Raw genomic sequence first — 57671 nt, forward strand, 5'->3', positions numbered from 1 at the left:
AGCGTTATGTGGCGATCAGCCATGAATCTGGATTAACCCTGTATGACTGTTTGCTCTATGGTGTGTCCGTTCCAAGGCAGGTCATCGATGATGTCGAGGCAGCACGCTCCTTTGTGCGGAGCAAGGGCTTAAACCCGCGGGATATTCATTTGAAGAATGTACTGCTGCAGGAAGGCAGAGGGAAGGTACTCGATGTATCGGAGTATATTCAGGAAGGAAACGACAAGCGATGGGAGCATCTTATGTGGGCCTACGACAACGTATATCCGCTGCTTGAGGGCAAGAAGCTGCCGCTTTGGGTATTGGAGGCCGTGAAGAACGGATATTACCGTCTTGACCCCTCCAGTGTGAATATGCAGGAATTTGCAGACCGGATTGGGCGACTGTTCTTCAGAAAATAGGAGAATGGGACCCATTCGAAACAGGTAAGAGCGCATTCCCCTCTTAACAAACGAAACGAAGCAAAGTGCTATCTTCAGAACATATTTGACGGATTCTATCCTCTTGAAGCTGTAACTGCTCCAGGGGGATTTTTGTATTTAGAAGATACTCCAGTCCATCTCGCGGGATATGGACTGGAGTAAATGTACGCCGGCATAGCTGTTGCCTTTATTATTCAATGCAGGGCCTACTACGCCGATGCCATAACGTCCCGGCACAAAAGTTAAAATGCCCCCTGAAACGCCGCTCTTGGCGGGTAAGCCTACCTGAATGGCGAATTCTCCTGATGCGTTGTACATGCCACATGTCGTCATGAACGTCTTGGCGATTTGAACATATCTTCTCGGTATGAGCGCTTTGCCGGTTAGCGGATCCGAACCGTTGCAGGCTAGCACCAATGCCATTCTGGCTAAATCGGCGCAATCCACAGCGATGGAGCAGTGCCGAAAATACACCTCTAACACCTCTTCAACATCTCCGCTGAGCACCCTGTTTTCCTTCAGAAAGAATGCTATAGAGCGATTCAGATTCCCGGTATCCGATTCGGAGCGGTAAACGCCCAAGTCATATTCCAAATCAGTGTTGCCCGCTAGCTCTTTAAGGAACTGAAGAATTCGGTCGGATTTCTCGTTCGGGCTGTCTCCGCGAATTAAGGAAGAAACGGTAATCGCGCCTGCGTTAATCATCGGATTGAAGGGAATGCCGGGTCTGACTAACTCCAGCTTCAGCATGGAATTGAAGTTGTCTCCGGTCGGCTCCATGCCGACCTTGCTGAAGACGGCATCCTCTCCATTGTCCATCAGCGCCAATATCAGCGTAAACACTTTGGAGATGCTCTGCATCGTAAAACGCAGCCCGCAGTCACCGGCGGTGACGGATTCACCCTGGGGGTTCATTAAGGTGATGCCCAAAGCATCATGGGGAGCTTTGGACAGCTCGGGGATATAGGAGGCGACTTTACCTCTGCCGACACATGGTAAGCTGGCTTCCAGCCAGCCGGGGAGCTGCTGCCGGATGGTTTCGATTTCGGGTGACATCATGTAGTAAACCCCTTTCTTGGATTCTAGTTAGCCAGCAGTTGAATGACATTAGTGACGATGAACCAAGCGGATTTTGAGACGTTGGATGACGAAAGATTGGGATGGGCTTGTGGAATCAATGCTTCTAGGTATCCGCGGAAAAAAGCTTCCGTCAAATCACAGGCGATTTCAAGTTCAGAAAGCGTGTATTACGCATGAGATTTAATGAGATCGCTCCCGATAGCTTGAAACGGATCAGGTTGTTCATTCGTTCGAACCCGCAGGATTTTGTGTTGTTAAAGGAAGAATAGTCCGAAGACTTGAATAATAGAACGTTATAGCCCGCCATGACCCGTCCATGCAGCGGGTTTTTGTTTTGTTCTGAGCCAGCATGTTTGTGTAAGTGCACTCAACAAGTTTGTTAAGCTTTATGTAAGGTTCGTATAAAAATCGTGTAAGGTTCGCCTTCTATAATTACATCTGTGCTTAACTAACGATGACTTGAAGGAGAACGCGATATGACAACCATATTACAAGCAAAACATGTAGAAAAAACATTTGGTATTCAAGGAAATCAATATACGGCATTGCAAGACATCAATCTTGAAATTCAGGAAGGTGAGTTTGTCGGTATTATGGGACCTTCCGGGGCAGGCAAATCCACGCTGCTGAATATTTTCTCGACGATCGATACACCGTCGGCAGGCGATATTACCATTGCCGGACAACATATCGTATCGATGAACGAGGAGCAGCTATCGGATTTTCGCCGTAATCAGCTCGGATTTATCTTTCAGGATTACAACCTGCTGGACACGCTCACCGTCAAAGAAAATATTTTGCTTCCCCTGGCATTGTCCAAGGTGCCTGCAGCCGAGATTGAGAAACGGGTGAACGAGATCGCCGATACGTTCGGGATTCGCGATATCTTAAACAAATATCCTTATCACATCTCGGGTGGTCAGAAGCAGCGTACCGCGGCCTCGCGCGCCATTGTTGCCAATCCAAGCCTCATATTGGCGGATGAACCGACAGGGGCGCTGGATTCCAAGTCGGCAACCAGCCTGCTGCAAAGCTTAAAGAAACTGAATGAGATAGAGCGTGCCACCATCATGATGGTCACTCACGATGCTTATGCAGCAAGCTACTGCAAACGCGTCATTTTTATAAAAGACGGGCAGCTGTACCAGGAACTTCATCGAGAAGACCAACTGCGCAAGGTGTTTTTTGATCAGATCCTGGAGGTACTGGCTGCACTTGGGGGTGAGCATGATGACACTGTTTAGCATAGCCAGAAAAAACATCCGCAAAAATTTCACCAATTACTTTTTATATTTTGCTTCGATGATTTTTAGTATCGTCATTTACTTCACTTTTGTTTCACTTAAATATGATACTGCGATACAGTCCGCAACGGAGGGGTCGACAAAAATCAGCTCGGCTTTTAGCGGTGCCGCTGTTGTGCTGATCATCTTTGTGGCTATATTCATCTGGTACTCCAATTCCTTCTTTACCCGCAAGCGCAAGAAAGAAGTCGGATTGTATTCATTGCTCGGTGTTCGGAAGAAACAGATCGGCCGGATGTTATTTTATGAAAACTTTCTGATGGGTGTGCTGGCTCTACTGGCCGGGATTGCCCTCGGCTCCGTGCTAACGAGATTTTTTGTATCCCTGTTAATGAAGGTCATGGGATATGATGCGGTGTCGAATTTTTCGATATCGCCTGCGGCCATCATCAACACCGCCATTGTGTTTATGATCATTACGCTTATCACGTCACTGCAGGGTTACCGATTGATCTACCGGTTCAAATTGATTGAGTTGTTTCATGCGGATCAGGAGGGAGAACGGGAACCGAAGGCTTCATGGATCACCGCTGTATTGTCTCTGGTATTCATAGGCACCGGATATTGGCTTGCTCTGCAGAACCTGCTGGAATCCAAGGCTTGGGCGGCGATGGGATTCATGCTAACGCCACTCGTCATCCTGACGACGGTGATTATCGGAACGTATCTGCTGTTCAGTACCCTGACCGTGACATTGTTGAAAATATCCAGAAATAACAAGAACCGATTCTGGAACGGGATGAACATGATTGGTGTCTCCCAGCTTCTATATCGCATCAAAGGCAATGCGCGCACGCTCACGATCATTGCCGTCCTTAGCGCGACAACACTTACTGCTGTTGGGACGGCTTACAGCTTTTATTACAGTAATGCAAGCAATGCCCAGCAAGCGAACCCCAACAGCATGATGTGGATCTCCCATGATAGCAGTGTGACAAAGCGAGCCGACGAGTTGATAGACTCAACTCCGCAGCACGAGCTGTTATATCATGCGTCCGTCCCTATCTTGGAAGTGGATGCTGATGTCAGTGGGCTAAACGATGTTTTTTCGCATGACATCCAATCATACAGCGTCATCTCCCAGCATGATTTTAACGAGCTGGCGAAGATGCAGGGCCGCAAAGACACCATCACATTAAGCGGAGACGAGGCCGTTGCCTTGGACCCGGCCTATTACGAAGGAATTTCACCGACGTATGTGGGTTCTACGGTCTCGCTCAAAACAGACAAGCAGGAGCAGCCAATTACCTTTAAGGAATTGAAGAAATACAGCGTGCTGAACTTGGGTACGGTCTATTCTACTATCGTTATAAGCGATGAACGGTTTGCGCAATTGGAGAAACAAGCAAACACGATCATGCTGGAGGCCTATGGCATATCGAATCAAGACAAAGCGAAGCAGCTGACGGAGGATCTCGAAGGCATCTTGCCGGAAAGCGCGTCATTTGCCAGCTATTATCAGGATTATGCGAGAGGAATGGAAGCGTCAGGCCTGTTGATTTTTATGGGAGGATTTCTGGGGCTTGTGTTCCTTACGGCGACTGGTAGCATCATATATTTCAAGCAATTAACCGAGGCAAATTCGGATAAGGCAAGATATCAGATATTAAACAAGATCGGCGTAAATCGGCGTGAGGTTAAAAAGAGCATAGCCCAGCAAGTGCTGTTCATCTTTGCTTTACCGCTCGTTGCCGGCATTGCCCACTGCGCTGTCGCACTTTCTGCGTTGTCCAAACTTCTGCATATGAATCTTGTGATTCCGGTCGTGATCTGTATGGCCGTCTATACCTGTGTTTATTTGATCTATTACGTCGTTACCGTTAGGTCCTACTATAAAATTGTAACCAAAACTAAATAACCTATCATAAAGGAGTATAGTCATGAAAAAAACGATGATCTTCGGCGGCATTCTTGTCGCCATCCTAGTTGGATTTGTTGTATTTATTCAAAATGTGAACATTAACCGCATCGGGACGGATCAATATTATGTGCAAATTCAAGATGGAACCAAAGTGGAAGACAAAACGGATAACGGGGAGAAGTACATCTACTATGAGTACACCTTGGAGGGCTTCAACAAAGAAGGGAACGCGAAGACGTTAACCTTTAGGGCGAACAAAGAACTGCGAAAAGAAGCGTACTTGCGTTTATACGTCAAGGAAAAAGGTGTCAGTTCCTATCAAGAGGTACAGGCAAACGAGCTTCCGGAACCAGCCAAGGTGAAGCTTGAAACGTTAGGAAAATAAGGACGATATCAGAGGGAGAGAATAACATGACTCACGTAAAAGAAAAAACGACGATCCTATCGAAAAAGGCTATTATTGGCTCACTTGCATTGACATTGACTGCATGCCCGCTCATCAACGCGGGTCATGCAGCGGCAAAAGCCGGTTCCCCGACTACAATTTCACAAGTCTCTGCGAGCGTTGAAGCGCATGCGCCGATTCAATATCATATTCAGGCGAGACTGAACGAGAAGAACATGACCATGCAGGCAAGCAGCATGGTTACCTATCGAAACACCAGTCAGGATACGTTGAATCAGCTGGTATTCCATACCTATGCCGATGCCAACCGTTCGAAATCGACTCAGACGTCCATGTTTAAACGATCGAACGAAGCAATCAGCAAGAACAATCCGGATAAGAAACCGGAAGATTTTCTCGGCGGCATTGATATTCAAGGAGTCAACGCTAACAGCCAAGCTCTCGAGTTCCATAATAAAGATCAGGCTTTGACAATTCAATTAAAGGAGCCCCTTCAACCGGGCGCAACGATATCGGTACATATGGACTTCTCTTTGAACATTCCGTATGGCTCGCAGCGCTTATCTTATTACCAGGATATTGTGAATGGCGCTCACTGGTTTCCGGTTTTGTCGGTCTATGACGAGGAGAAGCATCAATGGAATACAACCCCTTACAGTCCATCATTCGAAAGCGATTATTATACTTCTGCAGATTATGAAGTAGAGTTCAACGTTCCCGACGCTTATCAGGTGGCAATGCCAGGCACGATAACGACACGGAATAACGTGGAACCTGGCCGCAAGGTTGTTTCCACTGTTGCCAACAATACAAGGGAATTCGTATTTTTTGCCAGTCCCAATTTCAAAGTGGATAGTGTGACCCGCGACGGCTTGACGATCGAATATTTATATTTTGATAACGAACCGGGAAAGAAACAGGTCATTGATCGGTATATCGATCAGGCATTTAAAGCCATTGAATTTTTTGGTGATAAATACGGTGCTTATCCTTATCCGGAATTCCGAATCGTCGAGTCTTACGTGGAGGGTGTGGCTATTGAATATTCACGGGTCATCCAGATGGGACAGGTACACAGCCAGGCCGATCCCGCGCAGGACACAGTATTCGTTCATGAAATCGCTCATCAGTGGTTCCACGCTCTAATCGGAAACGATTCGGAGAAGGAATCTTTCTTGGACGAAGGTTTTGCTGATTTTTCCAAGGTGTATTTTGCCGAGAAGCAGGGGGATAAGCTGAATGGTTTTAAATCCATTCAATTTGACGATTCCAAGATGGAGCTTGCCATTGCGTCGACCAATGACGAGGTGGGGGATTTGGCTAGCCCGGTGTATTACGAGAAAGGTCGCCAAGCGATCTACCAATTGTACCGTTCCGTTGGCGAAGAGAAGTTTGACCGCTTTATGAAGGAATATTTCAAACGCTATGTATATAAAAATGCCACCATTGAGGGACTTCTCCAAACGATTGAAGACATGCTCGGAAAAGAGGCGCGAAACGAAATGGCGACGGCTCTATATCAGCCGGGGTTTGTACTCAAGCCTGAATACCAACTGTCCGAAGAGGAGAAAACCGCATATATGCATGATCAGTTTCAATTGCTGTACCAATCAGCCCTTTCCCAAATTCCAGATTTGCCCTACGAAACGATGAGCCGCATCATGGAGAAGGCCCTTCAGGGAGAGCCATTATCGATCGTTCTGAGCGATCAAGTAAGGAATCATACACGCAAACAGCAAGAAGCCATGGTGAACCAGCTCACAATGCTTCTTGATATCAGCGGAGTGAAATATGACGTTATTCGGGATCGCCAGGTGTTGAAAACGAAATTGAAGAAGGAACTGGGGACAAGCAATCTGATCGTGATCGGCAACGGTAAAACGAACGGGGTGATCCAGGCCCTGAAGTCCGGTATCATCGAGCGGGTGAACAAAATGGGCTTTGCCTGGAAGGATACCATGAATCAACCGAGTGCTTCCGGGGCGTATGTGATCAAGCATCCATTCAATCAAAATCGCCTAATGCTGCACTATTTCTGGAATGGAGATCATGTAAGTGATGAGGCCTTGGAGACCTACATGGCGAAAATGCAGGAATCCCTCGGATTCACGAGCGCTTTCTATCAGTACTATGTGATGGACAAGAAGGGCAAGGTGGTGTTAGATAAACAAGAGGAGAACCCGCTATCGAAGTTTTTTGCGGAGGAGTAAGTTTGATGGTACGATTCTTACTCAATGCTCCATGCGCTGTTGAATAGCAGCCTGGCAGGAGGGAAAAATGTTGGTTATAGCAGGGGGTGAACGAATTGGCGTTTGATCAAAAGGTACTTGTCGTTGATGACGAGGCGGATATTGTCAGGCTTCTTCAAACCGTGCTGATCAAGGAAGGCATCGATCAGGTATATACCGCAGCAACAGCGGAAGCAGCATGGCTTGAATTCCAGAAGTGGCAGCCCGATCTTGTCATTCTGGATATCATGCTTCCGGACGGAGAAGGATACGAGGTATGCAAGAAAATACGCAGCGTCTCCAATGTTCCGATATTTTTCTTATCGGCCAAGACCGAAGAGATTGATAAAATCCTGGGTTTCGCCATCGGCGGCGACGACTATATTACCAAGCCCTTTAGTCCGAAGGAAGTGGCTTACCGGATCAAAGCCCGGTTTCGGAGACCGGATGTTTCTGAGCATGAGGACAAACCGAATCGCGTGATCAAGAAAGGCCCCTTTGAATTAGATGAAGAGAAGGTGGAGCTGAAGAAGAACGGCAAGGTCATTCCACTAAAACCGAAAGAGTTGGGATTGCTTACTCTGCTGCTTAAACATCCGGGCCAGATCATCAGCAAGGAAAGTTTATATGATCAGGTATGGGGTGAGGAATTCTTCGGATTTGATAATACCGTGATGGTTCACATCAGGAGGCTGCGGGAGAAAATAGAAGAGGACCCTTCCAATCCCCGTTATCTCCTTACGGTAAAAGGCCTTGGGTATAAGCTTGTCGTAGAGGATGAATAAGGGATGAAGTGGAAGCTGACCGGCAGGTATCTGGTCTCCGTGGTTCTTATCGTCGTCATCGTTATTATTATGAACATCGTGGTGATTATCGGCTTATTCGTTCTACAATCGGTGAATGAGGATTTCCCGCTTTTAAATCGGCAAACCTCAGCAGAATCGATATCCCGATCCTTCCAGGAACATATCGTAATATCGGAATCGGGGGCTTCGATAAGCGAGAAGGGCAAGGAGATTCTGGAGAAGAATCAGGCATGGATACAAATTCTGGATGAGGATGGCGGGGAAATCTACCGCTATCTTGCTCCGGAAGAAGCCAAAACAAAGTACGCCCCCATCGATATTGTGCAGATTTATAAGTATGTCGAGAAGGAAGTGCTTTCCACCGTCTTTGTTGGCGAAAAGGTGGGCTTCGAACATCGTTACAGTTACTTGATTGGATTTACAACTCCATACCTGGAGCGGCAAGTGTTAACCATCGATTCACGGAACTTCGCACAGATGTTTAAGGTATTTAGTGTGTCCATCATCATCGTTGACGGATTCATCGCCTTATGTATCGCTTATATCTTCAGCAAGCGGCTGACCAAACCTATGTTTATCTTAATTGACAGCATTAAGCGTTTGGCTAGCCGTAATAATAACGTCTATCATCAACCTAAAGGGATATATAAGGACGTGTTTGCCAATATTAATCTTCTGGCCCAAGAGCTGAAATCAAGCGAGAAGGAAAGAAAGAAATTGGATGCGATGAAGGAAGAATGGATCGGCAATATCTCGCATGATATCAAAACGCCCCTTGCTTCGATTCAAGGCTATGCGGAGATGATAAAGGACACGGAATATCAGTTCTCGATGGATGAAATACGGGATTATGCCGGGATCATCGAAGGAAAGTCCAAATATTTGCGAGACGTGATCGAGGACTTGAATCTGTCGACCCGCTTGAGGAATAAAGAGCTGACGTTGAATAAGAAAAATGTAAACCTCGTAAGCCTGGTACGCAATGTCGTGATCGATACGCTGAATGACCCGAGATACGCCAACCGTGACATTGATTTTAGCAGCAGTCATGAAGTCATTAAAATCGAGGTTGACGATATTCTGATACGTAGAGCAATCACCAATCTGATCTATAATGCGATTGTTCATAACCGTGAGGATATTTCGATCAAGGTCCAGGTCGAGAAGAATGAGGAGCATATCCTGATTCGTGTGGATGATAATGGAAAAGGCATTAAGCAGGAGGAGCTCGGAAGAATCTTCGATCGCTATTACCGTGGGACCAATACGGGGGAACTCCATAAAGGGTCAGGTCTTGGGATGGCTATTACACATGACATTGTGATCGCGCATGGAGGACATATTCAGGTTCATAGCACGCTTGGCCAAGGCACAGTTATGGAAATCAAACTGATACGGAACAGCGCCGATATGAATGATGGTTTTCCCACGGTTAGGGACCAGGGTCAGGAGTAAAAAAACGCAAAAGGGATACACTACCGCAAAAGGAGTGTATCGCTTATGAAACTGCTTGTTAAGTTATTGGTGCATGGAGTTTTGATTACCGCACTGCTGGTTGCACTTACCGATGCTTCGTTCACAGGGGCTTTATTGACGGCATTAGGAATTGGCATCGTTGCTTATTTGGTGGGAGATTTATTTATTCTGCCACGTACCAGCAATATGATGGCAACGATTGCCGATGCCGGATTGGTATTTATAGTGCTGTGGATTATTGGCGGTGTTGCGAACTGGACCCTTGATTTCTCGGAGGTCCTGCTGATTGCAGTACTTGCGGGAAGCTTCGAGTATTTATATCATATGTGGGTCAGGGGCGAGCATTTGTTTGAAAAGAGACGGCGGGCTTCGTAACCATGGTGAAACCTTATATCGATAAATATGCGTATATGATAAAGCCTGAGAAATCAGGCTTTTTTTGCCATGATATTGTTAGATGGGTGGCCACTAGCAGCAGAAAAATTATACAATACATGAAAGAGCCTATGCGGGCATATGATCTCGGAGGTAAATCATGAGTAACATTCAATATCTGTCGCAATTCAGCTTGCTTCATTCCTTATCGAAAGATGATTTGGTCGTGATGGATGAGCTAACCTCCATTACAATCTATCCTAAACATACATTCATACAAACACCGCAAACCTTCACGGAACGATTATACTTTGTGAAAAAGGGTAGAGTTCGCTTGTACAGGTTAAACACAGAAGGAAAGCAATTTACGCTGGACATATTGGGCGAAGGGAATGTGTTTGGTGAATTAAACGGTTTATCGCTCGGTACACGGGAAGTATTCATTGAAACGCTGGTAGAATGCGATATCTGCATGATCGATCAGCGGCGATTTGAGAACTTTCTGATCGAACACCCTCAATTCATGCTCAATATGATGAAGGTCTTGAGTGACCGTTTGGTACATATGAGCAGTCTTGCGCAAAACCTGGCGTTGGGTAAACTACATGAAAAAATCCTGCACGTGATCGTAAATCTGTCCAATCAATTTGATCTGGAGGGTAGCGGCGAGTACTATAGAATCGATCTGCCACTGACGCATCAAGAAATTGCGAACTTGGTCGGAGCAACTCGGGAGGCTGTCACATTGGTATTAAAAGAGCTATCGGAAGCGAAAGTGATCAAGACCGGATTTCGAACGATTTACATTCATCGGGATTACGCCATGACGAGATTGAGCTGAACAATGTAAGTTGTAAGCTGCATTACATCCATTGATCTGGATCCCGTTTATTCTGTAACTTATATAATAGATTAAGGAGACTGGATCGGGATGGAAATCAACGATGAAGAGATATCGATAGACCGTGCATTATTGCACAGGAAAGGTGCTCGTAAGGTGAGTGAGGTTTCTGAAGAAGTTAAGGTGCTATTACAGCAAGGGAGATTGGAAACGGTGAATTTGACAGAATGGCTTGCCGTAGATCACTTGAACTTGCTGAAAAATGTATTGGACGAGTTTGGATTACAAAAACAGCGAGATGAAATGTTATCGAGGTTGGTTCAGATTGAAGACAAGGTGACAAAAATCATCCCGGCGATTGCCGATTCCTGGATGAATCTGCAGGAGCAAATGCCGAAGACTGAGCAATTTGATATCGTAAACAGTCTGTCTAAACACCGTTCAGACAGCGTTCGCTGCTGGGCAGCCTATATGGTTGGGTTAGATCAGTTGGACCTTGAACAGAAGCTGGACCGAATAAAGGCGTTTGCAGCAGATGAACATTTTGGCGTGCGTGAAATATCATGGATGGCTGTTAGGGATTCTGTCGCGAGCGAATTAAGGCAATCTATACGTTTGTTATCGTCTTGGGTTCATGACAAGAATATGTATATTAGGAGATTTGCAATTGAAGTGATTCGCCCACAAGGCGTCTGGGCCAAACATATTGCCGAACTAAAAGAGAACCCGGACATTGCTCGGCCGCTATTGGATGCGGTGAAATCCGATCCGGTCAAATATGTACAGGATTCTGTAGCGAATTGGCTTAATGATGCCAGTAAAACGAATCCGGATTGGGTGATTCAGATATGCCGGGAGTGGCAGTCATCTTCCGGAACCAAGGAAACCGAGCGCATCGTAAAGCGAGCCCAGAGAACGCTTGCGAAGAAGAATACATGAGACTATGACGTTTTATGCCTCCCCTGTTGATAAGAGCGAGTTACGCCTCCTAACGCGTCAATAAAATAACCCCATTGCTCGTTCAAGAGCGATGGGGTTATTCAGTTTCTTACCTCTTAAGGCTTAGCATTCTTCCAATAAGTATACGCATGCACCACGCTACCGGTAAAGGAAGGTGAATCCTTCAATAAATCAGGCAGCTTGGCAAGCTCTTCCTCCATGTAAGCTGCTCCTTCTTCATAGAAGGAAATATGATCGCCTTCATGGCTGGCTTTGATCTCGACGGAAATCTTGATCGGTTTGCCCAACTCATCGGCAAATGCAATCTCTTCCTTAGAGACTGCGATAATCCCGTTCGATCCTTCCGCTACATCCCGGAAGGCCATGAGTGAAACATGGTCCATTCGGTTGATCATCCACTTGCTGAGCGACATATCTTGACCGGTAACTTTGTATTTATCCAGCCACACGGCCATATCCATACTTGCTTCCAGATTGGAGTCCTTTTTCAATTCCGTAACAAAGGCATCCAGATTCGCGGTCCATTCGGAAATAACCTGCTGCGAATTTTCCCTCCACGCAGGCAGCACATAAGGCTCAATGTCCAAATGAATGCCATGAAAACGTTCATTGCCTTCCACTGCGCGGTTGTAGTTCTTTACGTAATTAACCAATCGCAGCATTCTGGGCCGATTCTCCTCCAGTGCCCATATCGGATGACCACCCATGGCATGAACTTCGATTCCGGCAGCAGCCGCTTGTTTAACAAACGAAGAGTACGAACTGTACGGTTGCTCCAGGTCCAGTCTTACATACAGCCAGTTCAAGTTTTTCTCTTTCGCAAAATCAAGAATTTCCTGACTGTTTTGAATCACTTCATGAGCTTCCCATATATACGTGCCTCTTACGATAGGGTCCCGAGTAACCGGATCCGCATCTGGCACGCGACCGCCTTCTCCCGGTTCAGGATTTGGATCGGGGTCCGGTGATGGGGAAGTAGGTTCGTTATCGTCTGGCGGTACGCTCCCATCATTGGACATGTTTTGCCAGTTGCGAATATCGTGGATAGCGATCCCGGCAAAGGATGCATATGAACCGAGCACACCCGATAAATGCTCCAGTTTCTCGTTCATTCTGTCCTTACCATGTCCATAAAAGCTGGTGTGAGACTCGCCCGGCATTTCCTTCGTGTTAACCCCAATAAGAATCTGCTTACCAAGCCTGTTGGCAAGCTCAAGCTCATCTCGCGTCAGTTCCAGTATTCCATGCTCGGATTCTACTTCGTTCCGGTAGGCCATCACGGTAACATGGTCAAATGTACGGATCAGCCATTCATTCAGATTGGTGCCATTCTCCAAGGAGTATTGATCAAACCAGAAGGGGATGTCGATTCCGAGTTCCAGCTCGTTTCCGGACACTTGATTCAAGAACACCTCCAGATTTTGTTCCCAAGTGCTGATGATCTTGTCCTTCTCGTCCTCCCACTGGACAAGTACATACGGCTCTATATCAAGATGGATTCCGTCAAATCGGGCACCGGCCGAAACCTTGCCGTTATAGTTCACCACCCAATCCGCGAGTCCGAGCATATCTTCCCGATGTTCGGTGAGGGCCCATCTTGGATCTCCACCTAAAGCATGCACTGCGATTTGATTCTCATGCGCACGTTGTATAAATGCCTCGTAAATTTCAGACGGCAGTTGACGATCAATCTGTAAGAAGATTAGATTAATTCCCTCTTCTCTGGAAAAACGAAGAAGTTCTTCGCCGCCATCCTGAATCAGATCCGTCTGCCAGATCCAGGTTGCTTTTTTTGTAGCATTTTCCCCATAAGCCGGGGTATGAAGCCCCACCAGAAGCATGACAGCCAAGAGACTGGCAAGCAGCGGGTAACCTTTCACTTTCATGTTTTCCCTCCGTTTCTCTACGAGAACTCCGCGTATTCTCTATTTAGTAAACGGGGTTATTATAGCATTGATATCTCAAAAAAAGATGAGCCCTTGTTCTTACAGGACAGGCAGCAAGGAGCACAGCGAACGAATGATCGGTATAAAAGGAACTACGACATATTTGGTAAAGTATAACTAAATGATATAAATTATATGAATTCGAACAAAATTAAGGCTAACTACTCAGGAAGAAAGTTGTGTTTATGGCTTCGGTATGGCCTAGTGTCACTGTTTTAATGACGAACGTCATTCAATTTATGGGTTTTGAAGGGGATTCGAAAGCATACATCATAACAACTAGTAATTTAAGGGAGAGGAGTCACTAGTAGTGGTAGAAAGTGAGACTCAGCATATGTAGATGATTCGTCATGTTGAATTCGTATACGATGTTCGTATACGATTTGGAATTCAAGTCCATCCTAGGACTAAAAACATAAGGTGGGCGCACATGATAAATTTGGAATCGAGATTGGAGAATATTGAAGACCGTTTTGTGAATATAGATACCTATCTATGTAAACATGATTTTACGTTAGCCGGCAATTGGGATTACAAGCATGGTTATCTAGACCGGCGCTTGGATCAGGAGCGGATGGTGTGGCTTCGGATCCCTTTTCTGGTAACCAAAGGCAGCTTAGATGGCGAATGCGGCGGCTGCCATGCTACGATAAAGCTCGGCCGTCCATTCGTGTTTAGACATATATACAATACAGGAACCGACAAGCATGCGGCACCTCGTTTATTGGGAGCTCTCTTTGATCAATTCCAGGCTCCGATCGACCCTGACGCATCGGTGGACGATATGTGGATTGAACAAGCAAGACAAGTTTTGGACGAAGTGGAGGCAGGGTACATGCACTAACACTCGGCGCTCATCGAGGAGATCAAGTTGTCTTGATCTCTTTTTCATATTTACATCATAACAAGCAAGGAGCTCTGACGTTTGCTGCAGTCAAAGGGCTCCTTTTTGTATGGGTGAACAGAATAGGGTGATTAAAGAATATCCTTTGAAAACTTTAGAACCTTTGTAAGAGCGGGCCCAAATGATAAGCATCCTGATATAGTAGGATAGACTGGCTTCAATATGCTGCTTACATTGGATTTATTAAATACATGAAGAAGGTGGATACCACTCATGAACAAAAAAACATTGTTTAATGATGGATGGACATTTGCAAAAAGCAGTCTTGACCTTACGGATTCGGCAAATCTTATATTCCAACCCGTGGATATTCCCCATGATTGGCAGCGCAGGCAATATAACGAATACGCAAACTTTAGCTGTAGAGCGTCCAAGGCTATGGAGCCCGGATGAACCTCATTTGTATCAGTTGGTTACCGAGATGAGGGTGACTGGAACAGATCTCCCAGCAGACTGGCACGATGAAATTGTAGAATCGGTATCGCACAACGTGGGATTTCGCCATATTCAGCTTGATCCGAATCAGGGTTTTCTCCTGAACGGCAGCAAACTGAAATTGAATGGCGTATGCGAGCATCATGATCTCGGAGCTCTGGGAGCAGCGTTTAACAAAACGGCCTTAGCCAGAAGGTTTGCTATTCTGAAAGACATGGGAGCTAATGCGATCCGCACCGCACACAATATGCCTGCTAAGGAATGGATGGATCTTGCGGATGAAATGGGGCTGCTGATCGTATCGGAAGCCTTTGATATGTGGGAACGTCCGAAAACCCCATATGATTATGCAAGGTTTTTCCCGGATTGGGTTCAGCATGACGTGAAGAGCTGGGTCAAACGGGATCGGAACCATCCGTCCCTTATAATGTGGAGTATCGGGAATGAAATATATGATACCCATGCGGATGAGAAGGGGCAGGATATAACAAGGATGCTGATGACAGAGGTCCAGCGATACGATTCCAAGCAAAATGCAAGCGTTACCATCGGGTCGAATTATATGCCTTGGGAGAACGCTCAGCATTGTGCAGACATCGTAAAGGTGGCAGGTTATAACTATGCCGAGAAATATTACGAGAAGCATCATCAGGAACATCCGGATTGGATCATCTATGGCAGCGAGACTGCGTCGGTCGTACAAAGCAGAGGTATCTATCATTTCCCGTTTGAGAAGTCCATTCTGGCCGATGATGACGAGCAGTGTTCCTCCCTCGGAAACAGCTCGACCAGTTGGGGAGCGAAATCGGCGGAGGCGTGCATTCTGGCTGAGCGGGATACGCCTTTCTCGCTGGGACAGTTTATATGGACCGGATTCGATTATATTGGAGAACCTACGCCGTATCATACCAAAAACTCTTATTTTGGTCAGATGGATACGGCAACCTTCAAGAAGGATTCCTATTATATCTATCAAGCTGCCTGGACGGATTATAAAACAAAGCCCATGGTGCATCTGCTGCCATACTGGGATTTCAGCGACGGTCAAATGATCGATGTTCGCATCTGTTCCAATGCGCCAAGGGTCGAGTTGCAGCTTAATGGGGAAACCATCGGTAAACATGATATTGATCATGCACACGGAAGACAGCTTGTGGGCTGGTGGAAGATTCCTTATGTGAAAGGCGAATTGAAAGCGATCGCTTATGACGAAGCAGGACGTATCGTGGCTACGGATATACGAACCTCTTTTGGCGATGCCAAGGGCATTGTTTTGCGCCCGGATAAGGAAGAATTAACAGCCGATGGAGCAGACCTCATCTTCGTCGAAATCGCGATGGAAGATGAGAACGGCCATGCTGTCGAGAATGCGAATAACCGGGTGGAGGTCCATGTCACGGGTGTCGGACGATTGCTTGGACTCGAAAATGGGGACAGCACGGATTATGATCCGTACAAAGGCCGAAGCAGAAGGCTGTTCAGCGGCAAGCTAATGGCGATCATCGGATCCACATTGGAGGCTGGCCAAATTCAGATCGAAGTGTCTTCGATTGGTTTAGAGAGCCGATGCCTGCATTTGACATCCATTCCCGCACAGGAAGAAGTGACATCGGGCATATCAGCAAGCATGAGTAACGAAGATGGGCCGTGCCTGACGGGGAGTTTGCTTGAGCTTCCGCTTCGCAAGATTGAACTGATCAGCGAAGGAGGTCAAACATTTCATCCGTCCAATCGGCAAGTGGTGGTGCGTGCCATGTTACATCCGCCGGAAACCTCTTATCAAGAGGTTGAATGGGCTGTCGTGAATGATGCCGGCATTGACTCCAATATCGCCAGTGTGGAGGCCGCTGGTCATGAAGCCATCGTGACTGCTCTTGGCGACGGTGAGTTTCGTTTGAGGTGTACGAGTCGGAACGGAACGGATAAGACCAAGCTTATATCCCAGCTTGAATATCAAGTCGATGGTTTGGGGGCGGCCTACAAAGACCCATACTCCTTCATTTCGGCAGGACTGTATGACTACAGTCAAGGTGACGTGGGAAACGGGAACGAAAGAGGCGTAGCTACGAGTAGAGACGGTGAGTCGCAAGTCGGATTCCGGGACATCGATTTCGGTCCCCATGGCTCCGATACAATCACCATTCCGATATTTGCGCTCTCAAGCGAAGCGTACTCGCTACAAATCTGGGAAGGGATGCCCGGTGAGGAGGGCAGCTTCTTGCTGGCCGATTGTATTTATCAGAAAGAGTCCAAGTGGAACGTGTATCAGGAAGAAACCTACCAGTTGTCCAAGAAGCTGCGCGGCATCACGGCGATATGCTTTGTCCTTCGTCAGAAGGTGCACATCAAAGGGTTTTATTTTCACGTGGGGGATAGAGCCTTCGAGCAGAATTTTGCCGCAGATTGCGATCGGATCTATGGAGATACCTTTACGATTATGGACAACAAGGTTGTTGAAGGTATCGGAAATAATGTTTCCCTCGAGTTTGACCCGATGGATTTCTCAGAAGCAGGTGCATCGAAACTGATTGTATACGGCCGTTCGGTCGTAGATAAGAACACGATTCATATCCGTTTTGCCAATTCGGAAGGAGAAAGCAACCAGCTCGTTGAATTTACGCGGTCTGTTGGATACGAAGAGCAATTGTTTGATCTGGAGCATGTAACCGGCAAACAGAAGGTGACGTTCATCTTCCTGCCGGGAAGCCAATTCGATTTTGGCTGGTTCCGGTTTGTAAGATCAGGTTCCTAATTCAATAGTAATTGAGGCTGCAGATCCAATCGGCAGCCTCTTCTGTTTGGAATGGATCGATAGGATTTGAATTAACCCTGCGGTATAATTAAATAATCGACATACCGAGATGGAAGGGACCGTGATGGGAATGAAGCAAACCCATAAATCAAGGAGCAAAAGAGGGCTCAAGATCGTCATATGGACCCTGTCTATAATAGCCATGGTAATCATAGCAGCCAGTGTCATACTGGATTCTCTTACTTACAAGCCGCTTGATGAAGCTAAAGCGGTGTTTCGAAGTGATACGGAAGTCGTCGTCGAACACCTTAAGGACGGCTATCGTTTCGAGCCGGTGGGCGGGGAGGTGATCCAGCCTGACATTATTTTTTATCCGGGTGGATTGGTGGAGCCCGAAAGTTATGCGCCTTTTGCCAAGAGAATGGCGGAGAAGGGGCATCGCGTGTACATTGCATCCATGCCTTTGAATCTCGCCGTGTTCGGACAGAATAAGGCGGATTCCTTCATATCGGAGCATCAAGGGAGCCGCTATGTCATTGGCGGGCATTCTCTAGGTGGCGTTTTTGCTGCGAGATATGCTTCTGAACATACGGATGTCATTGACGGGGTTTACTTCATGGCTTCCTACGCGGATGATGGAGGCAAGCTAAACGGATTAAATATGTCCGCACTTCAGATCACCGGTACGAAGGATGGCATTCTCGATCGAACAGAATGGGAAGCTGCAAGAAAGAATCTGCCGGATGATACAACATACGTGGATATTACGGGCGGCAATCACGGACAATTCGGTTCTTACGGTTTCCAAAAGGGAGACAACAAAGCTTCCTTAACCCCAGCAGAGCAGTTGATCGAAGTAACGGAAGCTATGGACTTCTGGATCCAGGGCATCGATTTGTTTCAACGCTGAAACTGAAATGTAACCCGATTGAAACTTCTACGTATATAGGTTATAAACATGGGAACATGTTAAACACTTAAAGAAGTTGAGGGATTCCATCTTATGAATGTGGCGTATACAGATTATGCCGATACGGGATATCGGCGGGCTGAACAGAAGGCAGCTCAGTATTTTGCATCACTTTATGTTCAGGTTAAGGAAAAGAGTTATGTGCCTATCCTGACAGAAGACATTCTATTGTGGAAAAGGAAGCATATTCGTCGTCCTTCATGGCTGTCTTTTTTATCGCCGGGAAAGAAGAAACCGGATACCCGGGATTATCATAGATATATCGGATGGCTCCATTATACAGGTGAATTGGATAGTTATTTGGATCGAAGCATTTCCTATATTTATATGAGAGATCTGGGTATGGCTCTGGACTCGCCTGACACGAAGGTCAGAATAGGGCGCGTTGCTCACGATACCAAAAAACTTTTGCTTCGCTCCACCGGCTCGAATGGAGGAGACACGCCGGATTATATGAGTTTGGCCGGGCTGTACCGATGGGCCCAGAAGGAAGGTATCGAAGATGCCGTCATTTGGGTCATCAACAAACTGAAGCATGTGGCGACCCATATTCCGGAGGAGATGGATGCGGACCAAGCCCAACGCAAATTGATCAAAATTATCGTTGGTGTAGTTATGCACGTCATCGAAGATATGAGTGTAGAGACATCGCCTGCGGAGCGCTCGGCCCGTCTTGATGATGCCATCCGATTGGGTTATTCCTACGGGTTGACCTATCCTTTTATAGACGATCTGCTCGATTCAGGGGTCTTGAACGCTAAGGAGAAGGAACAATACTCCCAAATGATACGACAGGCGCTTCTCACTGGAACGGTTCCGGAGATGGGTCAGTGGAGCGGGAAAAACATGGATCTCGTTCATTTCGTTCATAAGGAGCTTCGAGATGCATTTGAGTATATTCAGGGACACCAATGCCCGGAAACGCAGCAGACTTTTTTTGAGCAGTCTAACGTGTTTTTTCATTCTCAGCATATTGACCGCATTAAGAATCTTGACAATCCCAATTACAGTAATGAAGAAATCTATCTGCCGATCATTCTGAAATCATCGTCCTCCCGATTAATTGTCCGTTCCGTTATCAGCGCTTCGGCAGATGAAGGCTTTGAGGACCGGACATTCTTCTACGGTATCTACAACCAACTGGCCGATGATTTTGCCGATATGTTTCAGGATATGGAAGACGGAGCGGTAACACCGTACACTTATTATTTAAAATATCGCGGTCAGCGTACGGATCTTATCAATCCTTTTGAAATGTATTGGGCGGTTATCTCTCACCTGATTCATAACGTGTATCACTCGGACGCCAAGACGCGAGAGGTAATGCTGGACCGGGCTATCAATGGCCTGAAGCGTTGTAAAGAACGGGTCGGAGCAGAGAAATACAGCGAAATCATGGATATTTTTGCATCTGGGAACCCGGAATTTAATCGGCTCATCCAGCAAATGGTTCTAAAAGCCGATCAGGTGGATTTCTTCGATAAATTGCTGCGGGACCAGATGGTTACGGTGCTCCGAAACGAGCGGAAGGAAAAGGATCTTTTTATCGATACCTTTAAAACCGTTCGGAATGAGATCAACAACAGCTTGCAAATTGCGAAACTCCCTGGCATTCCTCCAATGAAAGAGTCGTTGATTGATGCCGCCAATTATACGCTCGAAGGGGATGGCAAACGTCTAAGACCTACCTTGACTTGGGTCATGGCCGTGAAAGAATACGGACTGCGAGCTTCCGCCATCGTGCCGCTGCTGAGGTCGCTTGAATACATGCACACCGCTTCCTTGATATTTGATGATTTGCCGTCCCAGGATAACGCCTCTACCCGTAGAGGGCGACCGACCTTGCATCGGGTTCATGATAGCGCCACGGCGGAAATTACCGGTTTGTTCCTGATTCAGAAGGCGATCGAAGAACAATCGTCTCTTGAAGGGTTTGATCCCAAAACGGTGCTGAAGCTGATTCAATATTCGTCCCAACGGGCTGGAGATATGTGTTCGGGCCAGGTGATGGATTTGAATTCAAAAGGGAAGGCATTGTCCTTGGAGGAGCTGAATACGGTCTGTTATTACAAGACGGGCATTGCGTTCGAGGCATCTCTCGTTATGCCTGCCATCCTTGCTCAGGTGAAGGAGAGCGAAATTGCGACACTGAAAAAATTCGCTTACCATGCGGGCATTGCCTTTCAAATCCAGGATGATTTGCTTGATGTGCAGGGGAATTTGGAGCAGCTCGGGAAACCCGGAGGACAGGATGCGGAGAACAACACATCGACCTTTGTGAGCATTTTGGGTCAGGAAGGCGCCAGTCGGGAAATGTGGGAGCATTATTGCCAGGCCACGGAGGCGCTGCAGGAGATGCCGCGCAATACGGCGTTTCTCAAGCATTTATTAAATTACATGGTAAATCGAGATCGTTAAAGTTCTTCTATTATACTGTTCAATGTTGAGAAAATATCCCGTGAGGAAGTGTTGGCGTGAATGCCAGCACTTTTTTTGGTTCCGACATTCGTGTAGGCCCATGCGTGTTACAAGGATGGTTTTGTGCAAAAACAGCAATCCAGAAGAAATACGGCGTTTTCCCTAAAGATATAATCAGTCTAACCTTACTTGGGGTTGCTGCCATTACTCACAAGCTTTCTTCATAAGTAGGTGAAGTGGAGAAGAACAAAGGCTTTTCAACCGGAAAGTCTTTTTTTCATGGAGAATCGACGAAACAGGGAAGCGCAACTGATTGAGGATAATTCGACAAATGGACTATAATCTTAGGTAAGTATGGTTTATCGATCAAACCGATTATACGAACGAATTAAGGAGTATTCGTGCACCGACGCTGATCCAGCATAGTAAAAATGATAGTGTTGTCCCCTTATTCCGCATGCAGAAGCTAACGTGCTCGACTCGTGGGGACATTTGATCTGGATTGGACAACATGCTCGTCATTTTGATGAAAGACTGTTACATTTCTTATCCAGTAACCAAATTTACGAATAAGATTGCATTTCTGTTTTAAACAAATCATTCATCTCATTTTTTTGATAAAAAAGTACAGTTCTTGCTCCAAGGAATTTGGTATGATGACCTCATAGCCAATCCATACAGATAGGGGGCAAAAGAACTTGAAATGCAGAGCGGTGAAATCGTTCAACGCGCCATTGATTATATCGAAGATCATCTAACGGAATCGCTGTCACTCGAGGAAATTGCCGGCGTGGCGGCCATGTCATTGCCCAATTTATACCGATTGTTTCATAGCCTGACGGGACACCCCATCAAGGAGTACATACGTAAACGCAGAATCAACGAAGCCGCCATCTGCTTGCGGGATACCGACTTGCCGACAATCGATGTCGGATACCGCTGCGGATTTGAGTCCTACCAGGCATTCATTAAAACCTTCAAGAGGCTCACGGGACTGACTCCAGGACAATACCGGAGATCTCAGTTGGTTTACAGTTTCGAACGGATGAATCTGAATGAACATGTAAGCTATCTGGAAGAGCGGGACTTATCAGAACGATTTCCAGAGGTAAGGGTTATCCGTCTGAATCCTCAGCAAGGGATCGGCTATCTGTTTGTTTCCGAGTTTGAGAGTGGCATAGAAACCGTGGCGATTGATCATTTTCGCGAATTATTGTCTTCATACCGTATCGACATGAATGGCTTGAGGCTCTTCGGTTGGAACGTGGATATGGAAGGTGAAACCAAGCCATTCGGTTATCAGCTGCTCGCTGTAGACCTGATGGACCACACCGAGATGATGAAGCATCCGGAGCTATATTCCATAACGCTGGACGGCGGCCTTTATGCAGTAGCTAGATCCCCATCGGTGGCGGAAGACTGTATTCAGAACACCTGGAACCGTTTGTTCTCCGAATGGCTGCCCCGCAGTGTGTTTGAGCAAGGAAAGCATAAATTCATTGAAGAATATGCGCTGAACCGGGATCAAATCGTTCGGATGAAGCTATATCTTCCGGTGGAACGAAGTAAGCTGGTGAAGCGTATTGAAATCGTGGAGTTGTCTTCGCTTAAGGTGATGCGTTTTCGAAGAACGGGTGTAGACTGCGTCAAACAAGCGGATGAAGATTCCATTTCCTGGTTATTTCGTAATGGATTAATTGAAGATTCGCGAATTCGTGTATTCATGCACTGTGACGGTGGACTGCTGGACGAAAGCTCTTTGTACGAGGTTTATATAGCCCCTCCTGAGGAGTTTCTTGCTTCCCATGAAGAAGTCGATCTACAAGTTGAGCTGGAAGGCGGAATGTATGCCTGTCTGGAGTCAGGTGCTTATGGCACAATGACAGGTTTACTTGAAAGAGTGGATCGATGGCTCGCTATGTCAACCGAGTATAGGCCAGATCCAGCGCGCTCTTGGTTTGCGAGTTACTTACCTAAGGAAGAGGCGGACCATGGGATTATCAAAGTGAAGTGTTATGTTCCTGTTCAAATCATGTCATAGGCTTAAGAATGGAGGGAGTTGATGAGCCGATTGCCTATCGAAAAAGTGCAGCCGGAAGGGTATCGTCCGTTTACGACACCCCGCGTGTTAAAAATGATCCATGGAGGCAAAACAATGAACGAACAAATGCAGGATGGTCACAACCATGCACAGGCAAGCCCGATTAAGAACAAAGTAGGCAGCATTTTCATTCCGGTTCGGGATATCGAAAGGTCGCGCAGCTGGTACTGCCGTGTACTCGGAATAGCGGAAGATGATTGCCAGGTGATGAATGGTCATCTATGCCCTTTGCCCATGGAAGGAACGGGCGTGATCCTGGATACCATGCCGAAGTGGGGAGGAGATCAGCCGGGGGGAGCGCCGTCTATCGATACTCCTGCGTTCATGCTGCTGACAGAGGACCTGGAAGGATCATTAGCCTACATGAAAAAGCTCGGAGTGGAACTCGTGACGGAAATTGAGCATAATCATTGGTTCGTCGTGAAGGATCCCGATGGCAACAAACTCATGATATGTCGTGAATAAGTATTGACGATATCATGTTGTCTCTAATAACCTGAATCTCCCTGCGAGAGTTCAGGTTATTGTTGTTCCGTCAGACGATAATGGGGAACATAAGGGTGAACTCATCATTACGGTTGCATGTCAACAAAAACTACAAACCGATGAGCGATATTCTACGTCTATTGAGCGGAACGATTGGTGGGAATAACCAATGTGATCGAAGGAAACTCTAGCCAGCGCTTGCAGCCGGCTTTTTCTGATAGGATAGGGATGCATAGATTGTAATAAAATATAAATTGAGGTTGATAGTGGTATATCATGGTCTTATAATGGAAATGTAAGCGTATTAATTCAAGTGTTATATCCCTCGAACAACAAGTGAATCTACCATCATAGATTGGTTGTATGGCAAACAATGGTGAACAGAAAGAGAGGTGATTCGAAGCTTCAGTAGACGGTTCGCTTGAAGAACAGCTAGAGATGCACTAGTATCCATGAGGCCTTAATCCGATAATAATTAGGAGGGAACATGATGCTAAGAAAAGGAATAAGTGTAGTTATACTGTTCAGTCTTCTGGTCGTTCTATTGCCTGTCAACAAAATCAATGCGGCACCGAACTGGAATTTGGTATGGAGTGACGAGTTCAACGGAACCTCGCTCAATAGAGCCAATTGGACACCGGAAATCGGTACCGGCAGCGGCGGATGGGGAAACAATGAGCTGCAGTATTATACCGACCGGGCACAGAATGTGCAGGTTACTGGCGGTAACCTTGTCATTACAGCGCAGAAGGAATCTTATGGCGGGATGAATTACACTTCTGCCCGGATCAAAACCCAAGACTTGAAGAGCTTTACTTACGGGAAAGTGGAGGCGCGGATCAAGCTGCCTTCGGGTCAAGGCTTGTGGCCGGCGTTTTGGATGCTCGGAAGCAACATCAGTTCGGTTGGCTGGCCGAAAAGCGGAGAAATTGACATTATGGAACGGGTAAACAATAACCCTTACGTGAATGGTACCGTACACTGGGATGCAGGTGGGCATGCCGATTTTGGACGAGTGTCCGGCAATTTGGATTTCTCCCAATTCCATGTCTACAGCATAGAATGGGACTCTAAATATATTCGTTGGTTCGTGGACGGCCAGCAGTTCAATGAGTTCTATATTGAGAATGGAACTGGCAATACCGAGGAATTCCAGCGCCCGTTCTTTATATTATTGAATCTGGCAGTCGGCGGAAATTGGCCTGGAAGTCCGAACAATTCCACACCGTTCCCATCGCAGATGCTGGTGGATTATGTACGCGTCTATCAGGACACGGGTGCATCCAACGTGATCAGTGATGGGATTTACACGATCGCTTCCAAGGCGAGCGGCAAAGTGATGGATGTTGTGGATGTCTCCATGGCAAGTGGAGCCAAGATACAGCAATGGACCAACTACGTCGCCAATAATCAAAGGTTCAGAGTAGAAAGCACCGGAGACGGTTACTACAAGCTAACAGCCGTACACAGCGGAAAAGTTCTCGACGTGCCGAGTTCATCCACATCCACTGGCGTTCAGCTGCAGCAATGGGATGATAATGGATCGAATGCGCAGCGATGGAAGATCGTTGATGTGGGCGGAGGGTATTATAAACTTGTGTCCAAGGTGAGCGGACTGGCAGTCGATGTAGCCAGTTCTTCCACAGCAGATGGGGCTGTTGTCCAGCAGTGGACGGACAATGGGACGGATGCACAGAAGTGGTTGTTCACCAAAATTAACTAAACTTGAACAAGCAGCTCCGTGAGGGGCTGCTTGTTTGTGTGAGCTTAACGGAAGCATGGAATGGTTTATGCTCGGCGGGGCCAAGGAGGCAGGGAGAAGCGGGGAACGATTGAATTAGGGGAATATGCCGATTGTTAATGGGAAAATCGGTTATACGCAGTAACTTATCCAATCGAGCAGTCCAGCAATGGACTTGCTCGATTTGTCTGTATGGTTGATTTTTACTGACATGAAGATGGGGTATTGACTTGAGCCTTGCTTCACGACATGGTATATTGTGAAGTTACCGGCAAATTCGTCGTGCAAAATGAGGGGATGATCTTAAGCTAAACGCAAGTGAAGATGAGAGACCATGGTAGTTATCCGGATTAACATTCAAACCATATGATATTACGGCTGAAATCGTTGGTTAATGTCAAAAACAGGTGGCGCAACTGCGTTGTTGTTTCATATATTTAAAGAGACTGAAGAGTCGAAGAAGGGAGGAAGCCAATGAACTTAAAATGGAAGTCATATCTCCCGCTGCTATGGATCCTGGCCATTCCTGTGCTCAACATTTTTTATGGTGTCTTAAACCATGCACATACGCCAGTAAAAAGCCTAGTGACGGATCTTGACACCGTGATTCCGTTTGTACCGATATTCATTATACCTTATCTGGTATGGTACCCTTTTATCATTATCATGCTGTTTTTGTTCTGTGCCAGAGATCGCAATGTGTATTATCGAACACTGTTGACCCAGTGTATTGGACTAATTGCCTGTTACATTATCTTTTTCTTGTTCCAGACGACGGTAGAGCGACCGCCACTGGGCACAGGGGTTCTTGATTGGTTTGTAAACCTGGTGTATAGTACCGACAATCCCTACAACTGTTTCCCAAGCATCCATGTCCTGACCAGTTACTTGATGATAAAAGGGGCAGCAGCTAGTGCAGGCTTTACAAATAAAGATCGGGTTGTCGTGCATATCATTGCTTGGTCGATCATTGTTTCCACGCTATTCGTGAAACAGCATGTCCTGCTGGACGTGGTTGGTGCCATCGCATTAGTTGAGATTCTGTGGTTTGGGGTAGGAAAATTATTTTCAGCACTCCGGGCTAAGGATAGGGGAGTTATCGTCCGCGGGGGGAATACGTAGGAGCAATGAAAGTCCGGATGGAACGATAGCCGTTTAGTTTGAAGCATTATGCACGAAACCGATCGATAAGTGCCGTATTTATAGGAAAGATGCCGTCATCATATACAGTGATTATGAGATGCGGAGATCAGAAATTGGCTGAGGAAGTTGCGCATGTTTGTTTTTGATGGGTAGAAACTTAAGGAGAAGAACGGGAAGCCACTGGTGGGATTTACATGTCTATTCAAATGTCCGAAGTAATGTTCAGTCAGCTTATTTCGGACATGAAGGATAGGATGCCGCTGGATTTACATAAGGGTGAGACGTTAGAGGCAGAGTCGTTGATCGTTCACAGGCTGTAGGTGCTGCATGATTTGATGGAAGCGAAGCTGAGTGATCATCTTCATCCCCTCCGTTTTATTGCGACGAATAAGGAGCTGTTCTCCGATCTCTACACGCAGTTGTTCCAATGGAGCAACGAGTATAAAGATGATTCCATGACTGGCCGGATCCAACATGTTTTGGGCTGCGATCACCCGTTGTTGAATCAATACATATTATTAAGAACGAGAATGGAAATGACGATACACCGGGAAATGGAACTGGAAGCACTGCGACTTCAGCCATAAATTGGTTCCAACAGGTATCGATTGGAGTAACAGCTCCTGAAATCAGCCGAGTTTTCCGAAAATTTTATAAATAAGGTTTACCACCGAAATGGTTTTATATATAATAATCATAACAAATGCGATGAAGAGACGAGTAAATAAACGAATTCTTGTACAGAGAGCTCCGGCAGCTGAAAAGGGGCAAAGCGTTCTTTATTGAAAAAAGACTCAGAGCAGCACATGGAACCCTCATATAGAGGAGGATGGTGTGCCAGGAGCTCCTGTTACAGAGCTAGAGTATCTGCATTACCGTGTAATGCCGTACTCGATGAGGCGAATATGGTGACATATTGGCAAATTTGGGGTGGTACCGCGAGTATAACAATCTCGTCCCTAAGACTTATGGTCTTGGGGGTGGGATTTTTTTATATCACAAGAAAGATGAAGATTCTAGGTAGGAAGCCTGCACGAATCGCGCCGGATTGAATAGTTATCTAGATAAGCTCATTTACTGCATGCTTTTGTCCGTACGGTTGATCAGAGTCGATGTATGGGGAACATGACGCCACGATTGAAAGGATATGAGTAACGAATGTCAGAAAAACTTAAAGTCGGTATTGTTGGTGGAACGGGTATGGTGGGTCAACGTTTTATGCAATTGCTGGATGGGCATCCATGGTTTGAAGTCACTTCCATTTCAGCCAGCAGAAATTCAGCCGGCAAAACGTATGAAGAATCCGTTCAGGGCCGCTGGAAGCTTGCGACGCCAATCCCCGAGCAGGTGAAAGACATTATCGTGCAGGATGCTTCGCAAGTGGAACAGGTAGCAGCTGAGGTTGATTTTGTTTTTTGCGCGGTTGATATGAAGAAGAATGAGATACAGGCATTGGAAGAAGCTTATGCCAAAACGGGGACGCCCGTCATTTCCAATAATTCCGCTCATCGCTGGACGCCTGACGTTCCGATGGTCATCCCGGAAATTAATCCGAGTCATATAGACGTGATTGCCGCACAGCGCAAACGTCTGGGAACGACAACCGGGTTCATCGCGGTGAAGCCGAATTGCTCCATTCAGAGTTATGTACCGGCGCTTCACGCTCTGCTTGACTACAAACCCACCCAAGTTGTTGCCTCCACCTATCAGGCGATTTCCGGTGCCGGTAAGAACTTCACCGATTGGCCGGATATGCTGGACAATGTGATACCGTATATCGGCGGGGAGGAAGAGAAGAGCGAGCAGGAGCCGCTGCGCATTTGGGGCAGCGTTGTGAACGGTGAGATCGTAAAAGCCCAATCGCCATTGATTACGACGCAGTGCATTCGCGTTCCCGTAACCGATGGCCACTTAGCCACCGTGTTTGCATCGTTTGAGAACAAACCTTCGAAGGATGAAATCCTGGACCGCTGGCGGCAGTTTAAGGGAAGACCGCAAGAGCTGAATCTCCCAAGTGCGCCTAAGCAGTTCATTACGTATTTCGAAGAAGAGAATCGGCCGCAGACGAAGCTGGACCGTGATATCGAGCGCGGCATGGGCGTATCGGTAGGCAGACTGCGCGAGGATTCCCTCTACGATTACAAATTCGTAGGACTCTCACATAATACGCTGCGCGGTGCGGCAGGTGGAGCTGTTCTAATCGCCGAACTGCTGAAAGCCGAAGGTTATATTCAAGCGAAATAATAACCATACTCGTTTAAGACAAAGGCGACTGCTTGATGCAGTCGCCTTTTTTTATGCATTGTTCATGGTTCGTACATTGACGAAGTTCGTATTTATCGTATATAGTGTAAATCGCGCTTCAATGCAAAGAAGCAAAGAAGCAAAGAAGCAAAGAAGCAAAGAAGCCGAAAAGCATAAAAGCGAAAAAGCTCATCGATATAAAACAAGCGGACGGGAAGGAGTTCCCGTCACGACCATGTATAAGGAGTCTTAGCACCATGGAACGACATCTCAGTTTCTCAAAAAGCATCATTCTTATAGCGGTTATACTGGCAGTACTATTTGTCTCCATTTTTCTTCTTAAGGCAGAGCCGCATATTCCGCTCCTGGCAACGACCGTGGGTATCGCCGTCTTGCTGCGGTTGTTCGGGTTTTCTTGGAAGCAGCTCGAATCCGCGATCATTCAAGGCATTCAAACGGCGATTATGCCGATTCTCATCCTTTCGCTCATCGGCATTCTCATTGCAGTATGGATGATGAGCGGTACCGTCCCGACCATTTTATACTATGGAATGGATTATATTGAACCGCATTATTTTGCCGTGAGCGCTTTATACGTGACGATCGTGGTGTCGATGTTTACCGGAAGCTCCTTCACGACAGTCAGTACGGTTGGCGTGGCTTTCATGGGGATTGCTGTAACGACCGGGATTTCTCCGGCCTTGGCAGCAGGAGCGGTGATCTGCGGGGCTTGTTTCGGGGATAAAATGTCGCCGCTGTCCGACACAACGAACTTTGCTCCGGCGGTAGCCGGCATATCCTTGTTCACCCACATTGGCAATATGATCTACACCACGGTGCCGGCACTAATCGTGACAACGGTCTTTTTCCTGCTTGCACCAACGTCGAATACCCTGGATTTAACCTCGATAAATCAAATCAAGGCTGCTCTGAATGACGGATTCCATATTCATTGGCTAACGTTGCTATCGCCGCTTGCGGTCATTGCCTGTTCCATCAAGCGGATTCCGATCCTCCCTACACTCATTGTCGGCATTGTTACCGGACTCATCGTAACGGCCTTCGTTCAGCAGCAGTCGGCAGTCGATGTTTGGTTCAGCGTCATGCAGAGCGGCTACAAGAGCACGATAGCCAACGAAACCGTGGCTTCCATTGTCAATCGCGGCGGATTGCAATCGATGATGGGGTCCGTATCGCTGATATTGATTGCGTTATCCTTGGGAGGGCTGCTTCAGCATTGCGGCGTCATTGAAGCCTTCTTCCACAAAGTCATGCAGCCGCTGAAGCGGAAGAGCAGCATTGTCCTGATGACGGGGGCATCCTCCATTGCGGTAAATGGCATGACGGGCGAACAATATTTATCGATCCTATTGCCTGGTCAAATGTTCAAGGAGGAATATGTCCGCCGAGAAATTCCGGCGAAGACGTTGTCCCGTACATTGGAGGATTGCGGTACGCTTGTTAACCCACTGATTCCATGGGGGGTAAGCGGCGCCTTCTTCGCTGCTACGCTTGGAATTCCGGTCATTGAATATGCGCCGTACGCAACTTTCTTGTGGTTAAGCCCGCTCTTCACGTTTGCCTATGCCTTGATACCGCGATTGCAGCGGAACTCGCTTGGCAGGAAGATATAAGGATTACCCAATAAACATAGATCATGTGCTTGACCTTGCCTCCTGGATAGGGGGGCAGGGTCTTTTTGATTATAGCGATTCATACCCAACCTGTTCTTTGATTTATTTGATACGATGGATATATGCAAGCTAACATCGTAGATTCATTTCTTAAGGGAGGGATATAAGCATGAATCATTGGATAAATAAAGCGCCAACCGCTACGGCGCTGATGGAATTGCATGTTCAGGCGATGTTTACGCATGACCGGGATATGCGAATTCGCACCATCAACGAGCCTTGGCCGGGAGAGGAGCCTGCCCCCAGGTTTTTCCTGGGCCGAACGATAGACGGCTCCGCGATCTGCAGGTTTCGCCATGACGTTCCCGAAAGAATTGCCGGGCAATTGAAGGCGCTGGTTGAAGATGAGCCGATCGTAAACGAGGAAATTCAGACGAAGCCTAAACATTTTGCGGCTTATATGAATCTCCTTCATACTGAGCACTATACGAGCGGACCCTGTTATCGGATACCTGACAAAACAACGCCGGCCAAACAGACGGTATGGATCACTCGAGAAAATATGAACGAATATTCGCTCACCGGTTTTGAATGGCTGATCACGGAAATCGATTATGGCCAGCCTTGTGTAGCGCTCGTTCATGAGAACAGGCTGGTGTCGGTTTGCCGCAGCGTTCGGATTTCAAAAGGAGCACACGAAGCCGGGCTTGAGACGTTAGAGGAATTTCGCGGAAGAGGTTATGCGGCTGCCGTTGTTGCGGGATGGGCTATCGAGGTGCGTAAGGTGGGCGCGCTGCCGTTGTACAGCACGTTATGGGAAAATAACGCTTCCCGGAGAGTGGCAAGTAAATTAGCATTGTCCTATTACGGGGTTAATTTCACAATCAGATGAATGCTGGGCAGCGTAACTTTACTAAATGAATGCCATAAAGAAATCCCTCAAACAATTTGAGGGATGAAGGACCCATGATTATGTTAATGATTAGCTCGAGCTGCCTCTTCTGTTCTTATAATAGCCATGACCTTGGTTGCCATGTCTATGTCTGAAATCGGATGAGGAACCTTTACGACGCGAATAGCCATGACTGCTGCTGTATTTTCTGCCATAATTCTTTGCGGAACTGCTGTAACGCTTACGGCCCTGACTATGTGATGTAGAGTGGAGAAGCTTGTTCATGATCTTTCTTAACATGCAAAACATCCTCCTTTCTTGTTCGTAATCATTCCATATAATTTAATCGGATCGTAACATAAATGAAACCCCATAATCAAATTAAAGGCTGCCCTTCTTATCCGAGGGGTGGCTTCTTGCATTAGCGAGCGACTGCAGCTCGTGCATGAACTCCAAGGAACTTAAGTAAGGTTCACTCAATTGCAGCAAGCGTTTGATCATATTCTGCAATTCAATCGAGAGATGCAGTTCTTCCTGCCAGCTTCGCTCCACGGCTGCGCTCCGGTTGTTTTCCGGTTCGTAGGTGGAATAGAGCATGAACAACATAAAGTGACCAATGTCCCGAAGATCCTCGCTTTCCTTCGAATCCTTAAATTGAACAGAGGAAGCCGAGCTGTCTCGCTTGAACTTTTTCCGTACAGGTACTTGGAGCGGAGGGGGTTCACCGATCCTTCTCGCTAGTCCAAAATCAATAAGATTGATCCTGCCATCCTTAAAGAGGACGTTAGGAATCCGCAGATCAAGATGAACATAGCCTTGCTCATGTATGTATCGGACTAGCTTCAGAAGCTGCAGCGTGATTTCGATGCATTCGTCTTCTTCGTATTTCATATCTTGTTCAAATATCAAATCTTCAAGCGTATCACCGTTTATATAAGACATGACCAAATAACAATTGCGGTTGTTCGAGAAGAAATCCCGGTATGCCGGAATTTGTGGATGCTGAAGGGATCTTAATACTGCTGCCTCTCGATTCAGCAATTGTCTGGCATAATGGCCTTTGCTGGGTCTTGACTGTTTGACCGCCACCACACTTCCGCTTTGTTGATCCAAGCATTGGTACAGGATGCCGTAACTTCCTTCCCCGATCATCTGTTGAATGGTATAACGATTCCCCAGCACCGTATTTTCTTCAGCCGGGTAATCCCGCCAAGCGCTTATAAAGGAGCTAAGGTATGAGAAAAAACGCATATCGATTCCAAATCTCTCCTTTGGGTTGGTCCCTCTATATTGTTAGAGCAAGTGCGATCCCTTGTTGTCGTACATTATAAGCTTTTTGATAGGATTATACGAATAGAGGGTATATTTGATCGGATTAGGGTGAACCTCAGCTAGTCAATCGACATCCACTCGATCTTTCCTATAATCTATCGGCGATAAGCCGTTAAGTTGCCGGAACAGCTTCGAAAAATAATGGATGGAAGAGAAACCGTGCTTCTCGGCGATCTCCGTGATGCTGATGTTCGTATTGCGCAGATCCTCCTTGGCCCGATTGATGCGGAAGTGGTTAATGTATTGGGTCGGCGGCAAGCCCGTCGATCTTCTGAACAATTCGAAAAAATAACCTCTGCTGATCCGAAGTTCCTCGTAATACGACTCCAATGGACGCAGCTTGCCGTGCAGGATATCCTGATCCAGTCGCTCCAGTAATTTGTTCATTCTATGATCAGGAATGGCCTTATCTTGTAATGCGAATGCAAGAAAATACTCGATGAATTGCAGGAAATGGCTTTGTGTCCTTACGCTGCGCATGTAGGTATGCTCATTCTCGAACTGGTTCCCGGTGTAGAATTTTTCAAACAGGTCGCTCCATACGTTGATCTTCTCAACTTTCATGAGCTCAGGTATGGCATAGGGAAAAGAAGGGCCTACATAGGAAGGAATCAGCTGGGCAATGTCATAACAGATCACGCTGGGATGATCGGCCAAAGCCCGGCGGTCCACATAGGACCAGTCGAAATAACAGCAGACATGTACCATGGGATCCTGGCTGTCCGCTATCCAATCATGCGGCTGCCCAGCCGGTATATATACAAGGGAACCCGGGTCGGTATGATATGTGCGGCCTTTGGTGCGAATGATGCCTCTACCCTCGGTAATTAGATAAAGCGATGACGAATAGCAGTGCCGGTTGTTATTGCTTTGACCTTTGGAAAAGGGATACCGTGTCGCATAAAACACATAGGGATGGAAGACGGCAAAATCCACGTATTTATATCCACATCCTTATAAGATAAGATTCTATAGATATTCGCATGACGATTGTACAAAAGCCTGACGTTTATGTAAATACAGCGATCGTCACCATTGCTATACTAACACTGAATTCATTTCATGCATGAGGAGGGAATTGAGATGTTGGATTGTAAATGTCTATTGACGGATGAACAAATAATTCAATTTATTACGAAGGGGTATGTGGTGCTTCACAACGAATTGCCGGATCAGCTTCATGACGCCGTCAGGGATAAAATTAATGTTGTATTGCACGAGGAAGGAAATCCCGGCAATAACATCCTGCCCCGCGTGCCCGAGATCCAGCAGTTCTTCGAAACGCCGGTCGTTAAAGGGGCTTTGACGAGTGTTCTCGGACCGGATTACTATATGCACCCGCATCGGCATTGCCATTATAATCAGCCGGGCGATCCGCTGCCGGGAGGCGGGCAGTGGCACAAAGACGGTTACTGGTCCAGCATGCGCAGCCACCGGCCCTGGTGGGCGATGATTTTTTATTACATGCAGGATATCACCGAGGAAATGGGACCGACCGCCATCATGCCCGGTACCGCATATTACGAAAAGTTTGTAGGCGATCAAGGCGAGACGCTGCTGCCGACCGGCAAAGCGGGAACAATGGTCCTGGTTCATTTTGATTTATGGCACAAAGCTTCGTTGAACGTGTCTGACATGGATCGATACATGTTAAAGTTTCAATTCGTTCGATTGCGTGCGCCGGAATCGCCGAGCTGGAATCATCAAGAGAAAGAGATGAGCTTTACGGGCGGAACACCTTACGTGCATTTGAATCTATGGAGAGATATATGGAACTGGATGCGCGGCGAACCGGGTCAGGGGATGCACTCTGTAACGGGAGACAAAGCCCAAATAGAGCAATTGGCCGAAGATCTAAAGTCCGAGGACGAGACCGTTCGCGCAAGGGCCGCGGATCAAGCTGGATTGTTAGGAGAAAAGGCCGCTTCGTTGGCTCCTGAACTAGGCCGAATGTTGAATGATAGGGAACCGGTAGCTTTGAATGTAAGTTATGCGCTTGGCCGAATAGGCTCCGCAGGGATCAATGAATTGATATGCCGCATGTCCGAAGGAACAACGCAAATCGCGCAGAGAGCGGCTTACGGACTGCAAGGCGCTGGCGCTGGAGCCGTTCCAGGACTGCTTGCACTGCTGGAGCACCCAAACGAGAAGCGCAGGGCGCTTGCTGTTTTCGTACTTGGCATGATCGTCCCGTCGTCGAATAAGGCGGTGTCTGCATTGAAAGCGTGCTTGCAGGATCCGAGCGATTGGGTTCGTCGAAATGCAGTCGAAGCGCTGGGTATAATGGGGAGGGAGGCAGGCGATGTGTGTCAGGCCTTGGCAAACGTATTGGAGCAGTCGCTTCTGCAAGAGGAAGAAAGAGAAGCCGCGGGTCTCGATGATACCGACATCAGCCAGCAGAGCTATATCCTAAATAAAACGGGATATACTGCTGCCCTGTCGCTGCTTCGCACCGCCAAAGCCACGGATGTTCCCATCGTGATCCATTCGCTTGAGCAAGCGCTGCACAGCAAGGACCGTTATGTAAGGGCGTATGCCTTCGAAACGCTTACCCATCTGCGGACCCCGGAGGCGACGGATGTCCTGATTCGATATTATCGACCGGCCAGATGGTGTCCGGACACAACGAAGGCGAGCACTTTCTGATATCCGCATGCGGTCCGAAGACCTCTTATTCCTGATGGGAACGAGGGGTCTTTTTATATGTCTAGAATTCGATGTGATTTACGAGCAGGTGTCCTTTTTTTGCAAAAGCATGACCCTTTCATGCAAAGACTTGTGCGATCTGCTCTAGTAAAATGAGGCTCAAAGTTCGGCATTAGCCGTTTATTGTTGAAAGGAGCAGTCATGCATGGCAACATCAATCAAAAGAGTTCATGTCGTATTCAAGACCCATCTGGACATCGGGTTTACCGATATCGGAAAGAACGTAATCGAGCGTTATATGGAGCATTTTATACCCCGGGCTTTGGAATTGTCCGAGCAGCTGGCTAACGAAGAGGGGAACGTAAAATTCGTATGGACGACCGGCTCATGGTTAATTCATGAGTTTTTGGGAGCCGCTGCTCCTGACATGCGGGCGCGTATGGAAAAGGCCATTGCGGAGGGACGGATCGTTTGGCATGGGCTGCCGTTTACGACGCACACGGAAATCATGGATGCCCGGCTATTCGAATTTGGAATGTCCATTTCGGGCGACTTGGACCAAAAGTATGGAAAAACCACGATTGCCGCTAAAATGACGGATGTTCCGGGTCATACCCTTGCAATGGTCCCCTTACTGGTTAAACACGGCATTCAATATTTGCATTTGGGCGTTAATATGGTGTCCAAAAATCCCAAGGTGCCGGAGATGTTTGTATGGCGTGCTTCCGACGGTTCGGAGATCATCGTTCATTATGCAGATAGTTACGGCAAACCGTTTCAAATGGAAGGGCTGGAGGACGCTTTGTATTTTGCCCATACGCATGATAACCATGGTCCATCCACGATGGAGGAGATTCGTGTTTTATTTGAACAGTTGGAGCGGGATTATCCAGGGGCGGAAATCATGGCCTCGACACTTGATGCATTTGCCCGGCGGCTTCAAACCGTAAAGGACCGATTGCCTGTCGTGAGCGAAGAAATCGGGGATTCGTGGATACACGGTATTGCCTCAGATCCTTGGAAAATCGCCCGTTACCGTGAATTGCTAAGGCTTCGGGATCGCTGGATCGAATCCGGTCAATTGGACAAGGACGGTGATGCGTACGCTCGATTTTGCAATCGCCTGATGTTGATCCCCGAGCATACCTGGGGGCTGAACAATTCCGTCTATCTCGTCGATTTCGTTAATTATTCCACTGGCGATCTAGCCGCTGCAAGAGCGCGGGATGTCGTTGAAGACAATCAACTGAGGAAATTCGATTACCTATGCCAGCAGGCGAATGGTACTCGGTCGTACAGCCATTACGAGAGCTCTTGGCAAGAACAGCGGGATTATCTTGAGGAGGCCGTTCAATCGCTGCCGAAGGGGTTGGCAGCTGAAGCGCGAATAGAGCTGGATCGGATGAGTCGGCATCAAACCGTCCCAGACTCGGAGCCGATGCAGTGCAAGCAGCCGATCGATATGAACGAGCTTTATGAATTAGGGCAGTTTCAGGTAAGCTTCGCTGCCGACGGCTCGATAAACCGATTGATGGATCGATCCGGGAAGGAATGGGCGGATGAACATCAGAGACTTGGCACTTATAGGTATGAAACCTTCAGCAAAGAAAACTATGATCGCTTCTTTAAAGAATACGTGACCAATCTGGATATTCATCACGGCTGGGCGGACAACGACTTCGGCAAGCCGGGAATCGAATATGTCAAACCGCGGCCGGAACATCGGCGGTATACGGCATCCATGCGGACGATACACCTGAAGAGGTGCGCCGATTATGATATGATAACAGTGGAAATGAAGCTGCCGGAGATTCTCAGTAAGCAGTATGGGGCTCCGCGCCGATTGAACGTAATCTATACCTTTCTTGCGAATGAGCCCGTCATAGAGGTAAGTCTAAGCTGGAAGGGCAAACCAGCCTGTCGTCTTCCGGAAGCAAGCTGGTTCTCGTTTGCGCCCCTTGTGGATAATCCCAACGCATGGATGATGGATAAGCTGGGACAGCGTATATCTCCGTTATTCGTTGTGAAGGACGGTAACCGGAACATGCATGGTGTCGATTCCGGCCTATATTATGAGGGGGCGGACGGAACAGTGGTCATTGAAACCTTGGACGCGCCGCTAGTGTGCCCGGGGGAACCGCGTTTGCTGCAGTTCGACAACTCCTATGCTTCATTGACCGGTGGATTCCATTTCAATCTGCACAATAATGTGTGGGGTACGAACTTTATGATGTGGTTCGAAGACGATATGAAATATCGGTTCAGATTGAGACTGCATTCTCATTCATGAGTTCATTGTGCCCATCATGAAAAACAAAACGGAAAGGTGTGAGTTTATTAACTCGCATCTTTTTTTATATATGCACGATCATCCGCCGGTCAAGTTATGAAGAGGTATTGTTTTTATTAATAAAATCGTGAATCCTGTTACGAAGCTGCTCATGCTGCTCAAAATGGTTATACATCCGATAGGCTGCCGTCTGCGCATTTCCGAAGAAGAAACGTTCAAACTGGGTTTGCCGGCCACCGAACGAGCTTGCACCAAGCTCCCATGCAAGCCTGAACAATGCGATACGATCCCAAGCTTCCGTTGTGGATCCTTTTAAATATTGATTAAGGTAAGGGCCTGATTCCGAATGAAAATCCAGTTCAGAAGGGATCATAATCAGGCTGCTGGAGCCCAGTAACTGTATCATCTCGACCATCTCGGGATAGAATTTGGGGAAGAGCATGCTGGATGCGAGAAGAGGCCTGGCGGCAGGAACGAGATATCCGAATTTATCCTGGCTGGCGCCCTGCTCGGAAGCCAATCTTAATGCTTTGAACGTCTCGAGAAATGCAATCATTTTTGAAACATTCGAGACCATATGGGGCTCGAGTCCAACGTTCTGTTCATCTGCCAAGGATTCCAGCAAGCCGAGCATGAATTCGGTTTTAACGATGAAACGGGTGACCATTTGGTGGGCGATATGCGTATGAAAGTGACTCTCGCCGAATAAACGCCCGGCGTAAGTCTCGTCCCCATAGTAAAAGAACCGGTCATGGGGGACAAGCACGCGGTCGAAGACGACAAGTGTATCCATTTCTTCGTATCTTGCGCTGAGGGGATAATCATAGGAAGAAGTGGCACCGTAGCTTTCACGGCATATAAAAGTCATGCCCGGTAAATCGTTGGGAACCGCAAATGCAAACGCAGAAGGATTCACATCCTGGGACATCATTGGCGAAGGTGTCGGGAATACCAGCATTTCTTCGCAAGTAGCTCCTTGTGTTGCCATCAGGAATGCCCCGCTTATGATCATTCCATCATCGTTAATCTCTACGACTTTAGCCGCGACAGTGTCTTCAGCAGCATCTTGCTGACCGGACATTTTACATGCATAGGGCTGGATGAAGGCGTGAGATAATGTAATATCATGATCACGACAGTACTTATAATAGTTCCTGAGATTTTCCGCATATCTCGGATGATGCTCTTCCAGAATATCGGCAGCGGTATATAAGGACATGATCGCAGTGTTCATATAATCGGGAGAACGCCCTAAAAAGCCATGATGCTTGTTCGCCCATAATTCCATCATCATTCTGCGTTTATGCAAATCCTCCGCGTTCTTGGGCGGGAGAAAAGACAAGCCTACCCGTTCTCCCGTATCGGGCGAGGGGTAAGTCATCTGTTCGATATAACTTTCTTCACATTGCATATCGTAAAGATCGGCTTGGGTTTGAATAAGACCTCGGAATGCGGGATGCTCGGATAAAGGTCCCTGGATAGGCTCTCCTTTATACCAAATGTTAATATTCCGTCGGTCAATCCGTTCGATATACTGCTTTCCCGATTTAATAGGCACGTTGTTCACCCCATTTTCGATAAATCGTATGCTTTCAAACCTGTCTACTGGTGTTAATGTACGTGCTTAGTGCATACGGAGTACTTTGTCCGTCGGAAAAGGGATAAAATATGCGAATGTACATCAAAAGCTTGAGCCAGGAAGAGACAGCAGGCAAAAAAAACGGACCCGTTATGGTCCGTTTCTTGAAATTTCGATTATTGGGATTGGCCCAGATACTGCTCAAGCGTGAGGTTTTGTCTCGTGATTTCTCCCGCAATATAGACACCAACGTAACGAACATGCCAAGGCTCATAAGAATAGCCGGTTAATTTCTCCTTGCCTTTTCCGTAACGAATGATAAATCCGTATTTCGGTGCATTGGCTTTCAGCCATTTGCCTTCCTTGGTATTTCCGAAGCTTTGCTCCAACGCATATCCTACGGAAGCACTGGATATATCCATGCTCAGTCCGGTCTGATGTTCGCTTTGTCCCGGACGCGCGCTTGTTTTGTTAGCGACGGCCTCGCCCTTATTACGGGCGTTGCGTTCGAATATAGCTTTTTGAGTAGCATAGGACCGGTAGCCCGATACGGCTTTGAGATCGATCCCGTCTTTCTTGGCTGCCGCAAACAATTTTTCCAGCGCAGATGCCGCTACTTTTTTCATCTGTTTTTTGGGACTTGGTCCCGAGAAGCTGAACGGAATATGGGGTACAACCAAGTCTTGCGGAACATAACTCGATGGTAGATTTCTTTGCTTGTTGACAAGTACAACGGTGCTTGATAGATTGGTGACCGAATTTAAACCGCGAACCGTTTTTAAAGTTCGGTTAGGAGCGTTGTTTTCCAAAAACTTCGTAAATGATAAGCTGGAAGAAGCTGCGGCGGCAGCTTCCGCCTTGCCAATGCCGGTGCTGCTTAGAAAACTGGATAAGGCTAGGCTTGTGACAACGGAACCGATGATGACCGTAGGTATGATGGATTTGACGATTTTTTTGTGCATGTGTGAAGTCCCTCCTCGTTAGCTATCTCTCAGTATATAAGAGAGTTATATCGGTAGAATCTCTGACTTGTTTCTGAATTGTAAACAAAATAGAATAGATCGAATCTGATAATAATCCAAAAATAGATTATAGTGATATAAAATAGGTAGGAATTTCTACATAAGGAGAAGTTTCACATGCAAAATGAACAGCTGCAAGAAATATTGAAGGAATACGGCATCCATGAACCCGAGATCACGTTTATTCGGCATAATGAAAATCGAACCTATAAGGTAAAAGGCCATGACGGAAGTACATATCTGCTTCGCATTCATCAACCGATAAAAGACGGCATGGCAGGTCAGCAGCATACCTATGACGGTCTGCTGGGTGAACTGCAAATGCTGGAGCATTTGTCAGGCTGGGATCAAATGCTTGTCCAAAGGCCGCTGCGGAATCGGGAAGGCGAGCTGATTACAATCATCGAACATGAGGGGAGGCGTTGGAATAGTTCCGTGCTTACCTGGCTGGAAGGAAGAGACTTGCATAGGGATGATGTAAGCGACCCGGTCATGGTCGAGAAGCTGGGGGCTCGTGTTTCAGAGCTGCACCGATTCTATGGTCAGTACATCCCGGAGGGCATCGATAAACGTCCAAGTCAGGGGATTAGCTACAATCAATATATGATCGGGGTTATAAAGCAAGGGTTAGCGAAAGAATTGTTTACTTCCTCCGATGTTTCTGTCATTGAAGACACGATATCGTTGGTTAACTCGCGGCTTGCGGATCGTGGGAACGAAGAAGCCTGGGGGCTCATCCATGGTGATTTAAGTTTGGGGAATATCATCATGACTTCGGATGGAGAACTGAGTTTTATCGATTTCGGTTTTTTCGGACCAGGTTATAATTACACGGATGTTGCAATGGGTGCCATGATGGTTCCCTCGGAGCTTCGGAATCTATTCCTGAGAGGGTATTATGGCAATGATCATACGGGACAAGATAAGCTTGTTCAGTTAGAAGGCTTCATGCTGCTGGCCATTATCGGATACTATGTCTTTCAAATGGAGAATGAATCCGTGCATGCATGGATGCGTGAAAGAATGCCGAAGCTGTGCGCCGATTACTGTAAGCCGTATTTGTCGGGTGAACGCATATTTTATTCCGTATAGTTCGATGACGAATTAGGCGGTATCCGTGAAAGTTCATTATAAGCATTCAATCCCTTGGTATGCACAATGATCGGGTGATACGATATGAGATACATAACATAAGGATTAGAGGTGAAACCAAATGGCGGAAAGCAAACTTCTACTGCAACAAAAAGCTCTTCAGGATGAAGCTTCTGAGGTAGCTCATGAACTTCGACTTTATGAATTGCTAAGTCAAGCAGGCGAACCGGTGCGTGTCGGCAGTTCAGCCCTCGGGTTGATGGTATGGAGAGACCTGGACATGACGGTAATATGCTCTCGGCTGACTCAGCAATTAATTGCACAAATCGCATCGGAACTCATGCTGCACGCTGGTGTGCGGGAACTGAAGTTCATAAACGATACCGGTGTATATAATACGGATCCCGCTTATCCCGATGGATTATACATTGGCCTAAAGTATAAGTCTCAGCAGGGGAAGGAGTGGAAAATGGATATTTGGTTCGTGGATGAACCGGAGAGACAACCCGACTTGAAACATATCGTCACGATGCCTGAACAGCTGACTCAGGAACGCCGGGAAGCTATTTTGCAAATCAAAAGTGATTGGGCAAGCCGTGATGAATATGGCAAGACTGTGCGAAGCTTCGATATTTATACAGCGGTTCTGGAAGAAAACATAAGGACACCGGAGCAGTTTCAGGCCTGGCTGGGCCAAAGGTCCATGAATAAAGAATGAAGCTGATGAATCAATAAGAGGAGAGTTTACATATGGAGATTATCAAGCATAACCTGGACAGTTGGGAGCTTAAAGTAAAACAGAAAAATCAGTGGACGGTTCCTGTAAGCAGCGAGGAAATCCAGAACGCCAGAATGGGCGATTGGTCAATTATCGTTACCGCTACCAAGCCTGTGCCCAAAGCATGGTTTCCTGAACTAAGCGAAAAAAATGTGCTCTGTTTAGCTTCTGGAGGGGGACAACAGGGACCGGTGTTGGCCGCTGCGGGAGCGAATGTAACTGTATTGGATTTCTCCGAATCCCAATTGGAACAGGATCGCTTTGTTGCTAAAAGGGATGGATTGTCCATTCGGACAGTTCTTGGTTCGATGACGGATTTAAGCATGTTTGATTCGGAGAGCTTTGATTTGATCGTTCATCCGGTATCTAACCTTTTTGTGCCTGATATTCAGCCGGTCTGGCAGGAAGCATACCGTGTGTTGAAGTCTGGTGGTATTATGATAAGCGGCTTTATGAACCCGGCCTTCTACTTATTCGACTGGGAACTGGAAGAGAAGGGGATACTTCAGGTGAAACACACCCTTCCATATTCGGAACTGGATTATGCGTCGGAAGAAGAGATTGTGAGAACCGGGGTATCATTGGAATTCGGACATACGCTGGAGCAGCAAATGGGAGGTCAGATCCGAGCAGGGTTTATGATTGGCGGTTTCTATGAGGATTCGTTCGGAGGCAAGAGACTGTTGGATCGTTATGCAAACAGTTTCATTGCGACAAGGGCCATAAAGCTTTAACATCCTGTCTATTTCCAAGGGGTTCATTAGAAGAGTCATCCTATCGGGTGGCTTTTCTTTTTTTATGTATATGCAAAACATAAGCAAATCCTATTTTTTTGATATTATCCATATCATTTTTCCTGTGATAGCATGTTCGTATATCTAGTAAGTGGAGAGAGGAATGATGGATATGAGTTCAGCATTTTGGTTAACAAATGCCCGGTTAGAGAGCGGTTATGAAGTTCAAGATGGCGTAATTACGGGAACAAAGACGGAGATTCGCCACATATTCATAGAAGATGGAAAAATCGTGAAGATCGTAGCCTCGAATACAACCCTAACAGACCAATGGCCGCAGCACGATGTGAAGGGCTTATTGCTTCTGCCAACCTTTATCGAGAAGCACTGCCATTTGGATAAAACGCTGCTTGGTGACAGATGGCGTTCGGTTACGCCGGTTTCCAGTATTTTCGAGCGTTTGGCGATCGAGAAAGCGACACTTCCTTCACTGGATACCTTGACGCAGGACCGTGCGGAACGGCTGCTTGATATTTACCTGAAGTCCGGCGTGACGCATGTGCGTACGCATGTCGATATATATCCGGAAGTGGGATTAGACAATTTAGAAGCGGTTCAACAAGCATTACGCGCATTTGAAGGAAAGTTATCTTATGAGATCGTTGCTTTTCCGCAACATGGTTTGCTGCACTCGAAATCAACGGAGTTAGTGAGACAAGCACTTCGTAATGGAGCAAACCTGGTCGGCGGCGTTGACCCGGCTACGGTGGATGGCGATATCGAAGCGTCTTTACAGGAACTGGTGGGGCTCGCAGTTGAAGCCAATGCAGGCATCGACCTGCATCTGCACGATGCCAATCAACTGGGGATCTTCACCATGAAGCGATTAGCTCAGTTAACCATTGAAGCGGGACTGCAAGGCAAGGTGGCGATTAGCCATGCCTTCGGATTGGGTGATATTCCGCCGTCCCAAGCGCAAGAGATGGGGGACTTGCTCGCTGATGCGGGGGTCGCCATTATTACGAGTGTGCCGATTGGCCGCAAGTTTCCGCCGATCGGTTTGCTGCACGAGTGCGGCGTAGAGGTAGCCGTCGGTTGCGATAACATTTTTGACGTGTGGTCGCCTTTCGGAAACGGGGACGTGCTGGAACGCGCGGGCCGGCTGGCTGAGGTGTCCCGATGGGTGGATGAACGCTCTTTGGCACGGACGCTTCAATATATCACCGGCGGCATGACACCGCTTGGTCCGGATGGCGAGCAGATATGGCCGCAGGTCGGGGACGCCGCCAGCATCGTGTTTGTCGAAGCTTCTTGTTCCGCCGAAGCCATTGCCAGAAGATCAAGGCGCGTGGCGACGATGTTTAAGGGCAACATCGTTTCCGGTTCGCTTTAGGCGACGCATGTCGATCAGGATCAAGTTGCTGCTGTCCTTTACCGGCATGCTGGTCATCAGCTTGTTGGTGTTCGTCTTGACTGCCAGTTTGTTTACCGTCGCGGCTACCGGGGACATTCGCGGGGTTCGGGATTTTTATAAAGTTCACTACCAGGTTAACCCGCTGACCGAGCAAGAGGAGTCTATCTTCCTTGAATTAAAATATCTTGCCAAGAACGAACCGGACGGTCTGCTGGATCAAGAGCTGCTGAAGGAATATGATTTTAAGCTGGGAACCGTGCGGGCAGGCCTGTACGTCCGTAAGGAAAGCCTTCAGGTTTACGAGTCCAAGACGTTAAACCAGCCTGAGCTGGAAGCGAATCTCCCTCCATTCGACCTGAACAACAATCAAATCCGCAATACGCTGAGCATCGGGGAACGCTTTTATGCTTATGCCAAATTCGACTTCCGGTTCTCGGACGAGACGAAGGGAAGCGTGTACGTGATCCGGGAGCGAAGTCCTTTCGGCGAGGTGACACGCAAGCTGTTGCCCATCCTTGTATTGAGTCTCGTTGGCATCATTGTGGTTGCGAACGTGATGTTATATCGCTGGATTACGCGCAGCGTGGTCAAACCGCTTGACTTGCTCCGAAATTCGGCCGAACACATCAAGGAGGGGAATCTTCAGTTTTCCCTGGATATGCATTCGAAGGACGAAATCGGCCAGCTAAACGAAACGTTTGAGAATATGCGAAAGCGGCTGCACGAATCGATTCAGCTCCGGCTCCGGGACGAAGAGAACCGAAAAGAGCTGATCTCCAATATCTCACACGATCTGCGCACACCGATAACGAATATAAAGGGTTATGTCGAGGGCATTCGAGACGGCGTCGCGGATACGCCCGAGAAGATGGATAGATACGTGAATATCATCTACACCAAAACCATCGATCTGGATAAACTCGTGAATGAGCTGTTTCTGTATTCCAAGCTGGATTTGAAGCAGGTGCCGTTTATGTTCGAGCATGTCGATATCATCGGTTTCATTGACGACTGCATCGATGAGCAGCGCTATGTTCTGGAGGAGAAGGACATTCTGCTGGAGTGGAAGGAACGTCCCGGTGATCCTGTCGAGGTCATTGCCGACCTTGAGAAATTAAAGCGAACCGTGCTCAACATCATTGGAAATGCCCAGAATTTCATGGACAAGGGGCAAAAAAACATCGGCGTCTCGATCCGGCTGTCTCCGGAATGGGTGACGGTTGAAATCCGGGATAACGGCACAGGCATCGCACCGGAAGCGATCCCTTATATATTCGAAAGGTTTTATCGGGCCGAGTCATCCCGCAACTCTTCAACAGGCGGCAGCGGTTTGGGTCTTGCGATTGCGAGCCAGATCATTGAAGGACACGGGGGTCAAATCTGGGCTGAAAGCGTGCTTGGCGTCGGAACAAGCCTGTATTTCACCCTGAAACGAGCGAACAGGAAGGAGGCGCGGTAACCCATGGCCACACGCATTCTCATCATTGAAGACGAGACGACCATCGCCCAGTTGGAGCGGGATTATTTTGAGCTGAACGGTTTTGCCGTCGATTTATGCCATACGGGTGACGAGGGCTTGAAGGTTGCCCTTAACGAGGACTACAGCCTCATCATTGTGGACCTTCAGCTTCCCGGCATGAATGGCTACGAGTTGTGCAGCCATATCAGGAAGAACAAGGAGGTCCCGATTCTGATCGTATCCGCCAAGAATGAGGAGATCGATAAAATCCGTGCATTTAATCTCGGTGCCGATGATTACATTACCAAGCCTTTTAGCCCGAGCGAATTAGTCGCAAGAGCCAAAGCCCATTTGATGAGATATGTAAGGCTTCTGGGCAAGCAAAGTCCGAGTCCAAGCTCGGAAATTCATATTAGGGGCTTGGTCATCGACAAAACGGCGCGAAGGGTGTTCGTACGCAATCAGGAAGTCGCGTTTACGACCCGGGAATTTAATTTGCTTGAATTTCTGGCGAGCCATCCGAACCGGGTGTTCAACAAACATGAATTGTTCGAACGGATTTGGGGCATGGATTCCAGCGGGGATATCGCTACCGTAACCGTTCACGTCCGAAAGCTGCGCGAAAAGATGGAGCTGGATCCATCCAATCCGCAGTATATTGAAACGGTATGGGGAGCGGGCTATCGTTTTTCGGTCTGAATGAGTTTAGAAATTGTTAATAAATATTTTCGAAACGTTTAATCCCGGATTTCTTGGGAGTTTAGGACTCTCATCTATCATGGAGATATGACGATTATCGTTCATATTCATCGAAGATAGGGAGGACTTACTTATGAAGAAGTATTCGAATAAACTGGCGGTCATGATGCTGGCCGCCGCACTGGGAACGGCGACGCTTCCGTTTCATGTTCTGCAGGCTGATGCTGCACAAGCACCGCTCGCTGCCCAAGATATAGAGCAAGCCGTTCAAGGGCTGTCCCAGCTGCGCGTGATGCAGGGTTACCAAGACGGCACGATGGGGATAACAAGTCCGATCACACGGGCGGAGCTGGCGAAAATGCTGGTGCTTGCGTTTGGACTTGAAGGCAAAGGGGAGACAGAGCCAAGCTTCACGGATGTGAAATCAAACGCGTGGTATGAGCGGTACGCAACTGAGCTGGTAGCACTAGATATTATGCAGGCACCGGACGGACGTTTTGATCCACGGGGAAGCGTTACCCACGCCGAACTGGTACAGATGGTGTCCAAGGCTCTGAAACGAGATGCGAAGTCCGTGGATTACTGGGCGCAACGTTTTTATTCCGAGGAGGGCCATGTCACTCGAGGTCAAGCTGCCTATTTGATAAGCATTGCACATGACGCAATTCCGTCGGAAAAAGCAAAAATCACGAGCGTCCGCGCACTGAATGCCATTACCTTGATCGTCACCTTTGATGCTCCATTGACATCGGACGATGAGATGTTTGCCAAAGCCAAAGAAGATTTTAAATTTAACGACGGTCTTGCCCTAACGAATATGCCGCGTCTGAAGACGGGCTCTATTTCCACCTATATCGTTCCAACTTCCGTTCAAAAACCGGGTACATCGTATACGCTGACCTATAAAGGGAAAACAGCAGGTACATTTACAGGAAACAGCACGAAGCTGGACATGACCGAGGCTAGACAGGTCACCCAGGATACATTTGAATTGGAGGCGCTCAAGGAGAATGGCGTCGTTGACTACGGTTATGTTATTTCCGCTTATAGCGGAGGCCGCGGCGCCAATGCCTTCGTATTGGATGAGAACAACAGCGCCGATGGCAAGGTCTATCAGATCATATCTTCTGGTCAAGCCAGAGAAGTTACGATTACGCCTGCAGGCGGACAACCTATCGTAGCCAAATACGTACCCTTCACCCAATCCACCGACGGCAAGCAAGAGCCGAAATTCCGATTGCCGGAAGGCCAGACGTTGACGCCGGGCGTTACCTACACCGTCACTTCGGACTGGGCACAGATCGCCAACCCGTCATTCGTTGCAGGATCGTTTGCTCCGCTGGACATCATCGGAGCCGAGGCAGTCAGCGACAGTTCCATTGCCATCACCTTGTCCGAGGATCCGGGGGATGAGCTGTTCTCCGGCCGGAGCGTGGAATTGACCGACGCTGACGGCAATCAACACATGGCGACCTATAAATATTCAAGCCGAAAAGGAGCCGTAGGCATATTCGATTTGACGCAGGAAAGTAAATTGAAGCCGGGATCGACGTATACCATCAAACCGGTAGGCGAGTGGGCAGGAGAAACCGATGCGTCCTTGACCGTCAATTAATCCATTACAGCATGGACATGGCTGTCCATATACAAGAGGACGAGCGTAAAGCTCGTCCTCTTGAACTTGTTTATAAGCGACTATCCGAATGGTTCTATTATTTGTAATAATAAGGGTAAGAACTTATACTGGTTTCAAAATATGCTATATTCGAGGTGTACATATGTTCGAAGAGCTTGCTAATTATTTAAGCGAATGTGATATTGAAGTTTTGGATTTGGATGGCTTAACGCTCCCTGTCCCAAAGGAAGGGGAGCACAAGATTCTCATCGCTCCCGGCTACAATCTGGTGGAAATGATGGAGGAAATCTGCGAAGAAGAAACCCTTTCTGAATACGTGAACAAGGAGCTGGAGCAGGTTCAGCGGTTAAGCATGAAAGATGTATTGGGAAAAATCGTGGCTTCGCGATTATCCTATACGGATATTGCGCTGGAACCGGAAGAAATAGAAGGCAAGAGCTTTGAGGAATTATATCGTTCTTATTCATTGCTATGGGAAGGCAGCGAAATGCTTAACGAAGAGTTTGACGAATCGGATACCGAACCCTTTGACTGGAATACGACATGGGTGCAGGGAAAGGTGGAAGAGGACGAGCAGGTGATCCTGCTGACGCTGCCGGCCGAAGCCGGATATGAAGCACCGCTGTGGGTTCCGATGGGAGGTTATAACGAATGTCCGCTGCCCGAGCATCAGTCGGTGATTTTTAAGCATTTTCAGCAGAAGTATCAGATTAAAATTGTGGCCGTTTCGGAAGATACTTGGATTCTTCAGGCAGGAAAACGACCCCAAACGTTTGATGAAGCATTACGGCTCGCCAAGGAGCATTTTATTTTCTGCCAATATGTCATGGACGGGTTTCCGACGCTTGGACATTATGCGGACTATCTAATGAAGCATGATATCTGGTATTTTTGGTGGGATTAAACGTCAGCTGCCGCGTGAAAACGCGGCTTTTTTTTATGTGGACAATGGTCAAAATATCCAAAGGCATGGTTATTTTCCGTTATTGTCATAAAGCATCATGAACCTTAACAATCGGATATTTACCAAGCTTGCCGATTCCCCTAATATGGAGTTACTTTCCGTCATTTAGCCGCATGCAGGCGTGGTATGGAAAAATGTACCCTGCCATACGCAGAAGTACCTACCCTTGCGCCGCAAACATCCATTATGATCAAATTTATAGCTGGCGGGAGAACTTGAGCCGTTATTTTTTGAAAGCGCTATCACACAAGGGGGGATATTTATTCTTAAGCAATCGAAGGTTTTTCGCAGCTTTCTCATCTCCTATATTGCCATTCTGCTCATTCCCACCATCGGAGGATACATATCCTACTTAACTTCCATCTCCGTAACGCAATCCATTTCGATTGAGAACAGCATCGTTCAGCTCGAGAAAAGCCAGGAGCTGCTGGAACACAGGATGGCGGAAGTGGAAGGGATGACGCGGCAGCTGGCGATCAATCAAGACCTTAACATGCTGCTCAACGATCATCTTGCCCAAAGGGATGTTTACGGCATATGGAGAACGATGCGCAATGTGCTGACTTTCGGTCAAACCAACGATTTTCTTCAGCATTACTACATCTATTTGGCGAACTACGACTTGATTGTAACGTCGGGCTCCTCTTATCGGCCGGAGCATTATTACGAGTTTTTTCATTATGATGATCTCACGTTTGAGGAATGGAAACAACAGATCCTGGAGAAAGCCCATCGCAGTGAAATCAAACCGCTCTCTTCCTTTTCAGAAAGGGACAACGAAACCTCGGTCATCACGTACATGCAATCGCTCCCGCTGGACAGCTTCAACGATTCGTCCCCAGCCAATGTCGTGGTCGTGATTGATGTACGGACGATTGCCGGATTATTCTCGGGGTTAACCGACAACTACGGCGGATGGGTCCACATCCACGACGGGAACGGGAATACGCTTGCTCTTCAAGGAAACATGGAATCCGATGTAAGCCAAATCATGAACGATCCGGCATTCGATCAGAACAAAACCAGCCAGTTCTACAAGAATGACCTTGTGATCACCACGCGCTCCGATAAGAGCGGTTGGGTCTATCAGGCCGGCATCCCCCGCAGCGCCTTAATGGAGAATGCCGATCAAATTAAACAAGCGTCCTGGTTCATTACCGGAGGCGCCATGATCGTCGGGCTGCTGTTCGGGTTGTATTTGGCTCATCGGAACAGCGTGCCGATCCATCGAATGATTAGCATCATGAAAGAGCAGTTCGGCAGGGATGAGCTGACGGAGCGCAATGAATTCGACTTTTTGAGCGGGAATATTGCCAATATGATCAGCAAAAACAAACAGCTGGAAAACGAGCTGACGCGTCAGCTGCCGTTTGTCCGGGATGCTTTCCTGAGGCGTCTGATTGCCGGCGAGTTTGAATCGAGGGACGAAATTGCTTCCGCTGCCCAGCAGGCTGATATTGCCTTGCATAACGGAAAAGGCTATGTCGGCATCCTGCAGATCAAAGGATATGCCGGCATGGACAGCGTGGAGATCCTTAACGAGCTTAACGCCGCCCGGCTTCTCATGAAACAGGCCTTTTCCGAAATCGCCGGGACGCTGCCAATGACGGATCTGGGCTCGGACAAAATGGTGGTTTTGTTCTTTACCGACGAAGAACGAGAGCCTGGGCCGGATGAAGAACTTCGAATTACGGGGTTGATCGAAACGCTGACGAAGCAGGTGCTGCATGAATATAAAATGTTCCTCCAAGCCGGTTTCGGCGATCCGTTCGATTCGATCTCAGAGGCGGGGCAGTCATTTGACCAGGCCAAGCAGGCTCTTGAACATGCCGTCTACATGAATCAAAAAGAGACGGTGTGGTACCGCGAAGCCCGAATCGTCAACACAACGTATTACTACCCGCTGGACACCGAGCAGCGCTTGATCAGCACGATACGGGCAGGAGAGCTGGAAGAAGCCGAGAAGATCGTCAATCTGATTATGGATCAAAATCTCCATCAGCGGGAGTTATCGGTCGAGATGAAGCATCAGCTGGTAGGTGAAATCAAAGGAACGTTCCTTAAGTTAATGGATCAGAAAATTTTTGCGGAGTCGGAATGGTTTGAAAGCATAAAAAGGCGCATCATCGATATCGGTTTTACCGAGCCGCTGGAGTCGATTCATAACGATATCCGCGCGATCATGGGAGAGCTGTGCCGATATATTTCCAATAAAAAGAAGGACTCCCATGCCAAACTGATCAGACAGATTTATGAATATACCGAAGCGACGTATGCACATCCGGATCTCACCTTATACCGCGTGGCCGAGCACGTGGAACGGCCAGAGAAATACATCTCCCAATTGTTCAAGGAAGTAACCGGAGTCAATTATTCCGATCATCTGATCAAGGTGCGGATGGAGCGGGCGGCCATTCTGCTTGCCGAGACGAACCTCACGGTCGATGAAATAGCGGCTCAGGTGGGCTACAACAGCTCCCATTCTTTTCGCAGGGCATTCAAGCGCCTCATCGGCATTTCCCCAAGCGCTTACCGTCAGTCTCATGAGGTCGTGTAAAGGGTTGATCCTCGCAAGCCGCATTGTCGCTTTGGACGATGCGGCTGTTTAGGCTAAAGAAAACACGAATACCCGGGATTTGGCCCCTGACGAGACAGGATGGCCTATGGAAAAGCGGTTATTTGTACGCCAAACGACCGAAGTGTACCTGTTCAAGGACCGGATTTCTCGCCTATGATCGACACATAAAGAAAACGCTATCATTTCAATGCCGACACATCATCTGTCATTACATTAGGGGGGATTATTCTGGAGAAGCCATTGGTAATCGAGTCGGAGCCTGTTATCCATACCAACACCAGCACCGGCTATTGGCATGTTGCACAAAAGAGTTTGAGGAAGCATTGGCAGCTGTACCTGCTCGTGATTCCGCCGCTGCTGTTTTTCCTGATATTTAAGTACTATCCGATGCTGAATGCCGTTCTTGCCTTCAAGGACTACAACGTCATCAAGGGAATATGGGGCAGTCCATGGGTAGGCTTCAAGCACTTCGAGCTGTTCTTCGAGAATCCGTTATTCTGGACGCTCGTCAAAAACACGATCATTCTCAGCGGTTATCTCATCTTAGCCGGGTTTCCGATTCCGATCGTGCTAGCGTTAATGATTAACGAGATCCGGGGCGGCCGATTCAAAAAGTTCGTCCAGCTGGTATCCTTTGCGCCGTATTTTATTTCAACGGTGGTCATGGTGTCGATCATCATGCTGTTTCTGGCCCCGCGGCTGGGTTTTGCCAACGTGGCTTTGAATTTTTTCGGACTGGAGTCCGTGAACTTTCTCGGCGATCCCGGGATGTTTCGTTCCATCTACGTATGGTCCGATATTTGGCAGACGGCAGGTTACAGCGCGGTGATCTATTTGGCGGCATTGGCCGGCATTGATCCGACCCTGTATGAAGCGGCGAAGGTGGACGGCGCCTCGCGCTTCCAAAAGATCCGCCATGTGGATCTGCCGGGCATTGTGCCGACCATCGTCATCATTTTAATACTGAATGTCGGCAACGTGATGGCGCTTGGATTCGAGAAGGTCTATCTGCTCCAAAATCCGCTGAATCAGGTGAACTCCGAAATCATTGCAACGTATGTCTATCGGATTGGGCTGCTGAATGCCAACTACAGCTTTGCAACCGCAGTCGGCCTCTTCAATTCCGTGATTAACCTCATTCTGCTGCTGACCGTGAACGGATTGGCTAAACGAATGACCCATAACAGCATTTGGTAAGGAAGGAGCTATCGCATGGCAGTTCAACAAGCAGGCACAAGGAAAATCAAGGAGTCCGCAGGCGACCGCATCTTCCTGACGACGGTATACATCGTTCTCTTTCTGGTCGTTATTGCGGTATTGTATCCGCTGATTTATATCATCAGCAGCTCCATCAGCAGCCCGGCGGCCGTTACTTCGGGCAGGGTATGGTTGTGGCCGGTCGATATTTCGTTCGAAGGCTTTCGGGTCCTTTTTAAAACGCCTGAGATTATGACCGGATACGCCAATTCCATTTTCTATACGACGGCTGGCACGATCATCAGTGTCGTGTTGACCATCATGATTGCCTACCCGCTGTCGCGCAGATCGTTTTTCGGACGCAACGCGTTGATGATGATCATTACGTTTACGATGATATTCAGCGGGGGGCTGATACCGACCTACATGGTCGTGCGGGAGCTTCATCTGATCGATACCCGCTGGGCGCTGCTCATACCCAATGCCATTTGGGTGTGGCAGGTGATTATCGCCCGATCTTTCTTTCAGTCTTCCATTCCGGACGAATTGCAGGAGGCCAGCGAGATGGACGGCTGCAGCGACATCCGTTTTATCTGGAGCATCGTCCTCCCGTTGTCGAAGCCGATTATGGCGGTGCTCGTGCTCATGTATGCGGTCGGCCAATGGAATGCGTACTTCGATGCGTTGATTTACTTGAAAAGCGCCGACTTGTTTCCGCTTCAGCTGATTCTTCGGAGCATCATCATTCAGAACAACAGTTCGGGAACGATGGATGCTTTAGCCATGGTCGAGAGGCAGCAGCTTGCCGAGCTCCTGAAATATGCGCTGATCGTGGTTGCCACCCTGCCTGTGCTGGTCATTTATCCGTTTGTGCAGCGCTATTTTGTGCAGGGGATGCTCGTAGGTTCCGTGAAAGGCTGATCGCTATTTGAGGGGAACGGCCGATTCAGGCCAAGGGAACTTGAGCTTATGTTGGAAGGGAGGTGATGCTCCGTTTAGTGTAAAGCTAGTCGTTTGCGTGTTGACTCTAATGAAAAAGGGAGCGATTCCATTTGAAAAAAGGCCTATTCAGTATGCTCATGCTGTTATTGGTGAGCAGCATCGTGATGGCAGGTTGCTCAGGCAAAAATACAGAAAACCCGAGCAATCCGCAGGGCGGAAGCGCGTCCGGCAGTTCGGACAGCTCGAAACCCGTGGAAATCAGCGTTTTTGCCGTACAGGAATCAGGCATCGATATTCCGGTGAACAAATTCACCAAGCATATCGAGGAACAGTTTAACATTAAATTTAATTGGCAGATCAATCCCTCCGACGGCGCCAAGGAGAAACGCCAAATCTCTCTGGCCAGCGGCGATTATCCGGATGCATATCTGCTGACGCACTATATCGATGAATTCTCCCAAGCGGATGTGCTCAAATACGGTCAACAGGGAGTGCTCGTTCCCCTGAACGATCTGATTGAACAGCATGGGCCGAACATTAAAGCGGCCATGGAAGCTACGCCGGAAATGAAGGCGCTTGTTACGGCCCCGGATGGGAATATCTACGGACTAGGCGCATACACGGAATGCTTCCACTGCTCCTATCCCAACAAAATGTGGATCAATACCGAATGGCTGAAGAAGCTGAATCTCAAGGAACCGAAAACGACCGAGGAATTCAGAAGCATGCTGCAGGCATTCAAAACGCAGGATCCGAACGGCAACGGGAAAGCGGATGAAGTGCCCCTTAGCGGTTCAACGGAGGATTTCGGCGTTCGGATTATCCCTTATTTGATGAACAGCTTCGTTTACGACGACGACCGGAACTACTTGACGATGAATGGCAGCAAGGTCGAGTCCGCGGCAATCACGCCGGAATGGAAGGAAGGGCTCACCTATATCAAATCGTTGTATGACGAGGGATTGATCGATCCGGGCGCATTCACCCAAAATGCGGAGGCGTTCAAGAAAATCGGCGAGAATGCGGACGCTGAAATTCTCGGCGCCGGTGCCGGCATGCATCCGGCCATCTTCGTGAACATCGATCCGGGCAACACCCGTTCGGCGCATTACAATCCGCTTCCGCCGCTAAGCGGACCGAACGGAATTTCATACGCAACCCATGATGCGGGCGGCGTATCACCGGGCGCAAAATTCGTGATCACGAACAAAGCCAGTGAAGAAGCCCGGGTAGCATTGATCAAGATGGTAGACTACATGTTTACGCCGGAAGGCCAAACCAATGCCGCAACCGGCATGAAAGGGATCGATTGGACAGACCCCGAGCCCGGCGATCAAGCGCTCGGCGAGGGCGTGACGCCGATGGTCAAGACCATTCCGACGAAGGAAGACGAAGCGCCGCATAATGCGGGTTGGAGCGGAATGGGCCATTTTTATATGCCGAAGGAGTATCGCGATACGTGGGTACAGGGAACCGATATTTATGCATCCGATGGCTATGAGCGCAGATTGTATAATGCTTCGCTGCTGTACCAAGGACATGAGCCGAAGGAGATCTTTCCGATCTGGTCGATCTGGATCGATCCGAGCGTCATCGATGAAGCCAGCATGCTTCAGACCAACCTTAAAAACTATATTGAGCAGAACCAGCTGCAGTTCATTACCGGCAACAAGGATCTGAACAAGGATTGGGACGCTTACGTCAAAGGATTGAAGGATCTGAAAATGGATCGTTATCTCGAAATTTTGCAGACGGCTTACGATCAATCCGCCAAATAATCGAAGGGCAGCTAAGCAGCTGCGGCTGTCATGAAGTCATTCCAACATTCATATGCGGGTGCCGGTCCAAACCGATCGGCCACTCCGCATTTTCTCTGTTTCACGGGTATCTACGGAGAAGACACAGGAATGAAACGAGGGAAGGTGATCATGTGTCGGATTATAACAAAGGCAGGCACCGTACCGCATTCATCGTTCATCGCCGAGGGCTGCCTCATGTTAAAGCCAAACTTGCAGGGAAAGAACAGGTGACGGTTGCCTTTCTGGGCGGATCCATCACGGAGGGAGCCGGCGCCTCAGCGGCCGATAAGACCAGCTGGCGTGCTTTAACGGCTCATTATTTAAGAGAACGTTTCGGAAATTCGCGGATTCGCTCCATTAACGCAGGGGTCGGGGGGACGGATTCTTCGCTGGGAGCTCACCGTCTTCGCGAGCACGTGCTGAGCGTCGGGAACATCGATTTGTTATTCGTGGAATTCAGCGTAAATGACGGGAGCGACCGGGAAGAATCCATCAGAGGAATGGAGGGAATTGTGCGCCAATGCCGTCGTCTGTCACCCGGAACGGATCTGTGTTTCATTTATACCGGGTCGGAGCGAAACCTGGCCCGTATCCGGTCGTATCCCATTGCCGTACATGAAGAAGTGGCCGAGCATTACGGCATTCCTTCCGTCGATTTTGCCGCCGGCATTTATGGCATGCTGACTAACGGTGAGGTTGCTTGGTCATCGCTTGCACCTGATGGATTCCATCCGAATGATGAGGGGCATGAGATATACGCAGGTTTTTTGCAAGGATATTTGAAGGAGCTGCTGTCGACAGAGGGTGACTCCTTGATGCTCGATCATTGCGGACATTTGCCCGCAGAACCGCTGCTGGCGGGGAACTACGAATATGCCGAAATGCTCCCATATGAGCTAGCCGATTATACCCGGGATTATCAAATCCGGGAGCTGCCGTTAGCTTCAAAGCTCATGAATTGGCGTTACGCAACAGAACACAGGTACTCTGATCATCCGAACGCTTCGTTTGCGTTCACCGTGGTAGGACAAAGCGGCGGTCTGCTGCTGTTATGCGGACCCGACTCCGGAATCTTTGAATACTCGATCAACGGCGGGTCCTTCGTACGGGTCAATCCCTTCGACGAGTGGTGCTTGAACGCTTATCGGCCAGTCAGCGTACACTTTCCGAGACTTCAAGCGCGCGGGCCGATATCGATCATGGTTCGAAATACAGGACTTAAGGATAAGCGAAGCCAGGGTACGGGCATGCGCGTGCTGAAGCTGCTAGCGAATTAGGCGTAATCGCGGATTTCCGCGAGGGGTTACACCAAGCCTGCAAAGGGCTGTTACTAATAATGGGAGGTGTTCACACTGCATATGCCTGGAAATCAAAACACTACAGCTCCGATCATCCTTTCCTTGCGGGATTACGAGGACCCGAATAACCCGGATGCGCAGCCTGCCATGAAACGCGCGATAGAAGCCGCCAGGGTAATGGAAGGCTCGGTTACTGTGGACATACCGCCGGGCTGCTATCATTTTTATCCTCAATCGGCCGATCGGGAAGCGTATTATATCTCGAATACAACCAGCGAGGAAGAGAATCCGGATGTGACCAAAACAATCGGGATTTGGCTTAGGGATCTGCACAACGTGACGCTCGAGGGGAACGGCGCTTTGTTTGTTTTCCACGGAAAGCAGACGATGCTTGTGCTCGATGGCTGCACGGATATTGAAATTCGCAATCTGCACTGGGATTACGCCGCCCCGACCGTGACCGAAATGACGGTGGATCGGTGCGTCGAAGCTTATCTTGAGGCAACCGTACATCCGGATTCACACTATGATTGCGCTGAAGGCAAATTCGAATGGGTCGGCGAAGGCTGGCGTTTTCGCGAAGGACCGATGCAGTTATGCAGTGCGGATTTGGATGCTGTCTGGCGCGTGGACAATTGGCTGGAGCGGGTGGTGTTTACCGAGGAGTTGTCGCCGCGTCGGCTACGGTTTCATTTTGGAAATCAACCCCCTCCGTACATGGCTCCCGGTACGATCGTGCAAATGCGCGACGGCATTCGGGACCAGGTTGGCATGTTGATCACCCAAA

Annotated in this window: 47 protein-coding genes and 1 other annotated feature (2 of these 48 cut by a window edge); of the genes, 40 read left to right on the top strand and 7 right to left on the bottom strand. The window is 48.0% G+C overall.

The genetic code is table 11. The features are described 5' to 3' along the window. Positions 1-401: the 3' portion of a serine/threonine protein kinase gene (locus ACOZB4_RS00205; protein ID WP_379409370.1), read on the top strand. 277 nt of this gene lie to the left of the window's left edge; the window shows 401 of its 678 coding nt (coding positions 278-678); its start codon lies beyond the left edge, outside the window; its stop codon occupies positions 399-401. A 138-nt stretch (positions 402-539) separates the two neighbouring features. Here the strand turns inward: ACOZB4_RS00205 and glsA are convergent, their stop codons facing one another. After that, positions 540-1481: a glutaminase A gene (gene glsA, locus ACOZB4_RS00210; RefSeq protein WP_379409366.1), complete on the bottom strand. Its 942-nt coding sequence runs from the start codon at positions 1479-1481 to the stop codon at positions 540-542. 497 nt (positions 1482-1978) lie between these two features. On the opposite strand from glsA, the gene ACOZB4_RS00215 reads away from it, so the two are divergent. The 9 genes from ACOZB4_RS00215 (at position 1979) to ACOZB4_RS00255 (ending at position 11738) form a co-directional block, all read left to right on the top strand. Beyond that, entirely contained in the window at positions 1979-2746 is a 768-nt protein-coding gene (locus tag ACOZB4_RS00215) for an ABC transporter ATP-binding protein (RefSeq protein WP_098743925.1), read from the top strand. Further along, a complete protein-coding gene (locus ACOZB4_RS00220; protein ID WP_379409424.1) occupies positions 2733-4664 on the top strand; it encodes an ABC transporter permease in 1932 nt (643 codons plus the stop codon). The genes ACOZB4_RS00215 and ACOZB4_RS00220 overlap by 14 nt, the downstream gene beginning before the upstream one ends. A gap of 22 nt (positions 4665-4686) precedes the next feature. Continuing rightward, the gene (locus ACOZB4_RS00225) at positions 4687-5052 is read left to right on the top strand and encodes a YxeA family protein (protein ID WP_379409359.1); all 366 of its coding nucleotides are present in this window, start codon (positions 4687-4689) and stop codon (positions 5050-5052) included. Between the two features lie 26 nt (positions 5053-5078). Further along, a complete protein-coding gene (locus tag ACOZB4_RS00230; protein ID WP_379409356.1) occupies positions 5079-7283 on the top strand; it encodes a M1 family metallopeptidase in 2205 nt (734 codons plus the stop codon). Positions 7284-7378: 95 nt separating this feature from the next. Continuing rightward, positions 7379-8086: a response regulator transcription factor gene (locus ACOZB4_RS00235; RefSeq protein ID WP_379409352.1), complete on the top strand. Its 708-nt coding sequence runs from the start codon at positions 7379-7381 to the stop codon at positions 8084-8086. A 3-nt stretch (positions 8087-8089) separates the two neighbouring features. Beyond that, positions 8090-9562 carry a sensor histidine kinase gene (locus ACOZB4_RS00240; protein ID WP_379409344.1) on the top strand — a complete coding sequence of 491 codons (1473 nt, stop codon included), beginning with the start codon at positions 8090-8092 and terminating at the stop codon, positions 9560-9562. 45 nt (positions 9563-9607) lie between these two features. Next, positions 9608-9958: a DUF2512 family protein gene (locus ACOZB4_RS00245; RefSeq protein WP_379409342.1), complete on the top strand. Its 351-nt coding sequence runs from the start codon at positions 9608-9610 to the stop codon at positions 9956-9958. Positions 9959-10118: 160 nt separating this feature from the next. Next, positions 10119-10799, top strand: coding sequence for a Crp/Fnr family transcriptional regulator (locus ACOZB4_RS00250; RefSeq protein WP_379409339.1), 681 nt, complete (start codon positions 10119-10121; stop codon positions 10797-10799). 90 nt (positions 10800-10889) lie between these two features. Further along, positions 10890-11738, top strand: a complete 849-nt coding sequence (locus ACOZB4_RS00255) for a DNA alkylation repair protein (protein ID WP_379409336.1) — start codon at positions 10890-10892, stop codon at positions 11736-11738. Between the two features lie 116 nt (positions 11739-11854). Here ACOZB4_RS00255 and ACOZB4_RS00260 read toward each other — a convergent pair whose 3' ends face one another. Beyond that, the gene (locus ACOZB4_RS00260) at positions 11855-13645 is read right to left on the bottom strand and encodes a hypothetical protein (protein ID WP_379409333.1); all 1791 of its coding nucleotides are present in this window, start codon (positions 13643-13645) and stop codon (positions 11855-11857) included. A 490-nt stretch (positions 13646-14135) separates the two neighbouring features. Between ACOZB4_RS00260 and ACOZB4_RS00265 the strand changes: the two genes are divergently transcribed. The 14 genes from ACOZB4_RS00265 (at position 14136) to aac(2')-IIb (ending at position 31425) form a co-directional block, all read left to right on the top strand. Then, positions 14136-14549, top strand: coding sequence for a YugN-like family protein (locus tag ACOZB4_RS00265; RefSeq protein ID WP_379409331.1), 414 nt, complete (start codon positions 14136-14138; stop codon positions 14547-14549). A 298-nt stretch (positions 14550-14847) separates the two neighbouring features. Continuing rightward, complete coding sequence (locus tag ACOZB4_RS00270; protein ID WP_422759444.1) at positions 14848-17796, top strand: glycoside hydrolase family 2 TIM barrel-domain containing protein; 2949 nt, start codon at positions 14848-14850, stop codon at positions 17794-17796. 124 nt (positions 17797-17920) lie between these two features. Continuing rightward, positions 17921-18706, top strand: coding sequence for an alpha/beta hydrolase (locus ACOZB4_RS00275; protein WP_379409323.1), 786 nt, complete (start codon positions 17921-17923; stop codon positions 18704-18706). Positions 18707-18799: 93 nt separating this feature from the next. Beyond that, positions 18800-21184, top strand: a complete 2385-nt coding sequence (locus tag ACOZB4_RS00280) for a polyprenyl synthetase family protein (protein WP_379409320.1) — start codon at positions 18800-18802, stop codon at positions 21182-21184. Between the two features lie 56 nt (positions 21185-21240). After that, positions 21241-21411, top strand: coding sequence for a hypothetical protein (locus ACOZB4_RS00285; protein WP_379409316.1), 171 nt, complete (start codon positions 21241-21243; stop codon positions 21409-21411). A 476-nt stretch (positions 21412-21887) separates the two neighbouring features. After that, on the top strand, positions 21888-23225 hold the full coding sequence (locus tag ACOZB4_RS00290; protein ID WP_379409313.1) for a helix-turn-helix domain-containing protein: 1338 nt from the start codon (positions 21888-21890) through the stop codon (positions 23223-23225). Positions 23226-23339: 114 nt separating this feature from the next. Next, on the top strand, positions 23340-23750 hold the full coding sequence (locus tag ACOZB4_RS00295; RefSeq protein WP_098745104.1) for a VOC family protein: 411 nt from the start codon (positions 23340-23342) through the stop codon (positions 23748-23750). Between the two features lie 508 nt (positions 23751-24258). Next, entirely contained in the window at positions 24259-25494 is a 1236-nt protein-coding gene (locus ACOZB4_RS00300; RefSeq protein ID WP_379409311.1) for an RICIN domain-containing protein, read from the top strand. Positions 25495-25986: 492 nt separating this feature from the next. Further along, entirely contained in the window at positions 25987-26634 is a 648-nt protein-coding gene (locus tag ACOZB4_RS00305) for an inositol phosphorylceramide synthase (RefSeq protein ID WP_379409306.1), read from the top strand. A 215-nt stretch (positions 26635-26849) separates the two neighbouring features. After that, positions 26850-26975, top strand: a complete 126-nt coding sequence (locus ACOZB4_RS00310; protein WP_379409303.1) for a hypothetical protein — start codon at positions 26850-26852, stop codon at positions 26973-26975. Continuing rightward, the gene (locus ACOZB4_RS00315) at positions 26976-27242 is read left to right on the top strand and encodes a hypothetical protein (RefSeq protein WP_076323232.1); all 267 of its coding nucleotides are present in this window, start codon (positions 26976-26978) and stop codon (positions 27240-27242) included. It begins immediately after the preceding gene. A gap of 112 nt (positions 27243-27354) precedes the next feature. Then, positions 27355-27619: a binding site (T-box leader), on the top strand. 194 nt (positions 27620-27813) lie between these two features. After that, entirely contained in the window at positions 27814-28899 is a 1086-nt protein-coding gene (gene asd, locus ACOZB4_RS00320; RefSeq protein WP_379409301.1) for an aspartate-semialdehyde dehydrogenase, read from the top strand. Between the two features lie 257 nt (positions 28900-29156). Next, a complete protein-coding gene (gene nhaC, locus ACOZB4_RS00325; RefSeq protein WP_379409298.1) occupies positions 29157-30533 on the top strand; it encodes a Na+/H+ antiporter NhaC in 1377 nt (458 codons plus the stop codon). A gap of 169 nt (positions 30534-30702) precedes the next feature. Further along, positions 30703-31425 (top strand): kasugamycin N-acetyltransferase AAC(2')-IIb, encoded by a 723-nt coding sequence (aac(2')-IIb, locus tag ACOZB4_RS00330; RefSeq protein ID WP_379409294.1) that lies wholly within the window; start codon positions 30703-30705, stop codon positions 31423-31425. Positions 31426-31508: 83 nt separating this feature from the next. On the opposite strand, the gene ACOZB4_RS00335 is transcribed toward aac(2')-IIb, so the two are convergent. The 3 genes from ACOZB4_RS00335 to ACOZB4_RS00345 form a co-directional block, all read right to left on the bottom strand. After that, positions 31509-31640: a hypothetical protein gene (locus tag ACOZB4_RS00335; RefSeq protein WP_379409288.1), complete on the bottom strand. Its 132-nt coding sequence runs from the start codon at positions 31638-31640 to the stop codon at positions 31509-31511. Positions 31641-31806: 166 nt separating this feature from the next. Further along, entirely contained in the window at positions 31807-32676 is an 870-nt protein-coding gene (locus ACOZB4_RS00340) for a serine/threonine protein kinase (protein WP_379409286.1), read from the bottom strand. 144 nt (positions 32677-32820) lie between these two features. Beyond that, positions 32821-33693 (bottom strand): AraC family transcriptional regulator, encoded by an 873-nt coding sequence (locus ACOZB4_RS00345; RefSeq protein ID WP_379409282.1) that lies wholly within the window; start codon positions 33691-33693, stop codon positions 32821-32823. A gap of 147 nt (positions 33694-33840) precedes the next feature. On the opposite strand from ACOZB4_RS00345, the gene ACOZB4_RS00350 reads away from it, so the two are divergent. Next, positions 33841-35403, top strand: coding sequence for a HEAT repeat domain-containing protein (locus ACOZB4_RS00350; RefSeq protein ID WP_379409279.1), 1563 nt, complete (start codon positions 33841-33843; stop codon positions 35401-35403). A gap of 205 nt (positions 35404-35608) precedes the next feature. Continuing rightward, the gene (locus ACOZB4_RS00355) at positions 35609-37693 is read left to right on the top strand and encodes a DUF5054 domain-containing protein (RefSeq protein ID WP_379409277.1); all 2085 of its coding nucleotides are present in this window, start codon (positions 35609-35611) and stop codon (positions 37691-37693) included. A 94-nt stretch (positions 37694-37787) separates the two neighbouring features. On the opposite strand, the gene ACOZB4_RS00360 is transcribed toward ACOZB4_RS00355, so the two are convergent. Both ACOZB4_RS00360 and ACOZB4_RS00365 read right to left on the bottom strand, forming a co-directional pair. Further along, positions 37788-39251: a 4-hydroxyphenylacetate 3-hydroxylase family protein gene (locus tag ACOZB4_RS00360; RefSeq protein WP_379409275.1), complete on the bottom strand. Its 1464-nt coding sequence runs from the start codon at positions 39249-39251 to the stop codon at positions 37788-37790. A gap of 197 nt (positions 39252-39448) precedes the next feature. Continuing rightward, positions 39449-40234, bottom strand: coding sequence for a M15 family metallopeptidase (locus ACOZB4_RS00365; protein WP_076323242.1), 786 nt, complete (start codon positions 40232-40234; stop codon positions 39449-39451). A gap of 177 nt (positions 40235-40411) precedes the next feature. Between ACOZB4_RS00365 and ACOZB4_RS00370 the strand changes: the two genes are divergently transcribed. The 14 genes from ACOZB4_RS00370 to ACOZB4_RS00435 form a co-directional block, all read left to right on the top strand. Further along, positions 40412-41386, top strand: coding sequence for a phosphotransferase enzyme family protein (locus ACOZB4_RS00370; RefSeq protein WP_379409271.1), 975 nt, complete (start codon positions 40412-40414; stop codon positions 41384-41386). Positions 41387-41507: 121 nt separating this feature from the next. After that, complete coding sequence (locus ACOZB4_RS00375) at positions 41508-42104, top strand: hypothetical protein (protein WP_379409268.1); 597 nt, start codon at positions 41508-41510, stop codon at positions 42102-42104. Positions 42105-42136: 32 nt separating this feature from the next. Then, the gene (locus ACOZB4_RS00380; RefSeq protein WP_379409266.1) at positions 42137-42898 is read left to right on the top strand and encodes a class I SAM-dependent methyltransferase; all 762 of its coding nucleotides are present in this window, start codon (positions 42137-42139) and stop codon (positions 42896-42898) included. 172 nt (positions 42899-43070) lie between these two features. After that, positions 43071-44291 carry an amidohydrolase gene (locus ACOZB4_RS00385; RefSeq protein WP_379409263.1) on the top strand — a complete coding sequence of 407 codons (1221 nt, stop codon included), beginning with the start codon at positions 43071-43073 and terminating at the stop codon, positions 44289-44291. A 7-nt stretch (positions 44292-44298) separates the two neighbouring features. Further along, positions 44299-45771 (top strand): sensor histidine kinase, encoded by a 1473-nt coding sequence (locus ACOZB4_RS00390; protein ID WP_379409260.1) that lies wholly within the window; start codon positions 44299-44301, stop codon positions 45769-45771. Positions 45772-45774: 3 nt separating this feature from the next. Further along, positions 45775-46470, top strand: a complete 696-nt coding sequence (locus tag ACOZB4_RS00395; RefSeq protein WP_379409257.1) for a response regulator transcription factor — start codon at positions 45775-45777, stop codon at positions 46468-46470. A gap of 133 nt (positions 46471-46603) precedes the next feature. Beyond that, positions 46604-48085, top strand: coding sequence for an S-layer homology domain-containing protein (locus ACOZB4_RS00400; RefSeq protein WP_379409253.1), 1482 nt, complete (start codon positions 46604-46606; stop codon positions 48083-48085). A gap of 163 nt (positions 48086-48248) precedes the next feature. After that, positions 48249-49010 carry a DUF4253 domain-containing protein gene (locus ACOZB4_RS00405; protein WP_379409249.1) on the top strand — a complete coding sequence of 254 codons (762 nt, stop codon included), beginning with the start codon at positions 48249-48251 and terminating at the stop codon, positions 49008-49010. Positions 49011-49509: 499 nt separating this feature from the next. Continuing rightward, entirely contained in the window at positions 49510-51627 is a 2118-nt protein-coding gene (locus tag ACOZB4_RS00410; protein ID WP_379409247.1) for a helix-turn-helix domain-containing protein, read from the top strand. Positions 51628-51888: 261 nt separating this feature from the next. After that, the gene (locus tag ACOZB4_RS00415; RefSeq protein WP_379409244.1) at positions 51889-52845 is read left to right on the top strand and encodes an ABC transporter permease; all 957 of its coding nucleotides are present in this window, start codon (positions 51889-51891) and stop codon (positions 52843-52845) included. 15 nt (positions 52846-52860) lie between these two features. Continuing rightward, positions 52861-53766 carry a carbohydrate ABC transporter permease gene (locus ACOZB4_RS00420; RefSeq protein ID WP_009592960.1) on the top strand — a complete coding sequence of 302 codons (906 nt, stop codon included), beginning with the start codon at positions 52861-52863 and terminating at the stop codon, positions 53764-53766. Positions 53767-53897: 131 nt separating this feature from the next. Beyond that, positions 53898-55565 (top strand): extracellular solute-binding protein, encoded by a 1668-nt coding sequence (locus ACOZB4_RS00425; RefSeq protein ID WP_379409237.1) that lies wholly within the window; start codon positions 53898-53900, stop codon positions 55563-55565. A 152-nt stretch (positions 55566-55717) separates the two neighbouring features. After that, positions 55718-56863, top strand: a complete 1146-nt coding sequence (locus tag ACOZB4_RS00430; RefSeq protein WP_379409232.1) for an SGNH/GDSL hydrolase family protein — start codon at positions 55718-55720, stop codon at positions 56861-56863. An 81-nt stretch (positions 56864-56944) separates the two neighbouring features. Further along, positions 56945-57671: the beginning of a right-handed parallel beta-helix repeat-containing protein gene (locus tag ACOZB4_RS00435; RefSeq protein ID WP_379409229.1), read on the top strand. Its footprint extends 986 nt past the window's final position; the window shows 727 of its 1713 coding nt (coding positions 1-727); its start codon is at positions 56945-56947; its stop codon lies beyond the right edge, outside the window.

Origin of the sequence: Paenibacillus sp. NPDC058898, from assembly GCF_049316025.1 — a bacterium.
Taxonomy (GTDB): domain Bacteria; phylum Bacillota; class Bacilli; order Paenibacillales; family Paenibacillaceae; genus Paenibacillus_AQ.

Coding starts and splice junctions, on each gene's coding strand:
- glsA (WP_379409366.1), bottom strand. CDS start 1,481: ATGATGTCACCCGAAATCGAAACCATCCGGCAGCAGCTCCCCGGCTGG.
- ACOZB4_RS00215 (WP_098743925.1), top strand. CDS start 1,979: ATGACAACCATATTACAAGCAAAACATGTAGAAAAAACATTTGGTATT.
- ACOZB4_RS00220 (WP_379409424.1), top strand. CDS start 2,733: ATGACACTGTTTAGCATAGCCAGAAAAAACATCCGCAAAAATTTCACC.
- ACOZB4_RS00225 (WP_379409359.1), top strand. CDS start 4,687: ATGAAAAAAACGATGATCTTCGGCGGCATTCTTGTCGCCATCCTAGTT.
- ACOZB4_RS00230 (WP_379409356.1), top strand. CDS start 5,079: ATGACTCACGTAAAAGAAAAAACGACGATCCTATCGAAAAAGGCTATT.
- ACOZB4_RS00240 (WP_379409344.1), top strand. CDS start 8,090: ATGAAGTGGAAGCTGACCGGCAGGTATCTGGTCTCCGTGGTTCTTATC.
- ACOZB4_RS00245 (WP_379409342.1), top strand. CDS start 9,608: ATGAAACTGCTTGTTAAGTTATTGGTGCATGGAGTTTTGATTACCGCA.
- ACOZB4_RS00250 (WP_379409339.1), top strand. CDS start 10,119: ATGAGTAACATTCAATATCTGTCGCAATTCAGCTTGCTTCATTCCTTA.
- ACOZB4_RS00255 (WP_379409336.1), top strand. CDS start 10,890: ATGGAAATCAACGATGAAGAGATATCGATAGACCGTGCATTATTGCAC.
- ACOZB4_RS00260 (WP_379409333.1), bottom strand. CDS start 13,645: ATGAAAGTGAAAGGTTACCCGCTGCTTGCCAGTCTCTTGGCTGTCATG.
- ACOZB4_RS00265 (WP_379409331.1), top strand. CDS start 14,136: ATGATAAATTTGGAATCGAGATTGGAGAATATTGAAGACCGTTTTGTG.
- ACOZB4_RS00270 (WP_422759444.1), top strand. CDS start 14,848: ATGGATGGACATTTGCAAAAAGCAGTCTTGACCTTACGGATTCGGCAA.
- ACOZB4_RS00275 (WP_379409323.1), top strand. CDS start 17,921: ATGGGAATGAAGCAAACCCATAAATCAAGGAGCAAAAGAGGGCTCAAG.
- ACOZB4_RS00280 (WP_379409320.1), top strand. CDS start 18,800: ATGAATGTGGCGTATACAGATTATGCCGATACGGGATATCGGCGGGCT.
- ACOZB4_RS00290 (WP_379409313.1), top strand. CDS start 21,888: ATGCAGAGCGGTGAAATCGTTCAACGCGCCATTGATTATATCGAAGAT.
- ACOZB4_RS00295 (WP_098745104.1), top strand. CDS start 23,340: ATGAACGAACAAATGCAGGATGGTCACAACCATGCACAGGCAAGCCCG.
- ACOZB4_RS00300 (WP_379409311.1), top strand. CDS start 24,259: ATGATGCTAAGAAAAGGAATAAGTGTAGTTATACTGTTCAGTCTTCTG.
- ACOZB4_RS00305 (WP_379409306.1), top strand. CDS start 25,987: ATGAACTTAAAATGGAAGTCATATCTCCCGCTGCTATGGATCCTGGCC.
- ACOZB4_RS00310 (WP_379409303.1), top strand. CDS start 26,850: ATGTCTATTCAAATGTCCGAAGTAATGTTCAGTCAGCTTATTTCGGAC.
- asd (WP_379409301.1), top strand. CDS start 27,814: ATGTCAGAAAAACTTAAAGTCGGTATTGTTGGTGGAACGGGTATGGTG.
- nhaC (WP_379409298.1), top strand. CDS start 29,157: ATGGAACGACATCTCAGTTTCTCAAAAAGCATCATTCTTATAGCGGTT.
- ACOZB4_RS00335 (WP_379409288.1), bottom strand. CDS start 31,640: ATGGCAGAAAATACAGCAGCAGTCATGGCTATTCGCGTCGTAAAGGTT.
- ACOZB4_RS00340 (WP_379409286.1), bottom strand. CDS start 32,676: ATGCGTTTTTTCTCATACCTTAGCTCCTTTATAAGCGCTTGGCGGGAT.
- ACOZB4_RS00350 (WP_379409279.1), top strand. CDS start 33,841: ATGTTGGATTGTAAATGTCTATTGACGGATGAACAAATAATTCAATTT.
- ACOZB4_RS00355 (WP_379409277.1), top strand. CDS start 35,609: ATGGCAACATCAATCAAAAGAGTTCATGTCGTATTCAAGACCCATCTG.
- ACOZB4_RS00365 (WP_076323242.1), bottom strand. CDS start 40,234: ATGCACAAAAAAATCGTCAAATCCATCATACCTACGGTCATCATCGGT.
- ACOZB4_RS00370 (WP_379409271.1), top strand. CDS start 40,412: ATGCAAAATGAACAGCTGCAAGAAATATTGAAGGAATACGGCATCCAT.
- ACOZB4_RS00375 (WP_379409268.1), top strand. CDS start 41,508: ATGGCGGAAAGCAAACTTCTACTGCAACAAAAAGCTCTTCAGGATGAA.
- ACOZB4_RS00380 (WP_379409266.1), top strand. CDS start 42,137: ATGGAGATTATCAAGCATAACCTGGACAGTTGGGAGCTTAAAGTAAAA.
- ACOZB4_RS00385 (WP_379409263.1), top strand. CDS start 43,071: ATGAGTTCAGCATTTTGGTTAACAAATGCCCGGTTAGAGAGCGGTTAT.
- ACOZB4_RS00390 (WP_379409260.1), top strand. CDS start 44,299: ATGTCGATCAGGATCAAGTTGCTGCTGTCCTTTACCGGCATGCTGGTC.
- ACOZB4_RS00395 (WP_379409257.1), top strand. CDS start 45,775: ATGGCCACACGCATTCTCATCATTGAAGACGAGACGACCATCGCCCAG.
- ACOZB4_RS00400 (WP_379409253.1), top strand. CDS start 46,604: ATGAAGAAGTATTCGAATAAACTGGCGGTCATGATGCTGGCCGCCGCA.
- ACOZB4_RS00405 (WP_379409249.1), top strand. CDS start 48,249: ATGTTCGAAGAGCTTGCTAATTATTTAAGCGAATGTGATATTGAAGTT.
- ACOZB4_RS00410 (WP_379409247.1), top strand. CDS start 49,510: ATGGCGGAAGTGGAAGGGATGACGCGGCAGCTGGCGATCAATCAAGAC.
- ACOZB4_RS00420 (WP_009592960.1), top strand. CDS start 52,861: ATGGCAGTTCAACAAGCAGGCACAAGGAAAATCAAGGAGTCCGCAGGC.